Below are 55,851 nucleotides of genomic sequence, written 5' to 3'. Positions count from 1 at the left end.
GCCATCCCCAATATTCACCCGTTCGAGTGAACAGGGTGGTGTCTGTGGCGACCTGAGGATGTTTCCGGCCGGGCCGGGGTAGCTAGCGAGACCACATGACCCTCGCAGATTCCGGGCTTCCCTCGACCAACCCCTACGCCCACAGTTATCCGCGCGGTCCGTTCACCGTGGTCGAGGTGACGGGAGAGATCGACATCGGGACGGCTCAGGCGCTGGCCGAGCATCTGTCGGCGGCGACGGCCCGGGCCGAGCCGGACGTGCTGGTCGATCTGCGCCGGGTGGCCTTCTTCGACTGCTCGGGCCTGCGCGTACTGTGCCGGGCCGAGACACGGGCGCGGGAGCGCGGCGGACGGCTCCGCGTCGTCTCCGACGGGCCCCGCGTCCACCGCCTCCTGCGCGCCGCGCACCTGCTCAGCCGCTTTCCGCCGCTGGCCGGCCTCCCGGAACCACCGCAATCGCCGCACCCGCAAAACCGCCCGGCAGTTCCTCCTCCGTCCCGTCCGGGAAGCGAATCAGAACCCCGCCCCCGGTCGTGACCCGGGCGCTCGCGCCGACGAGTTCGGGATCGCGGCCGAGGACCACCAGGGTGACGAGGAGATGGACCCCGCCGGGGTGAGCGGGCAGCGCGAGATGGGGAGTCGCGGAATGGACCCCGTAGGCGTTGGCGTCCCTGGCCCGCGCGACCAGTCCGTTTCCCGACGTGTCCCAGCCGAGCAGTCCGACGACCGCGCTCGTCAGCCCGTCCGGGCGTCGCGCCCGCGCCCATCGCGGCCCCGTGCCCTCCGCAGGCGCCCCGGCGTCGTCGGCCAGCGCCCACCCCCCTTCCCGTACGACCGCGCCGCGCGGCCCCGCCACCCGGTGCACCCGGACCTCCCACGGACCGTGCACCACGCTGGTCGTCTCGATGCGGTGCTCGGCGCCCGCCAGACGTGCCGTGTGCCAGGAGGCGGCGCGGCGCCCGGCCGCGCCCAGCGGATGGATCCGGCCGCGCCGGGACCGCGTGCCGTCCGCCGCGACCAGCGCGAGCTGGTTGTCGATCCCGGCGCCCCCGGTGGCGATCCCGGCCCACTCGGTGTCGGGCGCGGCCGCGCTGGCGTAGGCGAACCTCGTGTAGTGCGGGCTGTCCTCGTCCGGTGCGGGCGGGGGCGGCAGTCGGTCGCTCCCGTGGTTCACCAGGCGTACGACGCCGTCGGCGGCCGTCGAGTGCAGGAGCCAGCCCGGGACGGGCAGCGCCACGCACGAGTCGGCGCTGTCCACCGGGCCGGGCTCCTCGGGAACCGTCCACACGGGGTGGTCGGCGGGGAGCAGCAGGCCGAGGAACGCCTTGCTCGCCCAGTACGGGGAGGCGGGTCCCGAGTAGCGCTGGGTGACCGGGAGAAAGGGGCGGTACCAGCCGAGCGACAGCAGCCCCTTCTCGTCGGGCGCACCGCGTTCGGCGAAGTGCTTCAGGGCTCCGGAGGCGAGGCGTCGGGTCAGGCCCGGTGCCAGCGGGGTGGCGTCGGCGAGGACGCCCGCCCACAGGGGGGCGGTGGTCGCGAAGCGGTAGGTCAGGGAGCGGCCCTGGTGCACGGGGGCGCCGTCCGCGCCGAAGAAGTACTGGTGGACGCCGAGGAATTCGCGTAGTCGGGCGCGGTGCTCGGCCACCAGCTCCGGGGCGGCCCGCGATCCGGCGACACGCGCCCACAGCACCGGGTACAGGTGCAGGGCCCAGGCGTTGTAGTAGTCGAACTTGCGGCCGTCGCCGTCCGTGTACCAGCCCTCCCCCCGGTACCAGTCCCCCAGCCGCGCCAGCCCGGCGTCGATCTCGTCCCGGCTGTGCGGGGCGCCGACCGAGGCGAGGAACTCCTCCGTGATGACCTGGAAGAGCCGCCAGTTGGAGTCGTTGGCCCTCGCGCCGATGAAGCCGCTCAGCCAGTCGACGACACGGCTACGTACGGAGTCGTCGAGGCGGTCCCAGATCCAGGGGCGTGTCTCGTACAGGGCGATCGCGACGGACGCGGCCTCGACCATGGGCTGGCCCCGGTCGGTGATGGGCGGCCACCGGTCCGGTCCGTGCGGGTCCGTCCCGGCGGTGAGCCCGGCCGCGTAGCGTTCGATCAGCCCGGGTCCCACCCGGCCGCCGGAGCCCGCGATACGGAAGGCGGCGAGCAGGAAGGAACGTGCGTAGCCCTCGAGGCCGTCGGACCAGGGTCCTGAGTGACTGGCCCGGCCGGGGAGTCGGTACTGGGCCGAGGTGGGTGAGGCGTAAGGGAGCAGTCCGTCCAGGAGGCGGTCGGCGGTCGCCTCCCAGTGGGCCCGGGTCCAGCCGGTGACCGGCGAGGTGGTGGGGTCGGGGGGCGGCAGGTGTGTCGGGGCGGTGAGCGACACATGCGGCACGGTCATACGGGGGTGGATCCTCCGTCTTCTAGGCCCCCGGCGGGGGCGGCTGGACGCTGTCGCGCACGACGATGTGGGTGCCGAGCAAGTGGTGGGCGCCCGCCGCGTGTTCGGGGTCGCGCAGGGCGATGCGGACGGCGGCGCGGCCGAGTTCCTCGGCGGGAGTGCGGACGGTGGTGAGCGGGGGGTTGAAGTCCTCGGCGAGCGGGATGTCGTTGTAGCCGACCACCGAGATGTCCTGGGGCACGCGCAGCCCGGCGTCGGCGATGGCCCGCAGGGCTCCGGCGGCGACCATGTCGTCCCCGGCGAAGACGGCGGTGAAGCGCGCGGGGCCGGGGTTCGGGGTGGCGGTGTCGGGGGTGAAGGTGCCGACGGTGGCGGTGTCCGGGGTGGCGGTGTCACCGGGGCCCGGGCCCCCGCCCGCCTTGAGCAGTTCCGTCATCGCGCGGTGGCCCGCGGCCCGGCCCAGGCCGCAGTCGACGACGTGGGCGGCCCCGGGGCCCAGGCCGTGTTCGGCGAGTGCGGCCCGGTATCCGGCGACGCGGGCGTCGAGGGCCGTGTTGCCCGGCAGGCCGCCGAGGAAGACGATCCTGCGGTGGCCGGCCGAGAGCAGATGGCCGGTGATCGCGCGTGCCCCGGCCTCGTTGTCGAACTCGACGACGAGCGCCGGGATGTCGGGATCCGGCGCGGGCCTCCCGCACAGGACGAGCCGCGCGCCGGACGAGGCGAGGGCCTGGGCGTAGTGCGCGACGCGCTCGCGGTAGGCGTCGTCCTCGACGACCCCGCCGACGAGGATCACCAGCCGTGCGCCCTCCTCGCGCATCAGCTGGACGAACTCCAGCTCGCGCCCTGGGTCACCGCCCGTGGTGCCGACCAGGCAGAGCCAGCCGCGGGCGGCGGCCTCCGCCTCGACGCCCTCGGCGACCTGGGCGTAGAAGGGGCTGGTGACCTGGCGCAGGACGACGGCGACCATCTTGCGGCCGCCGCCGACCAGGGCGCGGGCGTGCGCGTTGGCGACGTAGTCGAGGTCGCGGGCGGCGCGCAGCACCCGGGCCCTGGTGGACGCGGGCACCGGGTGGTTGCCGCTGAGCACGCGCGAGACCGTGGCCATGGACACTCCTGCCCGCTCGGCCACCTCGCGGATCGTGACCCGCCCCTTCGACGTCATGTCGTTCCCCATCCCCATGCCCATCCCCCGTGCCTCTCCTTCGACCGGCTCCACCGCCTCAGGTGTTGGCGGCGTAGTCCTTCGCGAACTCCTCGGCCATTCTGTCGCCGCCGCGGTCGCCCCATTTCCTCGCGGCCGCGTCGAGCTCGGACAGCGGCAGGCGGCCCGCGATGACGCCGGTGACCGTGTCGTCCATCAGCGCCCTGAGCGTGGTGCCCTGGGCGGTGTACGTGCGGGACTGCAATCCGAAGGACGCGTTGCGGATCGCCACCGGGACCACCTTCACCTGCCAGGCGTGCAGGGCGCGTACGGCCTCGGGCATGCCCGGCACGAACAGCACCTGGGGCCCCTCGGCGAGGTACTTCAGCGGCAGGTTGGTGTTGTTCTCGACGTCCCCGAGTTTGGTGGCCTCGGGCGAACCGTCCTTGCCGCGGGTGAAGTGGGTGCCCTCGACGCCGTAGTGGACGAGTTCCCACTCCTTGCTGCCGAAGGGCGCGGCGAGGTAGTTCAGGACGCGCAGGAGAAGCTCGATGCGTTCCTTCTTCGCCTTCTTCAGGATCGTGTAGCCGAAGGAGCGGCGCCCGGCGACGATCCCGCCCGGTGTCCCGTCCACGCTGTACGGCAGCGCGGCGGCCGGGGTCAACAGGCCCTTGGAGTCCAGGTACTTGGGGAGGTACCCGCCGAATCCGTCCTGCATGGAGCCGACGGTGCCGTTGAGGAAGAGCGTGCTCAGGTCCGGCTGGGAGAGGGAGGTGGCGTCGGGGTGGTAGGAGCCGTTCTTGCGGAGCTGGGCCTGGTAGGCGACTGCCGCCTTGTAGCGTTCGTCGCCGTAGTTCGCGTGGAAGGTGCCGTCCTTGTCCACGGCCCAGCCCTGCGGCGCGTTGTGCGCGGCGGAGTGCACCGCGTTGCCGAACAGCGAGCCGGTCGCGGCCCCGAGTGCGTACTTCTTTCCGCTGGTGCCCTTCTTGGCGACGGCGGCGAAGTCCTGGGAGGTCCAGCCCTCCTTCATCCCCGCGTCGGTGAAGAAGGCCTGGTTGAGCCAGAGGGTGGAGCCCGGCAGCGGGCGTTCCAGGGGGATGCCGTAGATCCGGCCGCCGACGCGGCCCATGTCGCGCCAGGCGTGGGTGGGGATGTTGGCGAGGTTGGGGTGGTCCGCGATCGCCGCGCCGGAGAGGTACGGGGTGAGGTCCTCGGCCCTGCGCTGTACGAACTGGGCCTCGCGGGGCAGTACGAAGCCGGAGAAGACGTTGATGATGTCGGGCAGTTCGCCCGGGTCACCGGCCATCACCGTGGCCATCTTCTTCTGGTAGTCGGTCTGCGAGATGATCGTGTATTCGATCTTCACGCCGAGCGCCTTCTCGACCGCCGCCCAGAACTGGTTCGCGGAGGCCGGCTTGGGCGGCGTACCGAAGGTCACGGACATGACCTTGACGGTGGAGCCGTCGCCCGGTGTGCCCGGGACGGCCGTGACCAGGTTGGCGGGGTAGGCCGTGTATCCGGCCTGGACCCCGGCGTCGGTGGGAGCGAGGTCGGGCTTCGGGCCGGCGAACGCCTTGTACGCGGGCCAAGGGGCCAGCTTTTTCCCCGCGTTGGAGACGTCGCCGTCACCCGAGCCGGTCGAGCAGGCGGCCAGTGTGCCGGGTGCGGCGAGCGCGGCGCCGCCGACGGCCATCGAGCGCAGCAGGGTGCGCCGGGACAGGGAGGGCATGGGAAACCGACCTTTCCTGGTGGACGGAGTCAGCTCTTGATGGCGCCGGTGAGCACGCCCTTGGTGAAGTACTTCTGGAGGAAGGGATAGACGAGCAGGATCGGTACGGTGGCGATCACCAGGACCGCCATCTGCACGGTCTGCGGCGCGTTGACCGTGCCCTCGCCGACCGTCGTGTCGGTGAGCCCGGAGCCGGCCACCACGTAGGTGCGCAGCACCTGTTGGAGCGGCCAGTGGTCGCTCTCCAGATACAGGGAGGCGTAGAACCAGGAGTTCCAGTACGCCACCGCGTAGAACAGTCCGACGACGGCGAGGGCCGCCTTCGACAGGGGCAGTACGACCGACCACAGCACCCGCCAGTCCCCCGCCCCGTCCAGCCGTGCGGCCTCGTACAACTCCTCCGGGATCGCCTGGAAGAACCCGCGCAGGACGACGAGGTTGAACACGTTCACGAGCACGGGAAGGATCAGCGCGCTGTACGTGTCGAGCATGCCCAGTTCCTTGACCAGCAGGAAGCCGGGGATCATGCCCGGGGGGAAGAGGAAGGTGAACAGGATCAGGAGCAGGACCGGTTTGCCGCCGAAGACGCCGGGGCGCGACAGCGCGTAGGCGAGGGTGACGGTGCAGACGAGGCTGAGCAGGGTGCCGACGAGGGTGACGCCGGCGCTGACGCCGAGGGCATGGGTGACGATGCCGCCGTCGAGGATGTCGCGGTAGGCCTTGAGGGTGGGGTGCTGGGGCCAGAGCACCCAGCCGCCGTTCGCGACGACCTCCCGCTGGGAGGCGAGCGAGGTGGAGAGGATGACGAGGAACGGCACGCACACCAGCAGGACGACGGCGACGAGGGCGACGGCCTTGGCGGCCTGGGTCGCGGGCTTCGGCTTCTCCATCCAGCCGGGCCGGGCATGGGTGCTCACCGGTATACCCCCTGTTCGCCGAGGCGGTGGGCGACCTTGTTGGCCGCGTAGACGAGCAGGGCGCCGACGGCACCCTTGAACAGGCCCGCGGCGGCGGCGAATCCGTAGTCGCCGCCGACGATGCCCTGGTAGTAGACGAAGGTGTCGATGATCTCGGCGGCCTGCGGGCCGACGGCATCCCGCTGGAGCAGCATCTGTTCGAAGCCGACCGAGAGGATGTCGCCGAGCCGCATGATGAGCAGCAGCACGATCACCGCGCGGATGGCGGGCAGGGTGACGTGCCAGAAACGGCGCCAGGGGCCCGCGCCGTCGATGGCCGCGGCCTCGTACTGCTGCTCGTCGACCTGGGAGAGCGCGGCAAGGAAGATGATCGTGCCCCAGCCGGCGTCCTTCCAGATGACCTGGGCGACGACGAGCGGTTTGAAGGCGTCCGGGTTGCCGATGATGTCCACGGTGTGCAGGCCCGCGTCGCCGAGATAGCTGTTCACCATGCCCGTGTCGCCCAGGACCTGCTGGAACAGGGCGACGACGATCACCCACGAGATGAAGTGCGGCAGGTAGGCCACCGACTGCACGAAGCGGCGGATGCTGCTGCGGGTGAGGCTGTGCAGCAGCAGGGCGAGGGCGAGCGGGACGGGGAAGTAGAAGACGATCTGCAGGACCGCGATCCAGAGGGTGTTGAGGACCGCGTCCCAGAACTCGCCGTCCTCGAACATCCGCCGGAAGTTGTCGAGACCCACCCACCGACTGCCCCAGATGCCGTCGAACGGGACGTAGTCCTTGAACGCGATGACGTTGCCGAGCAGGGCGCCGTAGTGGAAGACCAGGAAGTAGGCGAGCCCGGGGAGCATCAGCAGGAACAGCGCCCTGCCGCCACGTTCATGAAAGCGTTTCAAGCCGCGACGGGCCTCGATCGGAGGGCGGCGCGAAGGGTCCACCGCCACTGTACCTGCGTGGTCCCGCAACACAGCGGCCACGGAGCCTCCTCACCTGGGACTGTCGGGTGAGGGGAAATTAAAACGTTTCCAATGCGGGGTCAACACTTCTGACACAACTACGAGTTGAGGACACCGAGCCGGGGACGGCGCCGGTGCGGACATCAGGACAGACATCGGGGCAGACAGATGTCGGGGGCCGGCCGGCGGCCCCACTCCGCCTGACCGACCCCCGATGCGAGATCGCGTCGTACTCCGTGCTTCGGGGCGCGCACTCCCCACCTACTGACCCCGCTCGACGCTCACGAAGGCCGCGCGATCCCGGTCTCTCAGAACGTGAAGAAGCTCGTCCCGTAGGAGTTCTTCACGCACTCGTTGGCGAAGGTCCGTTCGTACGCGACGCGCTTGCCGCGCCAGACGCCCTGGACGGTGACGACCACCGGATCGAACTGCCGCGTACACAGTGCGCCGTCTCTCAGGGTCAGGGCGTCGAAGTCGCCGTTCACCGCCCGGAGTTCGGCACAGGCGTCATAGGCGGCGGGGTGGGTACCTGAGGGGGTCGGGGCGCAGTTCAGCGTGACCGCACGCTCCGGGGTGACGGTGGCGGCGGTCTCTCCGTGGCCCATGGTGAGCACCAGGGCCGAGGGGGCGTAGAGCCCTGAGGGGGCGAGAGCCGGCGTGGCGTGCGCCGGCGTGGCATGGGCCTGGCTCGTGACCGTCCGGGCCTCAGCCGTCCGGGTCGTGTGGGTCGGGTTGGCGAGGGCGGACCCCCCGAGGGGGCCGCAGACGGCAGCGGCCGTGAGGGTGAGAGTCGCTGCCCAGCGCGCGGTGGTCGGCATTGTGTGCATCCTTCCGCTCGATTGAATGCAGTACCGGCTCGGTTGGGTGCCGGTGCGGCGAGCGCGAGTCTGCCGAGTCCGGACCGGAAACACACATCGACCCCATGCGTTTCGGTAACCTTGAGTATTGAATCAGTGGCGTGAAGTTACGAAATTCGAACGTTCAAGCCCCGGAACTGAGGGGTTGTTGATCGCCAAGGGCACCCTCCTGGCCGGATCCCCCCGGCTCCGCAATAGGCCTGAAACATTCCGGTTCAGCCCCCGGCGGACTCCCTTGCTTCTTCCGCGCAACGGAGTAATCGTCATTACATGATTACTTCAGAGCAGCACGAGAAGCTGCGCGGCTGGTTCGCCGGCCGCCTGCCCGACGATCTCTTCGAGAGCCTGGTGGAGGTGACGGTCGACCGGGAGGAGATCACCGTCGTCGGCCGTATCCCCGAGCCCGGGCTCGCCGAAGGTGCCTCGGACGCCGAGAAGGAGGCGGCCGCCCAGGCCCGTATCCAGGAATTCCGCGAGCGCACCCGCGACGACCGGGTCGCGGTGGCACGGGAAGCCGAGCACCGGTTCGGCAAGAAGGTCTCCTGGGGTGCGGAGTGCGGGGGCGAGCGTGCCCTGTTCACCCACATCGCCGCGCCCGTCATGACCCGGTTGCGTCAGCCCGAGCGCCAAGTGCTCGACACCCTCATCGCCGCCGGGGTCGCGCGCAGCCGCAGCGACGCCCTCGCCTGGTGTGTCCGCCTCGTCCAGCGTCACGCCGACGACTGGCTGACGGAACTGCGCGACTCGCTGGAACATGTGCAGCGGGTCCGGGCCCAGGGTCCGGACGCCACGCCGCGGGACGCCACACCCGACGAGGAGTGACCGACCACGTCACACTGGCGGCAACAGCCGACAAGACGAGGTGGTCGCGGATGAAGTTCGGAGTGTCGACGTTCATCACCGACGAGGGCATCGGTCCCAGGGCCCTGGGGCCCGCTCTGGAAGAGCGTGGGTTCGACACGCTGCTCCTGGCCGAGCACTCGCACATCCCCGTGAGCAGGGAGACGCCGTATCCGGGCGGCGGCGAACTGCCCCGCGTCTACTACCGCACGCTCGATCCGTTCGTGGCGCTCGCCGCCGCCGCCTCCGTGACCCGGGACCTGCTCCTGGGCACGGGGATCGCTCTCGTGGTCCAGCGTGATCCGATCATCACCGCGAAGGAGATCGCCTCCCTCGACCTGATCTCCGGCGGCCGTGCCGTGTTCGGTGTCGGCGCCGGCTGGAACCGGGAGGAGATGCGCAACCACGGCACGGATCCGGCCTCCCGCGGCCGCCTGATGGACGAGCGCATTCGCGCCATGATCGAACTGTGGACGAAGGACGAGGCCGAGTTCCACGGCGACTTCGTCGACTTCGCACCGGTCTACGCCTGGCCCAAGCCGGTCCAGCGGCCGCACCCGCCCATCTGGGTCGGGGGCAACAGCGAGCGCACCTTCGCCCGCGTCGCCGAGTACGGGTCGGCGTGGCTGCCCAGCGCCCTGCCGCCCAAGGAACTGGGCCCGCGCATCGAACAGATGCGCAAGACGGCCGGTGACCGGCCGGCCGTCGTGGTCTACGCGAGCGGGAGCGACCGGGAGTCCCTCGACACCTACGCGGAACTCGGCGTCGAGCGCGTGCTGCTGTATCTGCCGACCCAGCCGGAGGACGAGACACTGCGCACACTCGACGAACTGTCCGAGGCCGTGTCCGCCCACCGCTGACGCCTTCCGGCCGCCGGGGATCGCGAGCCCACCGCGTTCCCGACGCCGGGGAATCGGAGCTCACCGTGCCGGACATGGACGAGCAGGAGGCGCGCCGCCGGTTCGTGACGGCACGGGTGGCGCGCCTGGCGACGGTGGACTCCGAGGGGCGCCCGCACCTCGTGCCCCTCGTCTTCGCGGCGCGCGGCGGCGAGATCGTCTCCGCGGTCGACCACAAACCGAAGAGGTCGCGGCGGCTGCGGCGGCTGAGCAACATCGCCGACCGCCCCGCCGTGTGCCTGCTCGTCGATGCCTACGACGAGGACTGGGAGCGGCTGTGGTGGGTACGGGCGGACGGCGACGCCCGGGTCCTGCCGCCCGGCCCGCGGGACGAGTACACGGCGGCGATCGACCTGCTGCGCGAGAAGTACGCGCAGTACCGGCAGCGGCCGCCGGACGGGCCGGTGATCGCCGTCACCGTCCACCGCTGGCACGGCTGGCGCGCCGCCCCGGAGCCCGGCCCGGAGCACTGAGCCACCGCCGGGCACCTCCCGCGACGGACACACACCGGGCTGGACGAATGCTCCACCCCGGGCACGGAAGATGGATGTTTTACCTTCTGGCGCAGGTCTCCGGCCCGGCCTTAGCGTCGGCAGATCTGCCAAGGACGGCATCCGCCGCCGCACACCCCCGCGGCGACACTGGAGCCGACCTCCCCTCGCGCCACCACGCGCTCCACCGCCCGCTTCCGGGCACAGGCACTTCGCTGGAGCACCCTTGTCCGAGAACTCCCCCGCCACGTCGTCGCCGTCTCTCACCGAGGTGGAGACCTACGGCGTCGAGCGCATCCCCGACGCGGACCGCACCGCGTCGCCGCTCGACCTGTTCAGAGTCGCCTTCGGCGGTGCGAACACCTTCTCCACCTGCGTCCTCGGGGCCTTCCCCATCCTCTTCGGCCTCTCCTTCTGGCAGGGGCTCGCGGCCACCCTCCTCGGAGTCGTCGTCGGGGCGCTGATCCTGTGCCCGATGGCGATGTTCGGCCCCGTCAACGGCACCAACAACGCGGTCGCGTCCTCCGCGCACCTCGGGGTGCACGGCCGGGTCGTCGGCTCGTTCCTGTCCCTGCTCACGGCCGTGGCGTTCTTCTCGATCTCGGTGTGGAGCTCCGGCGACGCCCTGGTCGGCGGCGCACACCGGCTGTTCGGCCTGGAGCGCAGCAACCTGTCGTACGTGGTCGCGTACGCGCTCTTCGGCTGCCTGGTGCTCGCGGTCTGCGTGTACGGGTTCCGGTTCATGCTGTTCGTCAACAAGATCGCGGTGACCTCGGCGACCGTGCTGTTCCTGCTCGGCGCGATCGCCTTCGCGGGTGACTTCGATCCCTCGTACGCCGGTGTCTTCACGGCCTCGGCCGACTCGGCGACGCAGGCGCTGTTCTGGCCCTCCTTCATCGGCTCGGCACTGATCGTGCTGTCGAACCCGGTGTCCTTCGGCGCGTTCCTCGGCGACTGGTCGCGCTACATCCCGGCGAACGCGCCGCGCCGCAAGGTCGTCGGTGCCGCGTTCCTGTCCCAGATCGCCACCCTGCTGCCGTTCGTGTTCGGGCTCGCGACCGCGAGCATCATCGCGACCAAGGCGCCGAAGTACGTCGACCCGGCAGCCCCCGACTTCGTCGGCGGTCTGCTGGCCATCTCGCCGAGCTGGTTCTTCCTGCCGGTGTGTCTGCTCGCGCTGATCGGCGGCATGTCGACGGGCACGACGTCGCTGTACGGCACCGGGCTCGACTTCTCGTCGGTGTTCCCGCGGCTGTCCCGGGTCCAGGCGACGATCCTGGTCGGAGTCCTGTCGATCGCGTTCATCTTCATCGGCCGCTTCGGGTTCGACCTGGTGCAGTCCATCTCGACGTTCGCCACGATGATCATCACCTGCACCACGCCCTGGATGGTCGTGATGATCCTCGGGTTCTACACCCGGCGCGGCTGGTACGACCCGGACGCGCTCCAGGTCTTCAACCGCCGTCAGCGCGGCGGCCGTTACTGGTTCACACACGGCTGGAACTGGCGGGGCATGACGGCCTGGTGGGTGGCCGCCGTGGTCGGTGTGCTGTTCACCAACATCCCCGGCCAGTTCGTCGGACCGCTGGGCGACCTCGCGAACGGTATCGACATCAGCCTGCCGCTGTCGCTGGCCGTCGCCGCTGTGCTGTATCTGGCGATGCTGCGACTGTTCCCCGAGCCTCGCGCGGTGTACGGGCCCGAGGGACCGCGGCTGGCCCGTACCGTCGACGTGCCGGTGCCGCCGATCACCGGTCCCGGTGCGGAGAGCGAGGGGACGCCTGCGGTGCTCGCCGTCGACGGCAGTTGATGCGCCGACGGGGAACTGGCTGACGAGCCGATGGAGAACCGGCTCGTGGAGAACCGACGGAGAACTGGCTGGTGGAGAACTGATGGAGAGCTGGCTCGACCTGTCCGTGCCCATGGTCACCGGGATGCCCGTCTACCCCGGTGACCCGGAGGTGGAGGTCTCCAGGGCGTTGCGGGTCGCCGAGCACGGAGTGAACGTCCTTCGGGTGCACATGGGGTCGCAGTCCGGTACCCATGTCGACGCGCCGTACCACGTGGACGAGGCGTGGCCCACGTTGGACGATCTGCCGCTGGAGCGGTTCGCGGGGGCGGCGGTCGTCGCCGACGTCCGTGGTCTGCCGGCGCGGGCGCCGGTCACTCCCGACCTGCTCGCCCCCGCCCTCGGCCTGCTGCGGCCCGGTTCGATCCTGCTGCTGGCCACCGGGTGGTCGCGGTACTGGGGAACCGAGGACTACCTCGCCCATCCCTGGCTCACGCCCGAGGCGGCGGAGGCCGTGGTCGCGGCGGGTGTCCTCACCGTCGGGATCGACGCGCTGAGCGTCGATCCGACCGGTCCCGTGGATCTCCCCTCCCACCGTGTGCTGTGCGGAGCGGGGGGTGTGATCGCCGAGAACCTGACCGGGCTCGGAGGCGTCGCGGACGCGCAGGCCGCGGGGTGTTCGACGGAGGTGTTCCTGTTCCCCTTGCGCCTCGCCGGGGCCGACGGGGGCCCGGTCCGGGCGACGGCCCGCATCACGCCTGGCGCGCGGTAGTCGCTGCCGGGGGGTGTGTTCGTCGGGTGCGGGAGGGTGGGGGCTGGTCGCGCAGTTCCCCGCGCCCCTCGTGCGGGGCTTCGCCCCGGATCCCGGCCCGCCCGGATTCGTTTGGCCGCGGGCCGGTGGGGGCTGGTCGCGCAGTTCCCCGCGCCCCTGAAAGCCTCACCCCGGCCGCCGTGGAGAGCGCACGCCACCCACCCCGTCCGGCACTTGAGGACGAGCCCGTCGGGCGACGCGGGGGGGGAGGTCACGGTCTGATCGTGCGGGCGATGTCCAGGGTGAGGCGTTGCCAGGGGTCGCGGGGATCGCGGGACGTCAGGGCGTGGATGCGCCGCAGGCGGTAGCGCAGGGACTGCGCGTGCAGGTGGAGCACCCGCGCGGCGGCGTTCGCCGAGCCGGCGTCGATGTACGCGGTCAGCGCCTCCATGAGATGCCGCTGCCCCGGATCGGTGAGCGGCCCGAGAACGAGGCGGGCGACCTGGTCCGGCGCGGCGGCCGGATGCCCGCCGAGCAGGGCGAGGACATGGGCGTCGGCGTCCGTGAGGACACGCCCCGGCCGGTGCGCGTGGGCGGGCGCCGTGTCGAGGGCGTCGGCGGCGAGCCGATACGCCACGGCGACCCGGTCCAGGCTCTCCCCGGTGATCGCGCAGCCCCGCCAGGACCGCGCGCCCAGCACCGCCCCCGCCCCGGCGGCAGCCGCGCCCGGCAGCAACAGAACGGCACGGGAACCCCGTACCGTCGCGGACGAAGCCACCTCGTCCCCCGGCACGGCCAACGCCTCGAGCAGCCCCGTCGCCGCGTCGAGCGCCATGTCGGGACGCTCCGCGCCCACCGGCTCGCCCACCAACAGACAATAGGGGTCCGGGAGTTGGACCCCCAGCCGGGCCGACCGGTCGCTCAGCGCGCCCACCGAGGCGTGCCGCCCGGCGATCAGGTCGTCGAGCAGCAGCCGCAGTGCCCGGTCACGGTCCGCCGCGAGATCCTCGTCGGTGGCGGCGTACGCCGTGGTCATCTCCTCGGAGAGGGTGTCGAGCGCGGTCAGCAGCATCCGGGTGAGAGCGAAGGCGTCCGCGGCGGCGAGCCGGGGCGCGCGGGCCGCGATCTCGTCGGTGAGGACGGTCGCCGCCACCCGGTAGGCCCGCAGCACCGCCTGCACGGGCCGCCCGTCCGCCGCGCGGGCCGCCGCGATGCCTCGCAGGCGCCGCAGATCCGACGGTTCGAGCGCGCCGTCGGTGACCCACAGGTGGAGGAGCCGCTCCAGGCCCCAGGCCGCGATGGCCCGTACCTCCGGCAGCCGGCTGTCATCGAGCGCGGCGTACACCGGGACCTGTTCGTGGACCGCCGAGACGATCGCCGCCACGACGCGCGGATCGGCGACCATCTCCTGCCGGACGTGTTCTCTTGCGGCAACGGGCTGACTTGTCACAGGGTGATGATTCCAGCCGCGCGATGTGCGCACCACGGTGGACGGCTCTTGTCACCTTCGCCAGGATCGACGGCGTACAGCGCGGTCTCAGGGACGAGAGGCGGGACGTACGGATGGCTAAGCATTGGGCCGACTTCCAGTACGAGATCTATCTGAACGGAATGACGGGCGCCGTACCGCGGCTGCCCACCGATCTGACCCGGCTGGAGGAGCTCACCGAGCAGCGGCTCGGGCCCGGTCCGGTCGGCTACGTGGCGGGCAGCGCGGGCAACGGGAGCACCGCCCGGGCCAACCGGGCCGCCCTCGACCGGCGCCGGATCGTGCCGCGCATGCTGCGCGACGTGCACGAACGCGATCTGTCCGTCGAGGTGCTGGGGCGCGCCCTGCCCGCGCCGCTGGCGCTCGCGCCCGTGGGCGTGCTGTCGATCATGCATCCGGACGCGGAGTCCGCCGCCGCGCGGGCCGCCGCGGCGCAGGGCGTCCCGTACATCCTGTCGTCGGCCTCCAGCACGCCCATGGAGCAGGTCGCGGAGGCGATGGGCGGGGCGGAGCGCTGGTTCCAGCTGTACTGGGCGAAGGACCGCGAGGTCACCCGGTCCTTCCTGGACCGGGCGAAGGCGGCCGGGTTCACCGCGCTGTTCGTCACTCTCGACACCCCGCTGCTGGCCTGGCGTCCGCGCGACCTCGACCAGGCGTATCTGCCGTTCCTGCACGGTGTGGGCACGGCGAACTACTTCTCCGACCCGGCGTTCCAGGCGGGTCTTGCCAAGCCGGTGCACGAAGACCCGAACGCGGCCGTGATGCACTTCGTCGGCATGTTCGCGGACCCGGGCAAGACCTGGCCCGATCTCGCGTTCCTGCGGGAGAACTGGGACGGGCCGATCGTCCTCAAGGGCATCCTGCACCCGGACGACGCCCGGCGCGCCGCCGACGCCGGGATGGACGGCGTGGTCGTCTCCAACCACGGCGGCCGGCAGGTGGCGGGGTCGGTGGCGGCGGCCGACGCGCTGCCACGGGTGGTGGAGGCGGTCGGCGAACAGCTGACCGTCCTCTTCGACAGCGGCATCCGCACCGGCGACGACGTCTTCAAGGCGCTCGCGCTCGGCGCGCGGGCCGTGCTCGTCGGACGCCCGTACGCCTATGGGCTGGGCCTGGACGGACAGGCGGGCGTCGAACACGTCGTCCGCTGTCTGCTCGCCGAGTTCGATCTCACCCTCGCCCTGTCCGGGCACGCCCGCCCCGCCGCCCTCGGCCCCGACGACCTGATCGAGGAATCCGCATGAGCCCGACCGACACCCCCGACATCCCCGACACGACCGACACGTCGGTCACCGCGGTGGCGAAGAACGTTCTGGCCGTGGTCTCGGCCCACGTCGGCGGTCGCACCGCCGGTGCCGCGCTCGCCGGCGTCTTCCCCGGCGAGGCCAAGGTCACCGTCGTGGAGACGACCGACGAGGACCCGGCCGCGCTGCGCGAGGCCCATGTCATCATCACAGGTCTCAGCCCGGTGACCGCAGAACACCTCGCCGCCGCACCGGACTTGGAACTGGTCCAGTGCGCGAGCCACGGTTTCGACTACGTCGACCTGGACGCCGCCCGCGCCAAGGGTGTGCCGGTGTGCAACATCGGCTCCAGCGGCGCCGAGAAGCAGAACGTGGCCGAGCAGACCTTCGCCCTCATGCTGGCCCTCGCCAAGCAGCTGGTCCCGGCGCACACCGCGCTCGTCGACGCCGACTGGGCGCTGCCGAGGCTGCAGCGGTCCATCACCGAGCTGTCCGGCAAGACCCTCGGCATCGTCGGGCTCGGCCACATCGGCGAGGAGGTCGCCCGGCGCGCGGTCGCGTTCGACATGAGCATCGTGTACGCCGGTCCGCAGTCCGTCGGCGCGGAGGCCGAGGCGCGACTCGGCGGCGCCCGTCATGTCGAACTCGACGAACTGCTGCGCACGTCGGACTACGTCACGCTGCACGCCCCGCTCACCGAGGAGACCCGGCATGTGCTGAACGCCGAGCGGCTCGCGCTCCTCAAGCCGACCGCGTTCGTGGTCAACACCTCGCGGGGCGCCCTGATCGACCAGGACGCCCTCGCGGACGCGCTCGAGGCGGGCGCCCTGGCCGGGGCGGGCATCGACGTCTTCGACCCCGAACCGCCCACCGCGGCCCTGCGGTTGCTCAAGTCCCCGAACGTGGTGTTGTCGCCGCACGTCGCGGGCGTCACGCGCGAGACGCTCGTACGGATCGCACTGGCGGCGGTCCAGAACGCCGCCGACTTCGTGGCGGGCAAGCTGCCACGGGACGTGGTGTCCTAGAGCCTGTCGTCACCTTCTCGTCGTCCGCCCGGCGCGCCCCGTTACAGCCCCAGCCCCTCTGCCAGGGAGGAGAGTGGAGCGGTCAGCGGGAGCGCGGGCCGGGCGCTCGTGCGGTCGCCGACCGTCACGGAACGGGGCTCGGCGGAGGACTCCGAAGGGGTCGCCGACGGGTCGGCCCTGCCGTCCGTCGGCGACGCGCTGGGCGACGCGCTCGGCTCATCGGCCGTGCTCTGCGGGGAGGGCGGCCTGCTGACCGGCCGGGTCGAGGCGCTCGCCGTCCCCGCGATCGACAGCGACCCGGGGTCGGCCGAGGCGGAGTCGGTCCGCCACCGCTGCGCGTCGGAGCCGTCCCGGTCCTTGACCACGATGTCGGCGTTCGGATCGGTGGAACTGGGCGTGACCGCGAGTCCCTCGCGCGAGCGGGACAGCAACTCGCCCCGCACGGTGAGGTCGTAGCGCACGTCGCCACCCCGCGCGGCGCTCTTCGCGACGCAGCGGTCCAGGGCGACGACACCGTCGTCGGCGTGCGAGTCCAGGCACAGCGCGGGGTCGGCGACGCTGCGCAGCAGGCCGTCGCTCTCGTACGACCACTGCTGGGTCCACGCGGACGAGCAGACGGCCAGCTCGGTCTCGGCACCGACCTCGGCCTTTCCGCCCCGGATGTCGAGGCAGAGATCGGCGGCGAGGTTGCGCAGCCGGGTCTGCTCGGTGTTGGTGGGCAGTCCGGCCGAGGTCGGGGGCGAGGAGTCGGCGGTGGGATCCGGGTCGACCGGCCTGGGCGAGACGGTGTGGCTGCTGCCGACACCCGTGGAGGCGGTCGGGTCGGCGCCACCGTCACCGTGGGACCACAGGCTGATGGTGAGTACGGTCACGAGCAGCACCGCCGAGGCCGTGCCCGCCCCTGTGAGCAGGACCTTCGAGTGCTTCTGGGCGATCTGGGCCAGCCGACCGGGGGCGGGGATCTGCGCCAGCAGACGATGGCGGCCGGCACTTCCAGGACGCCCGCCGGTTCCGAGACGCCCGCCGGTACTCACGCCTCCGCCGGCGCCCGCCCGTCCGCCGCCGAACGCGGCCTCCTCCTCGGGACGCTCCGCTTGCCGCACACGCCCCGGGCGTGCGTCGAGGTAGCGTCGCGCGCCCCAGCCGAGCACCGCTTCGGCGAGCAGAATCCCCAAGCCACCCTCGAAATAGCCGAGTTGCTCGGCCGCGTGCCGACAGTGGCGGCACTCCCCCAGATGCTGTCGGACATCCGGCAGCAAGGCGCCCCCGCGACGAATCGGGACGTCGAGCAGCCGGTTGTAGAAGCCGCATTCCTTGCTCGGCGCGAGTTCCCGGTGGGCGCGCACACATCCCTGGCGGAATTGCTCACGGGCCTGCTCCAGAGCGGCCGACGCGGTGTCGACGTCCAGGCCCGACAGACCGGCCGGTACGGAAATGTCCTCGGCCTCGACCTCGGTGTGCCACAGCAGACACTGGGCGAGGGGTGGCAAGGCATGGAAAGAACGCTCGGCGAGTTTCCGATTTTCGGTGGTCATGGACTGCGCCGCCCGCATACCCCGCCCCCCGGCGGGTTTCCTCAAATCCGGCAGAACGCCGGATATCCGGTCCTCGCCGGACCACTCGTTGACGGTGTCCCGCACGGTCACGAGGAGTCGGGGCCGCAGGGCCGCTCCGGACTCACCGCGTATCAGGCAGTCGAGGGCGTAGTGGAAGGAGGTCGCGGCGACCATCGAGGCGACGTTCGAGGAAGAGGCGAGGCAGATGGCCGCGTAGTCGTACGTCGGCTGCCAGTGCCGCGCCATCAGCAGGGCGACGGACTGCGTGGCCTCGCCCTCCGTCCGGCCTCTCAGCCGCGCGGCGAGGCCTTCGTCGGACTCCCCGGGAGCACCGCCGGGAGGATAGGACGGGCGAGGGGGGTGGGGGGTGGGCACAGAGCGGGTTCCTTCCACGGTGCAAGGTGGTGCACAGAAATTCCTTGGTCGCCGAAAAGGGAGCCCCTGCCTGGTGCACACCTTTTGACGGAGCGCCGGGAAAATGGCCGCCGGCCCGGAATACTGAACACCGATTTCATACCCGGCCATTGACCCGCGCGGTAAGTTCACCCTCGCACAACACGCTCACGACCAACAAGGCACTTGGGCAACATCCGCATATTGAAAGATAGTCAGTAACTGCGCCAACTCGCGTCGCTCGCACCGGCTTTCGAAATTTCCCGCGCCGCGTTCACGCGCCTCACCGCGGCACCACGTTCATACGCCATGGGCCCTCACGCGCCCCGTGTGAACCGCGCGCTCACTCCGGAGCCCGTCGCACGCTCCCGGCGCGCGGACCTCCGTAGTCCACTGGAACCCGGCCCTTCTCGGAGGCCCCGCGCAGGACGGCGGCTCTCCCGCGCGAAACCGGCCGCCGGCCCCGATCCTCCCGCCCTCGGCCGGCGGCCTCGGGGGCGACAGCGGGGTCGCGCGGCAGGTATCAGATCTGCCAGGAGCGCAGCCGGTCGGCCGCGCCGTAGACGTCGGCCTTGCCGGAGATCAGATCCCGGGCGAGGTCGACGAGCGCCCCATAGGGCGGGTCGATCCCGACACCGCTGACGAACATGTACGCCACCGCCGCCGAACAGGCGAAACGGGCATTGGCGGCCGGAAGCGGCTTCAGCAGGGCCAGGGTGTGCAGAAGAGCGGCGGCGCGCCAGGCCGGGTCGGAGTCGACTCCGAGGCGGGGCGGGTCGACGCGGTGCCGGGCCACGGCGGCGACCAGGGCCGAGAAGTCGTTGACCGTGGGCTGGTCGGGCAGCACCTCTTCGTGGCGCTGCAGCAGCCACGGCACGTCGATATGGATGACGGGAGCCATCGCTCAGGCCGCCCGTCCCTCACCCCTGCCGGGAGGTTCGTCCTCGGGGAAGGCGGCCGCGAACTCGTCGGCGTGCGCCGTGAAGAAGCGGCGGAACACCTCCGCGCCCTCCTTCAGCGCCCGGTGCCGCACGATGTCGGCCGCGGCCGCCTCGCGCACCAGGGCCTTCATCGACGTACCGCGCTCTTTGGCGATCTGCCGGAGGTCCTCGAGTTCACGGTCACTGAACTCCACATTCAACGCTGGCATGCCTCCACGGTACCGCGAGGGTACTTACTCGTAAATATCACCTGCTCAAGGGGTATGCACGGCGGTACCGCGAGCCAATTCAGCGAAGCCTCGTACGGGCGCTCGGCGGCGGCCCCGCTCCGGAGGGCCGGAGGGAGCGGAACCCCGCCTGGGCGTTTCCGCGCTCTCAGGCCACCCACAGCCCGCGCCTGCGGTAGCCCGCCTCCCAGAACAGCTTGTTGAGGACGCGTACGGGCGGCGGGAGCGCGCCGAGGAACCGGGCGCGGTCGGCGGGCGGCGCTCCGTCGACGATCCACGGTACGAAGAGCGCGGCCCCGCGCACGCCCTGCGTCTTACGGATACGGCCGGTGAACGCGCCCCAGTCCGCGGGCGTCAGCACCTCCCGGATGAGCGGCAGCGCACTCTCCTCCTCGTGGGCGAGGTGGTCGTCGAGGGCCGATGCCAACGTGCGGACCAGGGCGGGGAGTTCGGCCGACCGGTCCTTCAGGGCCGCGTCGACGGCGGTGAGCCGCGGGTCGAGGAGGGCGTGCTCCGCCTCCATCTCGGCGAGGAGGGCGACGTCCCGGGGACGGCCCGCGACCTTGCGCTCCACGCGCGGCCACAGATCGCTGTCCTCGGCGGTGTGGTGGATGTGCAGCTGATGCCTGAAGTTGTCCCAGCCCGCGCGGACCTGGGGGGTGAAGGCGGTGCCGTCGGCCGCCGCGTCGCCGAGGCGTTCCAGGTCGCGGCGGAAGGCGTCGTGGGCTGCGTACATGACGGTGAGGTCGATCGTGCCGGCCGCGGCTTCGGTGGTCATGAGGTCGCTTCCTCCAGTTCGGGTTCGTAGACGGGCAGGGCGTGCGGGTTGGCCGACGGGCCGCGGTGACGGCGTACGGCGAGGCAGGTGAGCGCGCCGGTCAGCAGGACGGCGGCCGAGACCAGGACGGCGGGATCCATGGCGTGCACGAAGCCGTGGCCGAAGACCCGGGCGCCCAGCGCGCGCATGCGCTCCGCGACGTCGTGCGGTACGCCCTCCGGCAGCCGTGCGGCCTGGCGCGCGTTCACATCGGTCCCCGCCCGGGAGAAGCCGCCGACGAAGCCGTCGCGGTAGGCGGCGGGCAGTTGTCCGGTGCGCTGTCGGGCCTGGTCGGTGAGCGAGGAGGCGAGCTGGGCCTGGAGCACGGCGCCGACGACGGCGCCCGCGAGCACCGAACCGACCTGCCGCAGCGCGTTGTTGACTCCGGACGCCGCTCCGGAGAGCTTCGCCGGTACGTTGCGCATGACCTCCGTGGCCATCGGCGCGAAGGTGCAACCCGCGCCCAGACCCGCGAGGAAGAGGGGGAAGGCGACCGCGGTCCAGCTCGACCCGACGTCGGCCGCGGCCACGATCCACACCAGGGCCGCCGTCCACGCGAGCAGCCCGGTCATCAGGATGAACTTGCCGCCGATCTTGTCCGCGAGGACTCCGGCGGGCCCGGCCATCACGAACGAGCCGAGCGCGAGAGGCAGCAGCACGAGCCCGGACTTGAGCGCGCTGAAGCCCAGGACGGACTGCAGATAGATCGTCAGCGGCAGGAACATCCCGACGATGCCGAAGGACACGGTGACGCCCACGAAATTGATGAGGGTGAAGTTGCGGTCCTTGAAGAGTGAGAAGGGGACGAGCGGGTCGTGACCCTGCTGGCCGCGCTCATGGCCGAGGAAGGCGGCGAAGAGGAGTGCCGCCGCACCGAACAGCGACCAGATCCAGGCGTTCCAGTCGTAGCGCTGCCCCTCCGTCAGACCGAAGGCCAGGCAGAACAGGGTTCCCGAGGCGAGCAGCACGCCCAGGGTGTCGAAGCGGTGGCGTACGGTGCGCCGTGAACCGGGGATGACCGCCGCGGCGAGGCCCAGCACCACGACCCCGAGCGGCAGGTTCACGAAGAAGATCCACCGCCAGTCGAGGTGGGTGATCAGCGCGCCGCCGATGATCGGGCCGAGGGCGCCGGAGACGCCCGCGACCACGCCCCAGATGCCCATCGCGGCGCCCCGCCGGTCGGCCGGGAACACCTCCGCGATGATCGACAGGGTCTGCGGCATGAGCAGCGCCGCGCCCAGGCCCTGGACCGCGCGGAACGCGATCAGCTGCGCCGGACTCTGCGCGAGGCCGCAGACGAGGCTGGCGAGGGTGAAGACGGCGACGCCCGCGAGGAACAGGTTGCGTTTGCCGCGCAGGTCGCCGAGGCGGCCCGCGGTGATCATCAGGACGGCCAGGGCGAGGGTGTAGGCGTTGACGACCCACAGGATCTCGTCGAGGGAGGCGTCGAGGTCCTGGCCCATGTCGGGGATCGCGATGTTCACGATCGTCAGGTCGAGCAGGGTCATGAAGAAGCCCAGGGAGAGCGTGATGAGGATCGCCCATGGGTTGCCGTGCCACTTGTCGTGCCACTTCTTGAACACGGTGTCTGTCTCCTTGTGTCGAGGCATCCGACTCGCGTTCAAGAGGGCGCGGGCTCCGACCGGTGTGACGCCCGGCAGACCCCGTGAGACGTACGTCACATTTCGCCCTCCGGACGTCACATTCGGGCCCGCTTCTCCCCTCGCAGTAGTGAGCGCACCAAGGGAGGCAAGGCATGTCCGAAAGCCCCGCGGCCGGGACGGCCGACGGCGCGACGCAGGTGTTCGTCGACCACCGCGAACTGCTCTTCGCGATCGTCTACAACATCCTCGGCAGCGTCGCCGACACCGACGACGTCCTCCAGGAGACCTGGCTGTCCTGGACGGGCCGCGCCCACCGCACCCCGCTGGAGGGCATCACCAACCCGCGCGCCTATCTCGTACGCATCGCCGTGAACCACGCGCTCGCGCGGCGCGCCGCGATCACCCGCCGCCGCGAGACGTATGTGGGCCCCTGGCTGCCGGAGCCGCTGCTCGACGAGCCCGCCCCCGAGGACTCGGCCGACGACCGGGCCCTGCGCTCGGAGTCGGTGTCGCTGGCCATGCTCGTGGTCCTCGAGTCCCTCACCCCGCTGGAGCGTGCGGTCTTCGTCCTCAACGAGGTGTTCGGCTACGCGCACACGGAGATCGCGGAGGTCATCGACCGCAGCCCCGCGGCGGTACGCCAGCTCGCGCACCGCGCGCGGGAGCATGTGCACGCCCGTCGGCCGCGCTACCAGGCCCATCCGCGCGTCCGCCGGCAGGCGACCGAGCGCTTCGTCGAGGCCGCGCTCGGCGGGGACATCGCGGCGCTGATGGAGATCCTGGCACCGGACGTCACGGTGTGGACGGACGGCGGCGGGAAGGCCTCGGGCGGGCTGCGTCCGGTGCACGGCCGGGACAAGGCGGCGCGGCTGTTCGCCGGTTACGCGACCCGGCGCGGCACCGGCTTCGACCTGCGCTACCGGCGCGTCAACGGCGACGACTCCGCCGTGCTCTTCGAGGGCGAGTCGCCGTACGCGGTCATGGTCATGGACCTCACCGCGGACGGCGAGCAGGTGTCGGGCGTCTACATCGTCACCAATCCCGAGAAGCTCGCGCATGTGCGGCGCGACGACGAGAGCCAGGAGACCGGAGTCGCGGAAGGGGAGCGCGCATGACCGCCACGGACCACCGGCCCGCGAAGGCGTCCTCCGGCGAACGCGTCGCCGACTGGTTCGACGGCCGGCTCGGTGTGTACGCCCTCGGCAGGCGTTATCTGCGCAAGGTCTTCCCGGACCACTGGTCCTTCCTGCTCGGCGAGATCTGCCTGTACAGCTTCGTCGTGCTGATCCTCACCGGGGTGTACCTGACCCTGTTCTTCCACCCCTCCATGAACGAGGTGACGTACCACGGCGGTTACGTCCCCCTGAACGGCATCCGGATGTCGGAGGCGTACGCCTCGACGCTCCACATCAGCTTCGACGTGCGCGGCGGGCTGCTGGTCCGGCAGCTGCACCACTGGGCCGCGCTGGTCTTCCTCGCCGCGATGCTGACGCACATGATGCGGCACTTCTTCACGGGCTCGTTCCGCAAGCCCCGTGAGGTGAACTGGGTGTTCGGCTGGACGCTGCTGCTCCTCGGTCTGTTCGAGGGCCTCTTCGGCTACTCGCTGCCGGACGACCTGCTGTCCGGGACGGGGCTCAGGTTCGTGGACGGGGCGATCCTGTCGGTACCGGTGGTCGGCACGTATCTGTCGTTCTTCCTGTTCGGCGGCGAGTTCCCCGGCCACGACATCGTGGCCCGGTTCTACTCGCTGCACATCCTGCTGATTCCGGGGATCATGGCGGCACTTGTCGTCGCCCATCTGATCCTCGTCGTTTACCACAAGCACACCCAGTTCGCGGGCCCCGGGAAGACCGAACGCAACGTCGTGGGCACCCCGTTCCTGCCGGTCTACCTGGCGAAGGCGGGCGGCTTCTTCTTCCTGGTGTTCGGTGTCCTCGCGCTGATCTCGGCGGTGGCGACCATCAACCCGGTCTGGTCGTACGGTCCTTACCGTGCCGACCAGGTGTCGACCGGCGCCCAGCCGGACTGGTACCTGGGCTTCGCCGAGGGTCTGGTGCGCGTCATGCCGGGCTGGGAGATCAGCGTGGCCGGGCACACGCTCGTGCTCGGTGTGCTGATACCCGTCGTCGTCTTCCCGCTGCTTCTGGTCGCCATCGGGGTGTACCCGTTCATCGAGTCGTGGGTCACGGGAGACCGGCGTGAGCACCATCTCCTCGACCGCCCGCGCAACCGGCCGGTCCGTACGTCGATCGGAGCGGCCTGGATCAGCCTCTATCTGATCCTGCTCGCGGGTGGCGGCAACGACATCGTGGCGACGCGCTTCCATCTGTCGATCAACACCGTCACCTGGGCGGTGCGGATCTCCCTGTTCGTCGTCCCGGCCGTCGTCTTCGTGGTCACCCGCCGCGTCTGCCTGGGCCTGCAGCTGCGGGACCGGGAACTGGTGGCGCACGGCCGTGCGACCGGCGTCGTCAGACGCCTGCCGCACGGCGAGTACGTCGAGGTGCACCGCCCGCTCGGCCCGGCCGAACTCCACACGCTCACCGAGCACGAGCACCGGGACCGGTCAGACCACCGGGACCTCCAGACGGCTGATCCGCAGCCCGCCCTCGACGGCGCCCGGGTGCCCGCTCGCCATGAGGAGCCGCAGCCGTGAGCCGCGCACCCCGTCGAAGGTGATCACGGTCGGCGCGTCGGACGCGGTGGCCCAGTCGACGGCCGTTCCCTTCACCGGCACGTACCGACTGCCGTCCCACACCGCGACCTCGACCGACGCGGGCCGTGTGTGCGTCGCGTCGACGGTGAAGGAGACCTCGACGCGGTCGACCGCCCGGGGACGGGCCCAGGCGACCGAGACCCAGTCCTCGGGGCGGGCCCCGCTGAAGGCGGGCAGCAGAGCCGTCGCCGACTTGTAGAAGGCGTTGGACCACCCCGTCGCCGCGTCGCCGTCGAGCATGGCGGCGGGCGGGGTGTCCGGGCGGCCGGAGTAACTGGCGTCCGCGAGCGGCTCGTTCGGGGCGCCGGGACCCGGGTCCGGCCGGAAGACCGCGGGCGGGGTGATCGCCTTCGCTCGTGCCGGGGTGGTGCGTACGGTGAGGGTGGCGCCGCGTACTCCCTCGGAGCGTGCCGTCACCCTGAGCGAGCCCGGCCGCGTGCCGGATCGTACGATCGCGAGTGCCTTGCCGTGGAAGGCCGTTCGGGTGCTCGCCTGATAGCGCTCGGCGCTCTCCTCCCTGCCGTTGTCGAGCCCGGCGAGCGAGCCGCCGCCGATGTCGAAGGCGATCAGGTGCTCCGCGTCGGGCACGACCGCACCACGGGCGTCGACGACCTCGGCCGTCACGAAGAGCAGGGAACGGCCGTCGGCGGCGAGCGATGTGCGGTCCGGCGTGAGGCGTATCGCGTGCGGCGCCCCGGCGGTGCGCAGGACGTCCGTGGCGACCGTACGGCCGTCGCGGCGGGCCACCGCCTTCAGCTCACCGGGCGCGTAGGGCACTTTCCAGGTGAGGTGGAGTTTGCCCGCGCTGCCGTTGGGGCTGGTGTAACTGCCCGGGTAGGGGCCCGAGGTGAAGGTCTTGTCGTCGCCGGTCGCCTCGGTGGTCTCCAGATAGGTACGGCCGTCGGTGGTCGTCTTGGTGTCGAACCTCCGTGTGCCGAGGGACTTCCCGTTGAGGAAGAGCTCCACGGTGTCGACGTTCGCGTACGCCCAGACCTCGACCGTGTCGCCGGCCTCGTGGTTCCACGTCATGGGCACCAGATGCACCATGGGCTCGCTCACCCACTGGCTCCTGAACAGGTGGTACATGTCCTTGGGGAAGCCCGCGGTGTCGACCGCGCCGAAGAAGGAGGCCTTCACCGGGAACACGTCGTACGGCGTGGGCTCCCCGATGTAGTCGATGCCCGACCACAGGAACTCCCCCGCGAACCACTTGCGGTCCCGGTCCTTCTTGTGCCCGTACTCGCCGCTCATCGTCCAGGACGCGAGGTTGTTGTCGTACGAGGAGACCGCGCGCCGTCCCGGGGTGTGGTTCTCGCCGGTGTTGAGGTGCTCCGGCTCCTGATAGGCGGAGCGGGTCGAGGTCTCGGAGGACGACTCCGACTCGAAGAGGAAGAGGTGCGGATAGGCGGCGTGCAGGGCGTCCACCGACTGGGCGGTGTTGTAGTTCAGACCGAGCCCGTCCAGCTTGGCGAGCATCAGGTCGGCAGCGGAGCCCTTCGTGGGCACGCGGCGGTATTTGTCCGAGCCGATGACCAGCGGCCTGGTGTCGTCCGCCGCCTTGATCGCGGCGATGATCCGGTCCGCCATCGCGAGGCCCGGGGTGGAGGTGGAGTCGGGGATCTCGTTGCCGATGGACCACAGGACCACGGCGGGCGAGTTGCGGGCCGCGAGGACCATCTCGGTGGCGTCCCGCTCGCACCACTCGTCGAAGAACCGGCCGTAGTCGTACCTCGTCTTGCCGGTCCGCCAGCAGTCGAACGCCTCCACCATCATCACGATGCCCAGTTCCTCGCAGACCTGGATCATCTGCGGCGAGGGCGGGTTGTGCGAGGTGCGGAAGGCGTTGACGCCCATCGACTTCATGATCGTCATCTGTCGGCGTACGGCGTCGACGCTGATCGCGGCGCCCAGCGCGCCCTGGTCGTGGTGCAGGTCGACGCCCTTGATCTTGGCGTGGACGCCGTTGAGGTGGAAGCCCTCGTCCGGGTCGAAGCGAAAGGTGCGGATGCCGAAGGGAGTGCGGCAGGTGTCGACCCCCGTGTCACCGACCCGCAGTTCGGTCTCCAGCGTGTAGCGGTGGCCCGGAGTCGCGAAGTCCCACAACCGGGGCCTGGCGACGGTGAGTTCATGGGTCTCGTCGGCGCGGTCGGCGACCGCGACCATGGTGGACGTACGGGCCGCCGTCCGTCCGTCGGGGTCGACGATCCGCGAGATCACCTGGACCTCGGCGGCGGTACCGGACTCGTTGACGACGGTCGTCCGCACCCGTACGACCGCCCGCTCCGTCGTGATGTCCGGCGTGGTGACATACGTGCCCCAGCGCTGGACGTGCACCGGTTCGGTGACCACGAGCCGGGCCTCGCGGTAGATGCCACTGCCCGAGTACCAGCGGCTGCTGGGCAGTTGGTTCTGCACCTTCACCGCGATGACGTTCTCGGTGGTGCCGTCCGTGTGCAGCAGGCCGGTGAGGTCGAAGGCGAACCCCGTGTACCCGTAGGGGTGATGGCCGACCTCCTCACCGTTGCAGTACACGTGCGAGTCCATGTAGACGCCGTCGAACTCCACGGAGATCCGCCGGCCGGCGAGGGCGGGCGGCAGCCTGAAGGTGGTGCGGTACCAGCCGAGGCCGCCCGGGAAGAAGCCGGTGCCACTGGTGGTGCCGTGTTCCGTGGTGGGGGTCTGTTCGATGCTCCAGTCGTGCGGAACGGACACTTCGCGCCAGGCCGAGTCGTCGTAGCCGGACTGCGCGGCGCCCTCGTACGCGCCGGTGGGGTCGGTGATCCCACCCGGGTCGACCAGCGCGAAGCGCCAGCCGTCGCGCAGCTCGACCACGCGGCGGCCCGCGGCGCGTCCCGGCGCGTCCGCCCAGGCGTCGGCGGCGCCCAGGAGCGATCCGGCCGCGGGTGCGGCGGTTCCTGCGATCAATACCGATCTTCGAGTGACCGACATGGCGGCTCTCCCTACTCAAGGGCCCATAAGTCATCACAACTGATCGTGAACAAACAGATTCTGACGGGGTGACACACAGCCCCGTCAAGGGTGCGGCACCCACTTCCGCCCCTCGCATCACATCGGCCGGAATCCGTCGTACCGATGTCCCCCCGGGGCCGCCCGTGTGCCGGGTGCGGAACGCGCGTACGCACTAGGCTGGAACCCGAGTGACGCGCCTGTTCACTGTGAGTGTCCGCAATGGAGTGGCGACGATGAGCCCGGTCCACCCGCTCGACGAGGCTGCCACGGCACGGGCGGTCATCGACGGGAACGGCACCCTGCTCCAATGGAGCGAAGGGGCCCGCCGTCTACTGGGCCATGCCCCGGAGGAAGTCGAGGGGCGGCCCGCCGCCGATCTGCTGGCCACGGACACACCCGTACCGGCCGAACCGGCCGGTAACCGCTGGAACGGCAGCCTCGATCTGCGCCACCGCGACGGACACACCGTCTCCGTGTGGCTGCTCGCCCACCGCAGGAAGCCGCGGGACGGCGGCCCGGCCACCTGGCTGGTGGTCACCCCGCTGGAGGCCCGCGGCCCGCGCGCGCCGGACGACCCGCTGACGACGGCGGTGCTGGCGCAGTCCCCGTGCCCGATGGCCGTCTACGACGACCGGCTGCGCCTCTTCGGGGTGAACGACGCGATGGCCGACGTGATCGGCCTCCCCGAGTCCCGCATCCAGGGCCTGAGGTTCTCCGAGATCGGCGGCAAGGAAGAGAGCGAAGCCCTCGAATCACAGCTGCACGAGGTCCTCGTCACGGGAACCGGTCGTGACGTGGAGACGTTCATGCAGACCGGCGGCGAGTACCACGCGCACGCCTGGCTCGCCCGGATCGCCCCGCTCACCGACGCCCAGGGCCAGGTACGGGGAGTGTGCCTGGCCGCGCACGACTTCACCGAGCAGTACAACGCCCGGGAGCGGCTGCAACTCGTCAACGAGGCCAGCGTGCGCATCGGCACCACCCTCGACGTCACCCGAACGGCCCAGGAGCTCGCCGACGTCTGTGTGCCCGCCCTGGGCGACTTCGTCAGCGTCGACCTGCTGGACCCGCCGGAGCACGGGGGCGAACCCCACCCTGAGCCGCCGACCGTGCCGATCAGGCTGCGCCGCGCCGCCCACCAGTCGGTGAACCCGGGCTGCCCGGAGGCGGTCGTCAAACCCGGCCAGGTCGATGTCTACCCCGTCCACTCACCGCAGGCGGACTCCCTCACGGCCTCCCGGACCATCGTCGCCCCCGACGACACCGCCACGCTGGCGGAGTGGCTCTCCTGGGACGAGGTACGCGGCGCCCGCATCGCCGAGTACGGCCTGCACACCAGCATGTCGGTGCCGATCAAGGCGCGGGGCCAGACCCTCGGGGTGGCCGTCCTCACCCGGTTCCGGCGCCCCGATCCCTTCACCCCCGACGACGTACTGCTGGCCGAGGAGGTGACGGCCAGGGCCGGCGTCTGCATCGACAACGCCCGGCGCTTCTCCCGGGAACGGGAGACCGCCCTCGCCCTCCAGCGCAGTCTGCTCCCCCAGTCACTGCCCCGGACGGCCGCCGTGGAGGCGGCCTCCCGCTATCTGCCCGCAGCACGGGCCGGAGTGGGCGGCGACTGGTTCGACGTGATCCCACTGTCCGGGATGCGGGTCGCCATGGTCGTCGGCGACGTCGTCGGCCACGGCATCGCGGCCTCCGCCACCATGGGACGGCTGCGCACCGCCGTCCGTACGCTCGCCGACATCGACCTCGCCCCCGACGAACTGCTCACCCACCTCGACGACCTCGTCCTACGGCTCTCCACGGAGGCCGGCGCCGAGGGCACCACCGGAGAGGTCGGCGCGACCTGCCTGTACGCGGTCTACGACCCGGTCTCACGGCGCTGCTCCCTCGCCCGGGCCGGCCATCCCCCGCCGGTCATGCTCCCGCCCGGGGGACCGCCCCGGCAGATCGAGCTGCCGGCCGGTCCGCCGCTGGGCCTGGGCGGGCTGCCCTTCGAGTCCGTCGAGCTCGCCCTTCCCGAGGGCACGGTGCTCGCACTGTTCACCGACGGCCTGATCGAGAACCGCGAGCGGGACGTCGAGGCCAACCACGAGCTGCTGTGCCATGCCCTGGCGGAGTCCGCGGACTCCCTGGAAGGCGCCTGCCACGACATTCTGCGGATCCTGCTTCCGGTGGGCGGGGCCCAGGACGACGTGGCGCTGCTGCTCGCCCGGACCCACGGGCTCGCGCCCTCCCAGGTGGCGACCTGGGACATTCCCGCCGACCCCGCCCTGGTCGCGCCGATCCGCAAGCAGGTCGTCGACCAGCTCGACGCCTGGGAGCTGAGCGCCGCGACGTTCACGGCCGAGCTCGTGGTGAGCGAACTGGTCACCAACGCGATCCGCTACGGCGAGCCGCCCATACGGCTGCGGCTCATCCACGACGCCGAGACCCTGATCTGCGAGGTCTCCGACAGCAGCCACACCGCGCCGCATCTGCGCCGGGCCAAGACCTACGACGAGGGCGGGCGCGGGCTGCTGCTGGTCGCCCAGCTCACCCAGCGCTGGGGCAGCCGCCACACGGCCGACGGCAAGACGATCTGGGCGGAGCTGACGCTCCTCGGGGAGTTCTGACGACATCGACGCAGGTCCGCGGGGTCGGTGAGCGGGGCGGGGCGCGGCGTCTGATCTGATGGTCGGGCACCACGACTTGTGTCCCGGAGGACCGAACCCTGAACACCCCGCTCGCCGAATCCCTGTCCGTCGTCCTGCTCGTCGCCGTCCTCGTCTGCGCGGTGGTCCGCCCGTTCGGCTGGCCCGAGGCGGTCGTCGCGGCCCCGGCCGCCCTGCTGGTGATCGCCACCGGCGCGATCTCCTGGGACCACGCCGGCGCGGAGGCGGGTCACCTCGGGCCGGTGATCGGCTTCCTGGCGGCGGTACTGGTGCTCGCCAAGTTCTGTGACGACGAGGGGCTCTTCCACGCCTGCGGCGCGTGGATGGCCCGCTGGGCGGCGGGGCGGCCGGGGCGCCTGCTGACCGCGGTCTTCGCGCTCGCCTCGGCGATCACCGCGGTGCTCAGCCTGGACGCCACCATCGTGCTGCTGACCCCGGTCGTGTTCGCCACCGCCGCCCGGATGGGCGCCCGCCCGAAGCCGCACGTGTACGCCTGCACCCATCTGTCGAACACGGCCTCGCTGCTGCTGCCGGTCTCCAACCTCACCAATCTGCTCGCCTTCACCGCGAGCGGTCTCAGCTTCACCCGGTTCGCGGCGCTGATGGTGCTGCCGTGGCTGGTGGCCATCGGGGCCGAGTACGTGGTCTTCCGGCGCTTCTTCGCCGGTGACCTGGCAGCGGCCGTGCCCGAGCCGACGACCGGGGAGCCGCCGGAGCTGCCCCTGTTCGCGCTGGTCACCGTGGGCTGCACCCTGGCGGGGTTCGTCGTCGCCTCCGCGCTGGGCGTGGACCCCGCCTGGTCCGCCGCGGCGGGGGCGCTGGTGCTGGCCGCCCGGGCCCTGCTGCGCGGGCGTGCCACCCCGCTCACCGTGCTGAGGGCGGCCGCTCCGGCCTTCCTCGTGTTCGTGCTCGCGCTGGGCATCGTCGTCCGGGCCGTGGTCGACAACGGACTCTCCGACGCCCTCGGGCATCTCCTTCCGGACGGCAGCGGACTGCCCGCGCTGCTCGGGACCGCGGCGCTGGCCGCCGTACTGGCCAATCTCATCAACAACCTGCCCGCGGTCCTGGTGCTGCTGCCCCTGGCCGCCACGTCCGGCTCCGGCGCGGTGCTGGCCGTGCTTCTGGGGGTCAACATCGGCCCCAACCTCACCTACGCCGGGTCCCTGGCGACCTTGTTGTGGCGGCGTATCGTGCAGGAGCACGACCACGGCGTCGATCTGCGGGAGTTCACCCGGCTGGGTCTGATCGCCGTGCCGGCGGCGCTGGTTCCCGCCGTACTGGCACTGTGGTTCTCGCTCCGCTTCATCGGGGGCTGAGCCGTAGCACACGTGAGGGCCGGAGGCTGATGCTCATGCGGGTCGTCGTCTGGCTCGTCGAGGGGACCTGGCCGGCCTGCGTGGACGCCGTGCGCACGCACGCGCCGCAGGCGACCGAGGTCGTGCTGCTGCATGTCAGCGAACCCGGGGTGCCCGGACTGGCGCACGGCGCCTTCGCCGGGCTGCTCGGCCGGGGGCACGCCGAGCGCGATCCCGGGAACCGGCTGGAAGCCCTCGGCGCCCGGTCGGCGGCGCGGCTGCTCGACGCGGCGGCCGAGCGCCTCGGCCGCCCCTGCATCAGCCAGGAAAGCACCGGGCGCACGGAGCATGAGGTGGTCGCCGCCGCCGAGGGCGCCGATCTGCTCGTGGTGGCCCGGGACGGCGACCGGGCCCGGCTCGGGCCGCACAGCCTGGGCCGGGCCGGGCGGTTCGTCGTCGACCACGCGCCGTGCCCGGTGCTGCTGATCTGGCCCGAGGCCACGCCTGCCGTCACGACGATCCCGCCGCCACCCCCGCATGGTCCGGATCCCCCACATCACCCGCGCCCCCCGGGCTCCTAGCGAGGCCCTTCCGGTAGGCGCCCGGTGGAGTCCCGTAGCGCTGCCGGAAGACCCGGCTGAAGTGGAACGCGCTGGTGAATCCGGAGGCCGCGGCCACCCGTTCCACCGGGAGCTCGGTGGCTTCCAGAAGCCGGGCCGCGTGCAGCAGCCGGGCCTCGCGCAGCGCCCGCATCGGGGAGCGGCCGAGTTGCTCGGTGAACAGGTGGGCGAACCGGGACGGTGAGAGCGCGACCGCCCCGGCCAGCGAGCGGACGGTGTGGGGCGCGCCCGGGTCCGCGGCGATCACCGCCTCCGCCTGACGGACCCGGGCGTCGAGACCGGGGCGGCGGCGCTCCGCGCGGGCGGCGGCGAGCAGCACGATCTCCTCCAGGGAGCACAGGGCCAGCTCCCGGGCGGCGGTGCCGTGCGCCACCGCGACCTCGCCCGGGGCGGGCTCCGCGCCCTCGGGCGGCGGGCCGTCCCCCGTCCAGCGGGCGTCGGTGAGCATCCGGCGGAACGCCGCTTCGATACGTTCCCGGGCGGGCGCGGGTCCGACGGCGTACAGGCCGTCGTCGACGGCGTGGGACCGCAGCCATCCGGTCCAGGACGGGCGGGCCTGGCAGTGCGCCCACCAGAACGCCCAGTGTCCGGCGCCGGCTTCGACGGCGTAGTCCTGCGGCACGCCCGGCCCCAGGACCACCAGGTCTCCGGCGCCGGCCACCGTCCGGGCCGCTCCCTGCCGGAGCCGTCCCCGTCCGCCCGTCGTCCAGGTGAACAGCCAACTGTCACTGCCCCGGGGCCGGTTGACGCGGTACCCCGGTCCCTGGTCGAAGCGACCGACGGTCACCAGGCCCGGCGGCGGGGACGGGGCAGCAGGCTCGGACAACTCCTCAGCATGCACGGACATCCTCCCGGAGGGCTCGTCGACCTAGCGTGAAGAACCTGAGACTCCGGTGGGAAGGAACGGTCGGATGACAGTCACGGACATGGGCGGGCCGCGGTGGTCGGACTTCGAGGAGAACGGGTTCGTGGTGGTGCGCGGCCTGTTCACCGGCGCCGAGATCGACGAGCTGTGCGCGGAGTTCGTGGCCCTGCACGCCGCGGGGCCGGTCCCGGGGCACTTCGAACCCCGGGCCACCTCGGCCGCGGGGACCGGCGGTCCGGCGGATCCGCTGGCCACCCATCCCCGGGTCATGCATCCGCACCGCATCAACGAGCTGTCCCTGCGCCGCCTGCTCGATCCCCGGTTGCGGCGGATCCTGGAGACCCTGCTCGGCGAGGAGGTCCTGGCGGCGCAGAGCATGTTCTACTTCAAGCCGCCCGGGGCCCGGGGGCAGGCGCTGCACCAGGACAACTTCTATCTGCGGGTCGAACCGGGCACCTGCGTGGCCGCCTGGATCGCCTGCGACGCGATCGACCGGGAGAACGGCGGCCTGGAAGTGGTGCCGGGCACGCACCGCATGGACCTGTTCTGCCCGGAGGAGGCGGACGCGGAGCTGTCCTTCGTACGGGAGTACGTCCCGCCGCCGCCCGGTCTGGCCGTCGTGCCCGTCGACATGGCACCGGGCGACGTGCTGTTCTTCAACGGCAGTCTGGTGCACGGCTCCGGGCCGAACCGCAGCGCCGACCGCTTCCGCCGCTCCTTCATCGGCCATTACGTCGGGCGCTCCACCCATCACATCGGCCGCCATTACCCCACGCTGACGATGGGCGGTGAGCCCGTCGCCCTGGCCGAGAGCGAGGGCGCGGGCCCGTGCGGCACGGAGTTCGCCCCGGCGGCACCGCACTGATGTCATTCCCCCGGCTCGGGGAGCGCGTCGCGGAGCTGGGCGCGGGAGGTGATGCCGAGCTTGGGGAAGATCCGGTAGAGGTGGAAGCCGACCGTGCGGGGCGAGAGGAAGATCCGTTCGCCGATCTCCCTGTTGGTCAGGCCCGCGGCGGCGAGGCGGGCGATCTGCAGTTGCTGCGGGGTGAGTTCGGCGAGGCTGTCCGGGGAGCCGGCGGGCGAGCTCGCCGGGGTGACGCCCGCGGCGCGCAGTTCGGCGCGGGTGCGGTCCGTCCAGGGGCGGGTGCCGAGCCGTTCGAAGACCTCCAGCGCGGCGGCGAGCTGGGGGCGCGCCTCCACCGCGCGGCGCCGGCGGCGCAGCCACTCGGCGTAGTCGAGACGGACCTGTGCCCGTTCGAAGGGCCAGTGGTCGCCCGCCGGATCGGCCAGGGCCGCCGTGAAGTGCCGTTCGGCGTCGCCCGGTTCGGCGAGCAGGGCCTCGGCCCGGTGCACGATCGCGGTGAGCCGCGCGGATGTCTCGCCCCCGGCGAGGCGCCGCCTGGTCGTGTCGAGGACGAGCCGTGCGTCCTCGGCCCGGCCCGTGCGGACGGCGGCTGCCACGAGGTCGGCCAGGTAGTAGTCGGAGGCGTGGAAGTGCAGGGGCACGGGCTCCGGCCGCCGGGTGTAGACCGCGCGGAAGCGGTCGTAGGCGGCCGCGTGGTCGCCCTCCGCGAGTGCGGCGGCGCCCAGCGCGTAGTGCGTGCGCACTTGCAGGCTGCGGCAGTTGGGCAGGTCGATGCCGTGTACGGCGCGCTGTACGACGGCGCGGGCCTCCTCGGTGTCGCCGCGCAGGGCGAGCAGCGTGGCGCGCAGCACGGGCGCTCCCACCACCACGTTCTCCAGACCCCCTTCGGCGGCCAGGCCGTACGCCTCGTCGAGTGCCGCGCCGGCCTCGGTCCAGGACCCGCTCTCGTAGAGGGCCAGCGCGAGCGCCTGGGCCACGGTGGCGTTGGCCCCGGAGGTCGGGGACCGGCGCAGATGGTCCATGGCCGCGCCGAGCAGCCGTATCGCCTCGGCCGTCTCGTCCAGGACCCAGGCGGCCCCGCCGGAGACGACCAGGCGGGACAGCGGGATGTCGACGCCTGATCCGGGCTTCGGCAGGGGCGCGGTCCAGGTGGCCGCGAGCAGATCGAGGGCCTGGGCCCGGTTGCGTACCGGATCGCAGCCGGCCAGGGCCCAGAGCCGGCCCGTCTCGTCGTCCTGGGGCGGCACGCGCTCCACGATCCGCAGGATGTTCTCGCGGTGTTCCGGGGCCCCGGAGTTGTACGCGGGTGTGGTGGCCGTCGCCAGGGCGTCGAGGGTCAGTACGGGGTTCTCGTCGACGGCGGCCTCGGCGACCGGCAGCAGGAAGCCGAGCGAGCCCGCGAACTGGGTGGTCACGGCGAGCGCCCAGCCCGCCAGGAGCGAGGCCTCGGCGAGGAGGGCCGGTTCGTCGGTGAGGGTGGCGACCTGGGCGCTGAGTTCGCCGACCCAGCGCGGGTGACCGGCGTACATCGCCATGGTCGCGGCGCGTACCAGGCGCCCGGCGCGGACGGTGGGTTCGGGGCTGAGCCGGGCCGCGCGTTCGAGGGCTGTCGCGGCGGCCGCGTAGCCGCCGCGGCGCTGTGCACGGGCCGCGCTGTCGTCGAGTTCCCGGGCGGCCTCCTCGTCGACGCCGGAGGCGGCGGCCGCGTGGTGCCAGGCGCGGCGGTCGGGATCGCCGACGAGGACGTCGGCGAGCGCCCGGTGGGCTGTGTGGCGTTCGGTGTAGGTCGCGGCCCGGTAGACCGCGGAACGTATCAGCGGATGGCGGAAGCGGACGTGGTCGGCGTCGATGCGGACGAGTCCGGCGCGTTCGGCGGGCAGCCAGTCGTCCGGGGTCGCCCGGTCTGCGACGGCCGAGAGGATGACGGGCAGCTCGGCGCTCTCGGCGGCGGCCGCGAAGAGCAGCAACTCACGGGTGGCCGGGGGAAGTTCGGGAAGGTCCGCGGCGAAGATGGCTTCCAGCCGGTCGGTGAGGGGCAGCGCGTCCTCGTGGGCGGCGGCCGGGTCGCGCGCCACGGCCCGGGCGAGTTCGACGAGGGCGAGGGGGACACCCGCCGCCTGTTCGAGGACGCGGGAGCGGGCCCGTCCCGCGGGGGGCCTGGGCTGATGGTCGAGGAGCCGTCCGGCGGCGGCCGGGTCGAGCGGCTCGATCGTCAACCGGTCGATCTGACGGTCGAGTTGGGCGGGTACGGCGGTGTCGCGAGCCGCCAGGAGCAGGGCGACCGGCTCGCCTTCGAGGCGTCGGGCCATGAAGGCCAGGACGTCGAGGGTGCCCAGGTCCAGCCAGTGGATGTCGTCGATCACCAGGAGGAGCGGGCCGTGCTCCGCGGCGTCGGAGAGCAGGGTGAGCGCGCCGAGAGAGGTCAGCAGGGGGTCGGAGACCGTCGGCGTGCCGTCGTCGAGTCCGAACACGCCGAGCAGCGCGGCCCGCTGGCGTGCGGGCAACCCCTCGGCCAGGTCGAGCAGGGGGCGCAGCAGCTGGTGCAGTCCGGCGAAGGCGAGGCCCGACTCGCCCTCGCTCCCCCGGCAGCGCAGCACTCGTACCCCGGACCGGCGGGCCATACGGGCGGCGGCGTCGAGGAGGGCGCTCTTGCCCGCGCCGGGTCCTCCCGTCATCAGCAGGGCCCCGGGCCGCCCTGTCGTGAGAGCGTCCACCAGCCGTGACAGCAGGGCCAGTTCGTGGTCCCGGCCGACGATCCACTCGTCACCGAGCGGCGTCATGAGTCGGCCCCGGGGAACGCGTCGGAGGTGAAGGCGAGCAGGGCATGGGCGACCGCGCCGGGACTCTCCAGGAGCATCTCGTGCGTACCGTCGATCCCGACGACCCGCACGGTGGCCCGCCGCGCGGCCAGTTCGGCGAGATCCCGGGCGAGCCCCTTCCCGTACGCCGTCATCAGTTCGTCGAACCAGGGCAGGCCGGGCACGGGCGGTACGGGTCGCGCGGCCCGTCCGAGCAGCAGTGGCCGCCGGGTCCGCGCGAAGGTGTCGAAGAGGTCGAAGAGGTCGAGTGCGTCGACGGCGGCCAGCATCTCCAGCACGAGCGCGCGTTCGGGGCGCACCTCCAGTCGTCCGTCGGGCGCGGGCCGCACGGTACGCAGCAGACCGGCCTCCAACAGCTCGTAGGGGATGCCCAGTCGGTCGGAGAGTGCGCGCTGCTCGGCGAGCAGGTCCTTGAGACCGTCCGCCGGAAGCGGTCCGCCGGACACCGTCGCGGTCGCCGACTCCCGCACCTGGGTGAGGCGCTCCTCGACGTACGCCGGGTCGAGGCCGACGTACTGGTCGGGGCGGCCCCAGCCGTATCCGTCCAGGTTCACCGCGCCGGGCGTGACGTCCGGATGCTCCAGCGCGTAGCGCACGGCGATCATCCCGCCGAGCGAGTGCCCGACGGGCAGCGCACCGGGCAGGTCGTACCGCTCGAGCACCGCCTCGATGTCGTCCAGTACCCGGGGAAGACTCCAGGTCCCCGACGGTGAGTGACCGTGTCCGCGCAGGTCCACGGCGAGCACCCGGTGCCGGGGGACGAGCAGGGGGGCAACGGCGGCCCAGTCGGCGAGCGTACGCCTGGCTCCGTGCATGAGAAGCAGGGGTGGGCCGTCACCACCGTGGTCGTGTACGGCCAGTTCGATGCGGTCTCCGGTCATGTCCTGACAATACGGCGTGGGTCAGGGCTCCAGGAGCAGATTGAGCGTCGGCAGGGGGCCGCCCGGGAACTGTTGCAGCCGTCCGCCGGTCGCCAGTGGGCCCAGATTGATGACCGCCCACCCCACCCGCTCCGCCAGCCGCGTGACGCGCGCGTTCGCCCCGGGGTGGTTTCCCGAGAGGAAGATCACCCGCCGTCCGACGAACGTGCGCGGATCGGAGCCGAGCACCGCTGGTGTCAGGGTGTTGAACGCCTTCACCAGGCGTGCTCCGGGGACGAGTTCGGCGACGACCTCGCTGGAGGTGCGGCCGTCGAGGTCGGCGACCTTGAAGTCGGGCGGTCCGAGCGGGTTGGTGGTGTCGATGACGATCCGCTCCTGCCAGTCGAGGACGTCAGCGGCGGCCACCGCCTCGCTCAGCCGTCGCCACGGCACGGCGAGGACGACGATCTCCTCCTTGGCCGACTCCGCGACGGTGGCGGGCGTCAGGGCCGGGCCGATCGAGGCGGCGAGGTCCCGCAGTGACTGCGGGCCCCGGCTGTTGCTGATGACGACCTGCTCGCCCGCCGCCACGAACCGATAGGCGAGGGCCTGGCCGATGGCTCCGGCACCGATGATTCCGATGGGCATGAGGTGTCCTCCTCCTTGAGTTCCGCAGCTACGACACGAGGGTGACTGCCAGCATCACGCCGCAGGTCACAGCGGCGCTTCTGTCATGTGACTGGGCCGGGTCCGCGACCCGGGCGGGTGCCGCGGGGGCCGCCTTGACTCGGGCGCCGTCCAGGCGATTTGATCCTGAGGTGCCGAGGCGCCGCGCCGGGCACGCAGAGGTACGCCCAGCCGGTAGCGGACACCGTTCGAGTCCGGCCAAAGTCGCCAGGACCGCGGGAGCGTCCGAGGCGGGGTCGTACCCGCGATCGATGGAGCCGACATTCCCGCCCAACGTGTTTCCCGCGTCACCGGCCTGGGGGCAGCCGCCGCCCTGGTGGCGCTCGCGACGCTGGTGAGCTGTACGACCGGGTCGGACGAGGGGACGCCACCCCAGCAGGGTAAGGCCTCCGGGTCGAGCCCGGAGGCCGTACAACTCCCCCCGCTCCACGCGGGCTTCGACTACCAGATCGGCGGCGCTTATCCGCCACCGTCCGGCGTCCGCATCGTCAGCCGCGACCGTTCGGACTCGCCCGCGCCCGGCCTGTACAACATCTGTTACGTCAACGCCTTCCAGGCCCAGCCGGACGAGTCGAAGGCGTGGCCGGCCGATCTGCTGCTGCGGGACGCGCACGGCAAGGCCGTCATGGACCGCGACTGGAACGAGGCGCTCCTCGACCTCCGCACGCCGGCCAAGCGCAAGCGGGTGGCCGCCCGGGTCAACCGCTGGATCGACGAATGCGCCGACAAGGGGTTCGACGCCGTCGAGCCGGACAACTACGACAGCTACACCCGTTCCGGCCGTCTGCTGACGGCGAACGACGCCACCGCGTTCATCACGCTCCTCTCGGCCCACGCGCACGCCCGGGGGCTGGCCATCGGACAGAAGAACACCTCGGAGCTGGCCGGGCTCAGGTCGAGGACCAAGCTCGACTTCGCGGTGACCGAGGAGTGCGGCCAGTACGACGAGTGCGGCACGTACGCGAAGGCGTTCGACGACCGGGTGGTGGACATCGAGTACACCGACAGCGGTCTGCGCAAGGCCCTCGCCGGCTACGGGGACCGGCTGAGCATCGTGCGCCGTGATGTGGAGGTGTCGACGCCGGGCAGTGCGGAGTACGTCCGCCGGACGCGCTGACGGACGCTGCCCCGGCCCGGGAGCGGTCGCCGTGCATACTCGCACCGAAGCCGGGTGGATTCCGGATGAGCGGGTGCGCACGGAGCGGACGTATCACAGGGCATGTCGACATCCATGGCCAGCAGGCAGGGCGACCGCCCGCCCACGAGCACCGCCAGACCGCCGGGCCGGTTCGATCGGCTCCGGCGGCACCGGCGGTGGCTGCTCGCGCTGGCGGTGGTCGCCCTGCTGGCCCAGATGGCGGTCGCGATGGTCACGGCGGCCGCGCAGCAGACGCCGACGATCGACGAGCCGGTGTACGTGGGCACGGCGGAGACCTATGTGCGGGAACACAGCCTGCGCTTCAACCCCGAACATCCGCCGCTGGGCAAGCTCATCATCGCGACCGGACTGGTGTTCGCCCATCCACACCTGGACGCCCACTTCACGGGTGATCAGACGGCGCTCGGGCGGCGGCTGCTGTACGAGTCGGGCAACGATCCCTGGCGGGTGATGCTGTGGGCGCGGCTGCCGGTGATCGTGCTGACGCTGCTGTTCGGTCTGGTCGTCCTCGCGTTCGCCCGTGAACTCGTCGGCGCCGTGGGCGGGTTGGTTGCGCTCGCGCTGTACGCGTTCTCGCCCGACGTCATCACCAACGGCTCGCTCGCCACACTCGACGTACCGGCGTCCGGTTTCCTGCTGACGTCGATGTGGCTGGCGTGGCGCGCCCGGCGTCGGCGGCCCCTGCTCCACCTCGCTCTCGCGGGCGCGGCGCTCGGCGCGGCGCTCGCCACCAAGATGAGCACCCTGCCCGCGGTGCCGGTGCTGCTGCTCCTGGTGTTCCTCTCCTTCTGGCAGGCACGCCGCACGCCGGGCCTGGGCCTGCGCGCGCAACCGCGGCTCGTCGGCCTGGCTGTGACGGTGGCCGCCGGTACGGCGCTGGTGGCGCTCGCCGTCGTCTGGGCGACCTATCTGCTCGTCGACCCGCAGCTGCGCTGGACGGCTCCGGCGAACCTCCCGGCCGTGCACGGTCTGCGCGGGCTCGTCATCGACTGGCTGCCGGTGCCTCGGCCGTACCGCGACGGGATGCGGATCCAGTTCGGCTTCGAGAACGACGTGTGGACCGGCTTCCTGTTCGGACGGATCTACCACGGCTCCCTCTGGTACTACCTGCCGGCCGCGCTGCTGGTGAAGACACCGCTCGGCATGATCGCGCTCTGGCTCATGGGCCTCGGCGTGATGGCCGCAGTGCCCCGGCTGCGCCCCGCCGCCCCGTACGTCCTGCTCCCCCCGGCCGTCCTGCTGGCCGTGGCCATGACCGGGTCCCGGGACCTCGGCGTCAGATACGCCCTCTTCGTCCCCGTGTTCCTGGCGGTGGCCGCGGCCGGGGTCGTCGCCCTGCGCCGGCGCTGGGCCCACCTCGTCACGGCGGCGCTGGTCGGCTTCGTCGCGATCAGTTCGCTGCGCGCGTTCCCGTACTACCTGCCGTACTCCAACGAGGCGTTCGGCGGACCCTCGCAAACCCGTCTGCGGCTGCACGACTCGAACATCGACTGGGGGCAGGACCTGGGCCGCCTGGCCGACCGGCTGTCCGAGCGGTATCCGCACGAGCGGGTCTGGCTGGTCTACAAGGGCAGCGGTGTGCCCGCGTACTACGGGATCGAGGCGGCCGATCCGCGCAAGGTGCCGCCGAGCGAGGTGCACGGACTGCTCGCCGTGTCGGACACCGCCGTCGCGAAGGCCGACGGCCGTCTGGCGGCGCTGCTCCACGGCGCCACGCCCATCGACGACGTCGGCCACTCGATCACGATCTACCGTCGCGCGTGACCGCCGGGCGTCACGTGCGAGACGCGAGCAGGTCCAGGGCCGCTCCCCAGGGGAACTCCGCGCGCAGACCGTCCTGCCCCGGCTCCCCGCAATAGCGGTCGCCGAACCGGACACCCATCCCGCGCAGCCGCTCGACACTCCCCCGGTACGCGGGGTGTGCCGCCAGCGCGTCACTCACACAGGGCAGTACGGCGATCGGGACGTGCAGGCCGTACGCCTCGTTCAGCGTGCCGAGCGCGAGGGTGTCGGATATGCCGGCCGCCCACTTGTTGACGGTGTTGAAGGTGGCCGGGGCGACGGCCACCGCGTCGGGGGCCGGGAAGGGGCGCGGGTCGCCCGGGGCCCGCCAGGCGGACCTGATCGGGCGACCGGTCTGCGCCTCGACGGCCGGCGCGTCGATGAAGCCGAGCCCCTGCGGGGTGGCGACGACGCCGACCTCCCAACTCCGTTCCTGTGCCGTGGTGATCAGTTTGCTGACGTCCCGCGCGACACCGGCCGCGCACACGACGACGTACAGGAAGGGCTTTTCGGCGTGTTCGGTCACGTGGGAACCCTAGTGAACACAAGGGATCGCCGGTGGGCACGCGGGGTGCCTAGTGGACCGGGAAGGTGTCCCCGCGTTCGGCTTCCGGGCGCGGGCCGAAGATGCGGCGCTCATGCTCCTCGATGGGTACGTCGTTGATGCTGGCCTCGCGCCGGGTCATCAGCCCGTGCTCGTCGAACTCCCACAGCTCGTTGCCGTACGACCGCCACCACTGCCCGTCGGCGCCGTGCGACTCGTACTGGAAGCGGACGGCGATGCGGTTGCCGTCGAAGGCCCACAGGTCCTTGCGCAGGGCGTACTCGTGTTCGCGAGCCCACTTGGCGGTGAGGAGTTCGACGATCTCGGCGCGGCCGGTGACGAAGGTGTCGCGGTTGCGCCAGACCGAGTCCTCGGAGTAGGCGAGGGCGACCTTGTGGGGATCACGGGTGTTCCAGGCGTCCTCGGCGGCCTGGACCTTCTGGACCGCGGTCTCACGGGTGAAGGGCGGGAGGGGCGGGCGGTCGTTCATGGGGTGTCCTTTCAGGTACACGCGCATCTGGTCCACGCGCATCACATGAGCTGAGAACGCACGTTCTCTCTCACGACTGCTAACGTAGAGAACGTTGGTTCTCGCGTCAAGGAGCAGCCCCGTATGGACAGCACAACCGCCCGTGAACAGGCCCTCACCGCCGCACGGGTACAGGCGTTGGACGCCGCGGAGGAGCTCTTCTACGCCCGTGGCATCCAGACCGTCGGCATGGACGACATCCGCGGCGCCTCGGGGGTCTCCCTCAAGCGGCTCTACCAGCTGTTCCCGGCGAAGGAGCTCCTGGTCGAGGCGTATCTCCAGCGGCGCGACGTGCGCTGGCGGCAGCGGCTGGCCGAGCACGTCGACGGGTACGAGGAGCCCGGGCGGCGGATCCTGGCGGTGTTCGAATGGCTGGGGCAATGGTTCGCCGAGCCCGGCTTCCGCGGGTGCGCCTGGATCAACTCCTACGGCGAACTCGGCGCGACCTCACCACGCGTGGTCGCCCAGGTCCACGGCCACAAGGGAGCGTTCAAGGACTACCTGAACGGCCTCGTGACCGCCGCGGGACTTCCCGTCGCCCTCACCGACCAGCTGTTCCTGCTGGCCGAGGGCGCCATGGTCACCGCGGGCATCACACGGAGCACGGAGCCGGCCGAGCAGGCGGGCGGCGCGGCACGCGTACTCGTCGAGGCCCAACGGCGATAGGGCCGACGCCCGACGGGGACGGCCGGCGCGCGCCGGCCGTCCCCGTCGCGTGGTCTCGGCGTTCGCCGAGTGGTCCTCGGCGCCCGTCGAATCGTTCCCAGGTCCCGTCGTGTGGTGCTCAGCTCTCGGAGACGGTGATGGCGCCCACCGGGCAGGCCCGCGCGGCCTCCCGGACCAGCGGGTCCCCGCCGCCGTCCTCACGACCGGGCAACAGCGCGCTGAAGCCGTCGTCGTCCTGGGTGAAGACGTTCGGCGCGGTCAGCGCGCACTGTCCCGCGCCGATGCAGACGTCCTTGTCGATGGCGATCTCGATATTCATGGCCGCCAGCCTCTTACCAGGTCACGGGGAGTTCCAGCATCCCCTGGATCGTGTCTCCCGCTTTGAAGGGAATCTCGTCCGCCGGCACGGCCAGACGCAGCCCGGGCAACCGGTCGAAGAGCGACAGCAGGGCGATCTCCATCTCGGCGCGGGCGAGGTTCTGGCCCAGACACTGGTGGATGCCGAAGCCGAACGCGACGTGATGACGGGCCGAACGGTGCCAGTCCAGGGCGTCCGGCTCGGGGAAGGTGCCCGCGTCACGGTTGATGACGGAGGTCGAGAAGACCACGCCCTCGTCGGCCCGGATCGTCGCCCCCGCCACCTCGATGTCCTCGGTGGCCACCCGCAGCAGCCCGTCGGCGATGGACAGGAAGCGCAGCAGTTCCTCCACGGCGGCGGGCATGAGCGTCGGCTCGGCGCGCAGTTCCGCGAGCTGCTCGGGGTGGTGCAGCAGGGTGAACGTACCGAGCGAGATCATGTTCGCGGTCGTCTCGTGCCCGGCGACCAGCAGGATCGTCGCCAGGCTGATCAGCTCCTCGCGGTCCACCTTCCCCTCGCGCAGCTGTTCGTGGATGAGCTCGTCGAGGAGTCCGTCCTCCGGGTCCTTCCACTTGCGGTCGATCAGTGCCCCGAAGTAGGCCTCCAGCTGGTCGCGCGCGTCCTGGGTGTCCGCGGCGGCCGGGCCGCGCAGCAGTCTGCGGGACTGCTCCTCGAAGAAGTCGTGGTCGGCGTACGGGACGCCGAGCAGCGCGCAGATCACCATCGAGGGCACCGGCAGCGCGAAGGCGCTGACCAGTTCGACGGGCGGGCCCTGCCGCTCCACGGCGTCCAGCAGCCGGTCGACGGTTTCCTGGATGCGCGGGCGCAGGGCCGCGGTCCGTTTCAGGGTGAAGCTCGGCACGAGCATGCGGCGCTGGGTGTGGTGGGCGGGATCGTCGAGCCCGAGCAGCGCGACCCGCCGGTTGCGGGACTGGGCGAACCGCTCCGTGGGCATCGGGAACGCGGGGCGGGTGCGGTCGGAGGAGAGCCGGGGATCGGTGAGCAGTTCACGGGCGGTGCCGTGCCCGGTGACGACCCACACGTTGCGCCCGTCGAACAGGGAGACGCGCGACAGGGGGTGCGCCTCGCGCAGGGCGTCGTAGGCGGTGGGCGGGTGGTAGGGACACGTACGGTCCTGGGGGAAGGCAACGGGTTCTGTCATGAGTGACCTCGCAAGCGATGGTTCCCTCTTGCCGATCTTCATTAGATGCCCCAGGCACCTATAGGAGCCACGCAAAGTTCGGCCAGATGCCCCGGACGGACCATCTGGCCGAGCACCGTCGCCGGTCGGAGCGGCCACCGGGCTCCCACGGGCCTCGGTCGCCGCCGGGGTGCCGTACGTACGGCGCGTGTGTGGCTCGATCCAGCCGCTACCTCCACGGTACACACCCGTCTTCGGTGGCTCGGTGACGTCCTCGCGTAATTGACTTGCACGGGTGGCTCGACAGCCCCAGGATCTGCCCATGCCCACGTTCGAAGCCTTCCTGCCGCCGACCTCCGCCGCCGCTCGTCCGGTGCGGGTCCAGCAGCAGCCCGGCCGTCCGCGGAGGCCCTCGCTTCCCCGGTCGTGACCGCCGCGCTCGTCGCGGGGCTTCTCGCGGGCTATGGCATCGCCATCCCCGTCGGAGCGGTCGCGACCTATCTGGTCTCCCTCACCGCGCGTACGTCCCTGAGAACCGGCGGCTGCGCCGCGCTGGGCGTCGCGACCGCCGACGGGCTGTACGCCCTGGTCGCCGCCCTCGGGGGCGCCGCGCTCGCCACCGCGCTGCAACCGGTGCTCGTGCCGTTGCGCTGGGCCTCCGGTCTGGTGCTGCTCGCCATGGCCGGACGGGGCGCCGTCGGCGCGGTGCGCCAGTACCGCGAACAGCGGCTCGCGGCCCGGTCCGTACGGGACCCGGTGCGCCCGGCGCGCGCGTACCTGACCCTGCTCGGGATCACCCTCCTCAATCCCACCACCGTGATCTACTTCGCCGCCCTGGTCCTCGGCAGCCGGACGGCCGAGGCGGTGCGCCCCCTGGAGCAGGGGGTGTTCGTGCTCGCCGCGTTCGTCGCGTCCGCGAGCTGGCAGCTCCTCCTCGCCGGCGGTGGCGCGCTGCTCGGCCGGGCGCTGACGGGACGACGGGGGCGGCTGGTCACGGCGCTCGCGTCGAGTGCCGTGATCGTGGTGCTGGCGGTACGGATGCTCGTCGCGCCCTGAGGAGTGCGGCTCGCGCTCCCGCGGGCCGGGTGCGGATGTTTCGCGGCCGTGCTGGTGTTGAATCATGCCGAGACAGGATCAGTACGAGCGACGATGGGACGGAAGTCATGCCTCTTGAGGGTGAGTACGAACCCAGCCCGGCGCAGTGGGTACGTGACCAGGTGGAGCTGTACGAGGGCTCAGGTGGCACCAAGGGGACCACGCTGATGGACACGGGACTGCCGGTCATCATTCTCACGACCCTCGGTGCCAAGAGCGGCAAGATCCGCAAGACCCCGCTGATGCGGGTCGAGCACGACGGACGTTACGCGGTGGTCGCCTCGCAGGGCGGCGCCCCCAAGCACCCGGTCTGGTATTTCAACGTGCAGTCCGATCCGCACGTGGAGCTCCAGGACGGCGCCGAACGCCAGGACATGACGGCGCGTGAGGTCACGGGTGAGGAGAAGGCCCAGTGGTGGGAGCGCGCGGTCGCCGCGTACCCGCCGTACGCCGACTACCAGAAGAAGACGGACCGCGAGATCCCCGTCTTCGTGCTGGAGCCGACGGACTGACCGACCCGGACAGAGATTCCGTGGAAATCGGTGCGCATGATCCGTCGCGCGCCGGGCACCCGTGTCTCAGGCCCCGCCGCGCTCCCCCGTCGCGGCGGGGCTTTCCGTTGCCACGTTCCCGCGCGCCGCGGCCTGTGCCGCACCCGCGTCGGTGACGTCCAGGAAGATCTGGTCGGCCTCCGGGACGGTGTGGGCGACGGAGCGTTTGATGCGGACGAGTCGAGGCCGAGCTGCATGGTGAGCAGCGCCTCCACGCTGTCGATCCCGGGCTGCGCCTCCAGCAGGGCCCGGATCCGACGGCTCACCTCCTCGTCGGCGGCCCGCCCGATGAGTTGGTCGCGCGCGTCCCGGCCGAGCCGGTAGGCGGCGCACACGAGGAGCGCCCCGATGGCGAGGGAGGCACAGGCCTCCCACACGACCTGGCCGGTGACCATGTGCAGCACCATGCCGGTGATCGCGAGCAGGACACCGATCACTGCGGTGCCGTCCTCGGCGACCACCGTACGCAGGGCGGGGTCGCGCATCCCGCCCGCGCCGCCGCCCTGCCCGCGCACCTGGTGCAGCGCCCTGAGCAGGGAAGCTCCCTCGGCAAGCAGGGCGGCTCCCAGGACCGCCAGACCGGCCACATAGCCGTGGAAGGACTCCTCGGCGCCGTTCCGCAGCGCTTCGACGCCCTGGAAGAAGGAGAAGCAGCCGCCCATCACGAAGATGCCGACGGCCGCGAGCAGCGACCAGAAGAACCGTTCCTTGCCGTAGCCGAAAGGGTGCCGGTGGTCGGCGGGGCGGCGCAGCGCGGCGAGGAGAGGAGCGCGGGTGAGCCCGCGAGGAGGCCGCCCACCGCCTTGGCCACGGCGATCAACAGGTTGGCGCCCAGGGCGACCAGCACGGTGAGGCGTGTCCTGTGGTCCGACTTGTTCGGTTCCCGGTTCACCTCGGCCGGTTTCCCCGGGGTGCCCGCCTCACACTTCGGCGTACACCCACGCCCTCTACCCCGCGCCCGGATTCGGTGGCACCGTCGGCCTCGGCCAAGAAGGAGGACCAGGTGCCCAAGAAGGTGTCCAAGAAGCCGAGGAAACTCAAACTCCCGCTCGCCTACAAGCCCCTCGGCTTCGCGCTGGGCTGGGCGAGCGGCGCGCTGGCCGGGATCGCCTTCCGGGCGACCTGGAAGGCGATCCGGCACGAGGAGGACGCGCCCGACGCCCTGGACAAGGACCGCGGCTGGGGCGAGGTGCTGCTCGCCGCCGCCCTTCAGGGTGCCTTGTTCGCGGTGGCGCGCAGCGCAGCGGACCGTACGGGTGCGAAGGCCGTCGAACGCTCGACGGGGGTCTGGCCGTCCTCGGACAAGGGCGGGCGGGACTGAGGACCGGCGACCCGCGCGGGAGCGGCCTGGCGCGGGCCGGGCGGTCACCTGCGCCGATCTGTCAGGACACTCCTTCACCCTGCGCCGCCTGCCGTCGACCACACCAAAACAGGGTGGAAGTCCAGGTGCACCTGGAGGGAGTTCTCGGGACGCGGCCAGCTGGGCGGCGTCAGCGTCACGTCGCGGCGGGCGGCGGGCGCCCGCCGTGCTGCCGGTTACCCCGTAGGACGAATTCAGTCCGCCACGAGCCACTCCCCGTCGCGCATGAGGTCGCGCCCGGTGAGTTCGTCGGCCTCGCGCCAGGCCTGCACGCGCCGCGGGGTGATACGGAAGTAGAGGTACGCCGTGGTGAGTCCGCGCGGGTCGAAGCCGGTCTTCTCGGCGAAGGCGTCGCCGGCTCCGTCCGGCAGCGCGGCGGGTTCCAGCGTCTCGGCGGTTCCCTCGACGAGCACCACGTCGCGGGTCGGGCCGATGCCCAGGCGCACCTTGCCGGTCGCGCGCAGGTTGCGGCCGGTCGGACTGGCGGCGGGGGTGGCGAGCAGCAGGGTCGTGCCGTCCCAGAGGAAGGACAGCGGGATCAGGTACGGCGTTGCCCCGGCGCCGTCGGCCGTGGACACCCAGCAGTCGACGTCGTTCTCCAGCCGGTGGAGGGTGTCGTGCCCCCGTTGCTTCGGGGAGCGGACGGGCGGGTTCATGGGCGGGCGGACTCCTGATCTTCTGCTCGGGCGGGGGAAGGACCGGCGTGACCGGCGCGCTCGGTGACCTCTTCGAGGCGCGCCGCCGCCGCGGTCAGCAGCATGTCCAGCGCCACCGGATAGGCGCTGCGGCGCATGTCCAGCAGCAGATGGCGGGCGGTCGCCGCGATGTGCGGGTGGGTGTCGGCGGGCAGCCGGGCGTACGTCGCCCGCCACACGCCCGCCTCCGCGTCGCGGGCGGGGCGCGGAAGCGCCAGGCTCGCCGCGTCGAGGGCGGCGAAGGCCAGGGACTGGTCGACGAAGGCGTGATAGATCCGCACCGCGTCCGGGTCCGGGAAACCGGCTCGGCGCAGCACGCCGAGGATGGTCTCGACGGCCTCGATCTCGTGGACCCGGCCGGTGACGCGGTAGGAGCTGAGCACCGCGGCCTGCGGATGCGACAGCGCCCCGGCGTGCATCCGCAGACCGAGATCCCGCAGGTCGGCGCGCCAGTCCCCGGCGGGGCGCCAGGTGCGCAGGGTGCGGCCGATGAGTTCGTCGGCGATGGCGAGGAGCAGGTCGTCGGTGTCGCGGAAGTACCGGTACAGGGCGGTCGGATCGGCGCCCAGGGCGAGGCCGAGGCGGCGGACGGTGAGGGCGTCGGCGCCGTGCTCCTTGAGCAGCCGCAACGCGGTCTCGACGATCAGGTCCTCGGAGAGCACGACTCCGGTCTTGGTAGGGCGCCTGCGCCGCCGGGCGGCGGGCGGAACGACGCGGTCGTTCATGGACGTCATGGACTCTCCCTCCGGTGCGGGCACCTTATGTCAACAGCGTTGACCTGTTAAGGCCTCGGGCAGTTTCATTTCCGGTCATCGGGCCGGAATCAGGCCCCCTGGGTGCGATCGGAGCAGGCCATGACGCAGCAGCCCTACGGTGAGGACCCCCCGTCCCTGCGCAAATCGCTCGGCGTCGTGGACGGCGTCGCCATCGCCGCCTCCAGCACGGCGGCGACCACCAGCATCGGCATCGGGCTGGGCGTGACGGCCGGCGTGGTCGGGCTGCATCTGCCCGCCATCATGCTGCTGGCCTTCCTGCCGATCCTCGGGATCGCGGGCGCCTACAGCCGGCTGAACCGGGTCGAGCCGAACGCGGGCAACGGCTACGTGTGGGTGGGCCGTTCCCTCACCCCCTGGCTCGGCTTCCTCGTCGGCTGGGTGAACATCGTGGCCACGGTGGCGTTCCTCGCGTACACCACGGCCGTGACCGGCTCGGCGATGCTCCAACTGGCCGGTGAGGCCGGGCTGCACACGGTGGCGGGGCTGGCGCTGGACCCGGGTTCCACCGCCCAGACGACCGCGGTGGGCATCGTGGTCCTCGTCGCCGTCACCCTCACCGCGGTCACCGGGGTCAGGACCGCGGCCCGGCTGCAGAGCGGGCTGCTCGTCTTCGAGTACGTCGTGCTGCTGGGCTTCTGCGGCTACGGCATCGTCACCGGTCCGCACCCGTTCCGGCTGAGCTGGTTCGACCCGTTCGCGATTCCCTCGGCGTCGGCGCTGGCGCAGGGGCTGCTGCTGTCGGTGTTCTGCTACTGGGGCTTCGAGGCGGCGTTCACCGTGAACGAGGAGGTGCGCGACCCGCGCGACGCCTCACGGGCCGGGCTCATCACGCTGGTCACCATGCTGGGGCTGTTCCTCCTCGGCTCGATCGCCTTCCAACGCGTGCTGTCCGAGCAGGAGTTGGCCGGACACGGGGCGCAGGGGCTGGCGTTCTTCGGTGACCGGCTCGCCTCCCAGCCGCTGGCCGCGTTGCCGTTGGTGGCCCTGATGTTCTCGGCCGTCGCCTCGCTGCAGGCCGGGGTGATCCCGACGGCTCGCGGGATGTTCGCGATGAGCCGGGACCGTACGCTCGGACCGGTGTGGTCCAAGGTCAGCGCGCGGTACGGGACTCCGGCGATCGGAACGCTGCTGATCGGCGCGCTGGCGACGGTGGTCGCCGCCCTCGCCCTGGTGATTCCCCGTCTCGCCGACATGATCACGGCGACGGTGAACGCGGTCGGGATCGTCGTCGCGCTGTCCTACGCGCTCACCGCCCTCGCGGCCGCCGCCCGCTTCCGGGGCCTGCTGCGGGAGGACTGGCGGCAGGGGATACGGGCCGTGGTCCTGCCCTCCTTGAGCGCGGCGGCCCTGCTCGCGCTCGGCGGCTATCTCGCCTGGTCCTTCTACACCTCCACCGACCACTTCGAAGTCAGCGCGGACAACGGCTGGTTCCTGCTGCTCACCCCCGCCCTGATGATCGCCTCCGGTTTCCTGGCCGCCGCGTGGGCGAAGTGGGTACGTAAGTCCCCCTACTTCCGTACGGGACACGGCACCGACGCCGACGCGCCCCAACTGCTGGCCACATCCAACTAAGGAAAGATGCACATGCACGCCGATCTCCTCTTCACCGGCGGCCCGGTCCTCACCCCCGGGAACCACGAGGGTCCCGGGGGTCCCGGGCGCCCAGAAGGCCGCGGCGCGACAGCCGTCGCCGTCACCGGCGACCGGATCACCGCCGTCGGAAACTCCGAGGTCCACGACCTGGTCGGCCCGAAGACGGAGGTGGTCGACCTGGCGGGACGGCTGCTCCTGCCGGGCTTCCAGGACGCCCACGTCCACCCGGTCCCGGCGGGGCTGGAGCTCAGTCAGTGCGACCTCACGGGGGCGAAGACCGCCGAGGAGACCCTCGCCGCCGTACGGGCCTACGCCGACGCGCACCCGGAACGGGAGTGGATCACGGGTGGCGGCTGGTCCATGGAAGCCTTCGCGGGCGGTACGCCGACCAAGGAGCTGCTGGACGCGGTCGTACCGGACCGGCCGGTGTATCTGCCGAACCGGGATCACCACGGCGCCTGGGTCAACAGCCGCGCCCTCGAGCTCGCGGGTATCACCCGGGACACGCCCGACCCGGCCGACGGGCGCTTCGAGCGGGACGCCTCGGGCGAGCCTAACGGGATGCTTCAGGAAGGGGCCATGCACCATGTCGGCCGGCACACGCCCCGGGCCACCGCCGCGGACCGGCTCGCCGCGCTGCTGCGTGCCCAGCGGGAGCTGCACGCGCTCGGCATCACCGCCTGGCAGGACGCGCTGGTCGGCGCGTTCGTGGGGATGGAGGACCCGTCGGACGCCTATCTGACGGCCGCCCGCGACGGTTCGCTGACCGCACGTGTCGTCGGCGCGCTGTGGTGGGACCGGGAGCGTGGGGCCGAGCAGATACCCGAACTCGTCGAACGGCGGGCCGCGTTGAGCCAGGGCCGGTTCCGCGCAGGCAGCGTCAAGCTGATGCTGGACGGGGTCGCCGAGAACGGGACGGCCGCGCTGCTCGACCCCTATCTGGACCGGTGCGGCTGCGCCACCGCGAATCGGGGGAAGAGCTTCATCGATCCGGCTCGGCTTCCGTCCTATGTCACCGAGTTGGACGCGCTCGGCTTCCAGTGTCACTTCCACGCACTGGGCGACCGGGCCGTACGCGACGCCCTGGACGCCGTGGAGGCGGCGCGCAGGGCCAACGGGCGAAGCGACACGCGTCCGCACCTCGCTCATCTCCAGGTGGTGCATCCCGACGACGTACCCCGCTTCGCGCGGCTCGGTGCCACGGCCAACATCCAGCCCCTGTGGGCGGCGCACGAACCGCAGATGGACGAGCTGACCCTGCCCTTCCTCGGGCCGCAACGGGCCTCCTGGCAGTACCCGTTCGGGGCGCTGCTGCGGTCCGGGGCGAGGCTCGCCGCGGGCAGCGACTGGCCGGTCAGCAGCGCCGACCCGCTTCAGGGCATCCACGTCGCGGTCAACCGGGTGGCCCCGGACGGGACCGGGCCGGTGTTCCTGCCGGCCGAGCGCATCGACCTGACGGCCGCCCTGATGGCGTACACGGCGGGCTCGGCGTACGCCAACCACCTCGACGACACCGGGAGCGTACGGGCCGGGGCGCTGGCCGATCTCGTGGTGCTGGACCGCGACCCGTACGCGGGTCCGCCGGAGGAGATCGCGTCCGCGAGGGTCGCCCTGACCTATGTGGGGGGTGAGCGCGTCCACACGGCGTCGGGAGCCTGACGCCCCTTGCGGCCGTACGAGTGCGGTCCGGCCTGCGGGCCGTACGCCGTACGCGCGGGGCTCACCAGGGATCGAACCCGCCGTCGAGGAAGCGGGCCCGGCAGGCCGCGCGGGCCACCTTGCCGCTGCTGGTGCGGGGCACGGAGCCGGGCGGGACGAGCAGCAGCGCGGCGAGCCGCAGTCCGTGGCGGGCGAAGACCGCGGCACGTACGTCGCGTTCCCTCGCGCGGGTCTCTTCCTCGGTGGGGTCGATCTCGCCGCGGTGCTCGGCGACCACGACGAGTTCCTCGCCCGTGTCGTCGGCGCGGGTCACGCCGAAGGCGGCCAGCCGGTCCCTGCGGACGAGGTCCATTGCGCTCTGGACGGTCTCCTCGATGTCCTGGGGGTAGTGGTTGCGTCCGTCCACGATGATCACGTCCTTGAGGCGGCCGGTGACCAGTAGCCGTCCGTCGAGCAGAGCGCCGTAGTCGCCCGTGCGCAGCCAGCCCCCGGGCTCGCGCAGGGTCCGATCGGAGCGCTTCCAGTAGCCGCGCCCGATGTTGGGTCCGCGCAGCTCGATCTCGCCGACCCACCCCTGCGGCAGCGCGGCGCCCTCGGCGTCGACGATCCGCACCTCCTGGCCGACGGGCGCGCCGCAGGACACGAGCACGGCCGCCGCGCCCGCCAGGTCCTGTGCGCTCTCGAGCCGCCCCTCGGCGAGCGCGCCCGCGTCGCACGCCACCGTCGTGGGCTCCGCCGTGGGCGCGTCCGCCGTCACGAACACGGTGGCCTCGGCCAGTCCGTACGCGGGACAGTGCGCCGCCGGGTCGAGGCCCGCGGGTGCGAAGGCGGCACGGAAGCGGTCGATGGTGCCCGGCCGCACCGGCTCGCCGCCGTTGATCAGGGCGCGTACGCGGTCGAGGCGCAGCTCGTCGGCCACGGTGGGTTCGGTGCGGGCCACGCAGTAGTCGTACGCGAAGTTGGGGGCGGCGCTGATCGTGCCGTCGTACGCGCTCAGCAGGCGCAGCCAGCGTGCCGGGTTCTCCAGGAAGGCCGCCGGGTCCATCAGGACGGAGGGGAAGCCGCCGAGGACGGGCGCGGCCACGCTGAGGACCAGGCCCATGTCGTGGAAGAGGGGCAGCCAGCCGACGGTCGTGGTGGCGCCGGGATCGTCGAGGTCGCCCGCGAAGGCGTCGATGGCCTGGCGGGCGTTGGCGACGACGTTGGCGTGGCTGATCATCACGCCCGCGGGGTCCCGGGTGGAGCCCGAGGTGTACTGGAGATAGGCGATGTCGTCGGGGACCGGCGCGGACTCGACCTCGTCGAAGGCGAAGCGCTGGAGGGGCAGCCGGTCGACGGGGACGACCGGTACGGCGGGCAGCGCGTGGTCCAGGACGAAGGCGTCGACCGCGGTGACGGTGGCCGAGTCGGTGAGCAGGCAGCCGGGTTCGCAGTCGGTGAGGACGGCCGCCAGTCCGCCCGCGTGACCGGGAAGCCGGGGGCTGAAGAGCGGTACGGCGATCACGCGTGCGTAGAGGCAGCCGAGGAAGGCCGCCACGTAGTCGAGCCCTTGGGGCATGAGCAGTGCGGCCCGGTCGCCGGGCGCGGCGAGTGTCACGAGCCGGTCGGCGACGGCGCGGGCGCGGGCGTCCAGGGCCCGCCAGCCGAGGGTGCGGTGCTGTCCCGGGGACGCCGTGTCGGGGAAGTCGACGTGGCTGAAGGCGCGTTGCTGCGGGCGACGGCGGGCCCAGTGCCGCAGGTGGTCCGTCAGTGGCGCGTCGGCGGGCGGCCGGGCGGGGGTCATGGGGTGGCTCCAACTCGTGGGGGCGGTGGGGCTGTTGCCCGGCAGGGTGGGCAGGCAAGGGGGACGGGCCCAGCGTCCGCCGAGGGGTGCCGGTCGGGTTAGACGACGTGTTGACAGTTCGTCACCCGGCTTCTGTCAGTCGGCTGACAAAGACCGGGCCTCGATTCGGCGTCCGGGGCCAAGTCACGGGGGCTCCGGGCCGTCGACCGTCCGTGCCGTCGGGTCCCCGTTGTCGCCGAGTGACAATCCACACACCCACGTCTGTCCGCCGTTGACGGGGCGCGGCTCGTTACTTGCCGGTATCGTCTCCGAGCCCCCGACCGCGCCCGCAGAAGGGAGCCGCAGCGATGACCGGATTCCACACCTCAAAGAGCGAGGACGCGGACCGCGGAGCCGTCGAGGCGACAGACACAGTGGCGGACGCGACGGACGCGGGGGCCGCCCGAGAGACGGGCGACGAGCCCAACGGCCCCTTCAAGGCGATCCCTTCGGGCCTGCACCACCATCTCCGGCCGTTCTTCACCGACATCAGGGAAGAGGTCGTACGGGCGATCAAGACCGAGATCCCCGAGTACGCGCGCCCGACGGACGACACGTACATGCAGGTCGTGCAGCGGGGTGTCGAGCACGCCCTGCAGGGGTTCCTGGAGCGGATGGCGCAGCCGGACACCGACGGGGAGCCGGTGAAGGAGACCTACCGGCGCATCGGGCGGGGCGAGGCGGACGAGGGGCGCAGTCTCGACTCGTTCCAGTCCGCACTGCGGCTCGGCGCGCGGGTGACGTGGCGTCGGATCAACGCGCTGGTCGACGCCGAACTGCTGCCGCGCAATGTGCTGGCCGCCTTCGGCGAGGCGCTGTTCCTGCATCTGGACGAGATGGCGGCCGCGACGACCGCGGGCTACACGGAGGCACGGCTGCACCGGGCGGGCGAGTTGCAGCAGCGGCGGGCCCGGCTCCTCGATCTGCTCACCGCCGATCCGCCCGCGTCGGCCGAGGCGATCAGCGAACTCGCGCACACCGCGGGGTGGCCGGTGCCGAGGGCGCTGGCGGTGGTCGCGATCGACCGTGGGCCGCGGCCCACGGCGGCGGCCCGGCCCATCGTGCCGCCGGAGTTCCTCGCCCGGTTCGACGTCCAGCCGGCCGTCCTCGTCGTGCCCGATCCGGAGGGGCCGGGGCGGGCGCGGGCGGTCTGCGGGGCGCTGCACGGGTTGCGTACGGCGATGGGGCCCACCGTGGCGCTGCACGAGGGCGCCCGGTCACTGCGCTGGGCGGCCGAGGCGCTGGAGCTGGTGCGGCGGGGCATCCTGCCCGACACGGAGATGGTGCGCTGCCAGGAGCACCTGGCCACGCTCCTGCTCTTCCGGGACGAGGCGCTGGTGGACGCGATGGCCGAACGCCGGCTGAGCCCGCTGGACCGGATGCGCTCGCCGCAGCGGGAGCGCCTCGCCGAGACGCTGCTGACCTGGCTGCAGAGCGGCCACAACGCGAGTGAGGTGGCGGCGCGGCTCGCCGTGCACCCGCAGACGGTCCGCTATCGGATGCGGCAGCTGGACGAGTTGTTCGGCGAGCGGCTCCACGATCCGACGGCTCAGTTCGAGATGCAGCTCGCGCTGCGGGCGCTGACGCTGCGGCGGGCCGCCGGGGCCCGGTGACGCTCACGCCCTGCGGAGTATGCGGTTGGCGCCCGCGGCGGCCGTCGTCGCGAGCAGCCAGCCGAGGCAGACCAGGACCGCGGCCGCCCACTGGAGGCCGCCG

Annotated in this window: 47 protein-coding genes and 3 pseudogenes (1 of these 50 running past the window's edge); 23 read left to right on the top strand and 27 right to left on the bottom strand. The window is 71.9% G+C overall.

The annotated features are described in order from the left end of the window. Positions 1-95: 95 nt before the first annotated feature. Positions 96-392 (top strand): annotated as a pseudogene (locus ACZ69M_RS11530) (STAS domain-containing protein); the annotation flags it as partial. Positions 393-411: 19 nt separating this feature from the next. Here the strand turns inward: ACZ69M_RS11530 and ACZ69M_RS11525 are convergent. The 6 genes from ACZ69M_RS11525 to ACZ69M_RS11500 form a co-directional block, all read right to left on the bottom strand. Then, positions 412-2,382, bottom strand: a complete 1,971-nt coding sequence (locus ACZ69M_RS11525) for a DUF2264 domain-containing protein (RefSeq protein ID WP_470048865.1) — start codon at positions 2,380-2,382, stop codon at positions 412-414. Between the two features lie 22 nt (positions 2,383-2,404). Then, on the bottom strand, positions 2,405-3,544 hold the full coding sequence (locus tag ACZ69M_RS11520; protein WP_470049340.1) for a LacI family DNA-binding transcriptional regulator: 1,140 nt from the start codon (positions 3,542-3,544) through the stop codon (positions 2,405-2,407). A gap of 58 nt (positions 3,545-3,602) precedes the next feature. Continuing rightward, positions 3,603-5,252, bottom strand: a complete 1,650-nt coding sequence (locus ACZ69M_RS11515) for a type 2 periplasmic-binding domain-containing protein (RefSeq protein ID WP_470048864.1) — start codon at positions 5,250-5,252, stop codon at positions 3,603-3,605. A 29-nt stretch (positions 5,253-5,281) separates the two neighbouring features. Beyond that, the gene (locus tag ACZ69M_RS11510) at positions 5,282-6,169 is read right to left on the bottom strand and encodes a carbohydrate ABC transporter permease (protein WP_470048863.1); all 888 of its coding nucleotides are present in this window, start codon (positions 6,167-6,169) and stop codon (positions 5,282-5,284) included. Continuing rightward, the gene (locus ACZ69M_RS11505; protein WP_470049338.1) at positions 6,166-7,020 is read right to left on the bottom strand and encodes an ABC transporter permease; all 855 of its coding nucleotides are present in this window, start codon (positions 7,018-7,020) and stop codon (positions 6,166-6,168) included. Before ACZ69M_RS11505 ends, ACZ69M_RS11510 begins: the two co-directional genes overlap by 4 nt. 413 nt (positions 7,021-7,433) lie before the next feature. Beyond that, positions 7,434-7,943 carry a subtilase-type protease inhibitor gene (locus ACZ69M_RS11500; protein ID WP_470048861.1) on the bottom strand — a complete coding sequence of 170 codons (510 nt, stop codon included), beginning with the start codon at positions 7,941-7,943 and terminating at the stop codon, positions 7,434-7,436. A gap of 309 nt (positions 7,944-8,252) precedes the next feature. On the opposite strand from ACZ69M_RS11500, the gene ACZ69M_RS11495 reads away from it, so the two are divergent. The 5 genes from ACZ69M_RS11495 to ACZ69M_RS11475 all read left to right on the top strand — a co-directional run bounded on the left by ACZ69M_RS11495 (position 8,253) and on the right by ACZ69M_RS11475 (position 12,773). Continuing rightward, the gene (locus tag ACZ69M_RS11495; RefSeq protein ID WP_470048860.1) at positions 8,253-8,804 is read left to right on the top strand and encodes a hypothetical protein; all 552 of its coding nucleotides are present in this window, start codon (positions 8,253-8,255) and stop codon (positions 8,802-8,804) included. A 50-nt stretch (positions 8,805-8,854) separates the two neighbouring features. Then, on the top strand, positions 8,855-9,682 hold the full coding sequence (locus ACZ69M_RS11490; protein WP_470048859.1) for an LLM class F420-dependent oxidoreductase: 828 nt from the start codon (positions 8,855-8,857) through the stop codon (positions 9,680-9,682). Positions 9,683-9,747: 65 nt separating this feature from the next. Further along, on the top strand, positions 9,748-10,194 hold the full coding sequence (locus tag ACZ69M_RS11485; protein WP_470048857.1) for a TIGR03668 family PPOX class F420-dependent oxidoreductase: 447 nt from the start codon (positions 9,748-9,750) through the stop codon (positions 10,192-10,194). 244 nt (positions 10,195-10,438) lie between these two features. Then, positions 10,439-12,022, top strand: coding sequence for a purine-cytosine permease family protein (locus ACZ69M_RS11480; RefSeq protein WP_470048855.1), 1,584 nt, complete (start codon positions 10,439-10,441; stop codon positions 12,020-12,022). A gap of 82 nt (positions 12,023-12,104) precedes the next feature. Beyond that, on the top strand, positions 12,105-12,773 hold the full coding sequence (locus tag ACZ69M_RS11475) for a cyclase family protein (RefSeq protein ID WP_470048853.1): 669 nt from the start codon (positions 12,105-12,107) through the stop codon (positions 12,771-12,773). Positions 12,774-13,023: 250 nt separating this feature from the next. Here ACZ69M_RS11475 and ACZ69M_RS11470 read toward each other — a convergent pair whose 3' ends face one another. Next, the gene (locus ACZ69M_RS11470) at positions 13,024-14,202 is read right to left on the bottom strand and encodes a PucR family transcriptional regulator (protein WP_470048851.1); all 1,179 of its coding nucleotides are present in this window, start codon (positions 14,200-14,202) and stop codon (positions 13,024-13,026) included. A 113-nt stretch (positions 14,203-14,315) separates the two neighbouring features. Here ACZ69M_RS11470 and ACZ69M_RS11465 point away from each other — a divergent pair, with 113 nt between their 5' ends. After that, positions 14,316-15,485 carry a lactate 2-monooxygenase gene (locus tag ACZ69M_RS11465; protein WP_470048849.1) on the top strand — a complete coding sequence of 390 codons (1,170 nt, stop codon included), beginning with the start codon at positions 14,316-14,318 and terminating at the stop codon, positions 15,483-15,485. Next, on the top strand, positions 15,482-16,510 hold the full coding sequence (locus tag ACZ69M_RS11460; RefSeq protein WP_470048847.1) for a 2-hydroxyacid dehydrogenase: 1,029 nt from the start codon (positions 15,482-15,484) through the stop codon (positions 16,508-16,510). Before ACZ69M_RS11465 ends, ACZ69M_RS11460 begins: the two co-directional genes overlap by 4 nt. Before the next feature lie 41 nt (positions 16,511-16,551). Here the strand turns inward: ACZ69M_RS11460 and ACZ69M_RS11455 are convergent, their stop codons facing one another. From ACZ69M_RS11455 to ACZ69M_RS11435, 5 genes are all read right to left on the bottom strand, one after another. Beyond that, complete coding sequence (locus ACZ69M_RS11455; RefSeq protein WP_470048845.1) at positions 16,552-18,441, bottom strand: RICIN domain-containing protein; 1,890 nt, start codon at positions 18,439-18,441, stop codon at positions 16,552-16,554. Between the two features lie 541 nt (positions 18,442-18,982). After that, positions 18,983-19,360 (bottom strand): toxin Doc, encoded by a 378-nt coding sequence (locus ACZ69M_RS11450; RefSeq protein ID WP_355431836.1) that lies wholly within the window; start codon positions 19,358-19,360, stop codon positions 18,983-18,985. A gap of 3 nt (positions 19,361-19,363) precedes the next feature. Next, the gene (locus ACZ69M_RS11445; RefSeq protein WP_054234230.1) at positions 19,364-19,609 is read right to left on the bottom strand and encodes a hypothetical protein; all 246 of its coding nucleotides are present in this window, start codon (positions 19,607-19,609) and stop codon (positions 19,364-19,366) included. 166 nt (positions 19,610-19,775) lie between these two features. Then, positions 19,776-20,405 (bottom strand): hemerythrin domain-containing protein, encoded by a 630-nt coding sequence (locus ACZ69M_RS11440; RefSeq protein ID WP_470048843.1) that lies wholly within the window; start codon positions 20,403-20,405, stop codon positions 19,776-19,778. After that, on the bottom strand, positions 20,402-22,027 hold the full coding sequence (locus tag ACZ69M_RS11435; RefSeq protein ID WP_470048841.1) for an MFS transporter: 1,626 nt from the start codon (positions 22,025-22,027) through the stop codon (positions 20,402-20,404). The genes ACZ69M_RS11440 and ACZ69M_RS11435 overlap by 4 nt, the downstream gene beginning before the upstream one ends. 173 nt (positions 22,028-22,200) lie before the next feature. Here ACZ69M_RS11435 and sigJ point away from each other — a divergent pair, with 173 nt between their 5' ends. Continuing rightward, complete coding sequence (gene sigJ / locus ACZ69M_RS11430; protein ID WP_470048839.1) at positions 22,201-23,163, top strand: RNA polymerase sigma factor SigJ; 963 nt, start codon at positions 22,201-22,203, stop codon at positions 23,161-23,163. After that, positions 23,160-24,707, top strand: coding sequence for a cytochrome bc1 complex cytochrome b subunit (gene qcrB, locus ACZ69M_RS11425; RefSeq protein WP_470048837.1), 1,548 nt, complete (start codon positions 23,160-23,162; stop codon positions 24,705-24,707). Before sigJ ends, qcrB begins: the two co-directional genes overlap by 4 nt. On the opposite strand, the gene ACZ69M_RS11420 is transcribed toward qcrB, so the two are convergent. Then, positions 24,618-27,716, bottom strand: coding sequence for a glycoside hydrolase family 2 TIM barrel-domain containing protein (locus tag ACZ69M_RS11420; RefSeq protein WP_470048835.1), 3,099 nt, complete (start codon positions 27,714-27,716; stop codon positions 24,618-24,620). The two genes, qcrB and ACZ69M_RS11420, sit on opposite strands and share 90 nt — an antisense overlap. Before the next feature lie 254 nt (positions 27,717-27,970). Between ACZ69M_RS11420 and ACZ69M_RS11415 the strand changes: the two genes are divergently transcribed. The 3 genes from ACZ69M_RS11415 to ACZ69M_RS11405 all read left to right on the top strand — a co-directional run bounded on the left by ACZ69M_RS11415 (position 27,971) and on the right by ACZ69M_RS11405 (position 32,270). After that, a complete protein-coding gene (locus tag ACZ69M_RS11415; protein ID WP_470048833.1) occupies positions 27,971-30,355 on the top strand; it encodes a SpoIIE family protein phosphatase in 2,385 nt (794 codons plus the stop codon). A 98-nt stretch (positions 30,356-30,453) separates the two neighbouring features. After that, the gene (locus ACZ69M_RS11410) at positions 30,454-31,710 is read left to right on the top strand and encodes an arsenic transporter (RefSeq protein WP_470049336.1); all 1,257 of its coding nucleotides are present in this window, start codon (positions 30,454-30,456) and stop codon (positions 31,708-31,710) included. Positions 31,711-31,745: 35 nt separating this feature from the next. Further along, entirely contained in the window at positions 31,746-32,270 is a 525-nt protein-coding gene (locus ACZ69M_RS11405) for a universal stress protein (protein WP_470048831.1), read from the top strand. On the opposite strand, the gene ACZ69M_RS11400 is transcribed toward ACZ69M_RS11405, so the two are convergent. Further along, positions 32,200-33,156 (bottom strand): helix-turn-helix domain-containing protein, encoded by a 957-nt coding sequence (locus tag ACZ69M_RS11400; protein WP_470048829.1) that lies wholly within the window; start codon positions 33,154-33,156, stop codon positions 32,200-32,202. The two genes, ACZ69M_RS11405 and ACZ69M_RS11400, sit on opposite strands and share 71 nt — an antisense overlap. Before the next feature lie 64 nt (positions 33,157-33,220). Here ACZ69M_RS11400 and ACZ69M_RS11395 point away from each other — a divergent pair, with 64 nt between their 5' ends. Further along, positions 33,221-34,039, top strand: a complete 819-nt coding sequence (locus tag ACZ69M_RS11395) for a phytanoyl-CoA dioxygenase family protein (protein WP_470048827.1) — start codon at positions 33,221-33,223, stop codon at positions 34,037-34,039. Positions 34,040-34,041: 2 nt separating this feature from the next. Here the strand turns inward: ACZ69M_RS11395 and ACZ69M_RS11390 are convergent, their stop codons facing one another. The 3 genes from ACZ69M_RS11390 to ACZ69M_RS11380 are packed head-to-tail and all read right to left on the bottom strand — an operon-like array spanning position 34,042 to position 38,366. Beyond that, the gene (locus ACZ69M_RS11390; RefSeq protein ID WP_470048825.1) at positions 34,042-36,819 is read right to left on the bottom strand and encodes a helix-turn-helix transcriptional regulator; all 2,778 of its coding nucleotides are present in this window, start codon (positions 36,817-36,819) and stop codon (positions 34,042-34,044) included. After that, positions 36,816-37,739 carry an alpha/beta fold hydrolase gene (locus ACZ69M_RS11385; RefSeq protein ID WP_470048823.1) on the bottom strand — a complete coding sequence of 308 codons (924 nt, stop codon included), beginning with the start codon at positions 37,737-37,739 and terminating at the stop codon, positions 36,816-36,818. Before ACZ69M_RS11385 ends, ACZ69M_RS11390 begins: the two co-directional genes overlap by 4 nt. Before the next feature lie 21 nt (positions 37,740-37,760). Continuing rightward, complete coding sequence (locus ACZ69M_RS11380; protein WP_470048821.1) at positions 37,761-38,366, bottom strand: NADPH-dependent F420 reductase; 606 nt, start codon at positions 38,364-38,366, stop codon at positions 37,761-37,763. A gap of 355 nt (positions 38,367-38,721) precedes the next feature. Between ACZ69M_RS11380 and ACZ69M_RS11375 the strand changes: the two genes are divergently transcribed. Further along, positions 38,722-39,522: an endo alpha-1,4 polygalactosaminidase gene (locus tag ACZ69M_RS11375; protein WP_470048819.1), complete on the top strand. Its 801-nt coding sequence runs from the start codon at positions 38,722-38,724 to the stop codon at positions 39,520-39,522. Between the two features lie 114 nt (positions 39,523-39,636). Further along, positions 39,637-41,328 carry a phospholipid carrier-dependent glycosyltransferase gene (locus ACZ69M_RS11370; RefSeq protein WP_470048817.1) on the top strand — a complete coding sequence of 564 codons (1,692 nt, stop codon included), beginning with the start codon at positions 39,637-39,639 and terminating at the stop codon, positions 41,326-41,328. 10 nt (positions 41,329-41,338) lie between these two features. Here ACZ69M_RS11370 and ACZ69M_RS11365 read toward each other — a convergent pair whose 3' ends face one another. Both ACZ69M_RS11365 and ACZ69M_RS11360 read right to left on the bottom strand, forming a co-directional pair. Further along, positions 41,339-41,872 (bottom strand): flavoprotein, encoded by a 534-nt coding sequence (locus ACZ69M_RS11365; protein WP_470048815.1) that lies wholly within the window; start codon positions 41,870-41,872, stop codon positions 41,339-41,341. Between the two features lie 49 nt (positions 41,873-41,921). Further along, on the bottom strand, positions 41,922-42,380 hold the full coding sequence (locus tag ACZ69M_RS11360) for a nuclear transport factor 2 family protein (protein WP_470048813.1): 459 nt from the start codon (positions 42,378-42,380) through the stop codon (positions 41,922-41,924). Positions 42,381-42,503: 123 nt separating this feature from the next. Here ACZ69M_RS11360 and ACZ69M_RS11355 point away from each other — a divergent pair, with 123 nt between their 5' ends. Beyond that, positions 42,504-43,085, top strand: a complete 582-nt coding sequence (locus tag ACZ69M_RS11355) for a TetR/AcrR family transcriptional regulator (RefSeq protein WP_470048811.1) — start codon at positions 42,504-42,506, stop codon at positions 43,083-43,085. A 118-nt stretch (positions 43,086-43,203) separates the two neighbouring features. On the opposite strand, the gene ACZ69M_RS11350 is transcribed toward ACZ69M_RS11355, so the two are convergent. Continuing rightward, positions 43,204-43,398: a ferredoxin gene (locus tag ACZ69M_RS11350; protein ID WP_054234301.1), complete on the bottom strand. Its 195-nt coding sequence runs from the start codon at positions 43,396-43,398 to the stop codon at positions 43,204-43,206. 19 nt (positions 43,399-43,417) lie between these two features. After that, positions 43,418-44,605 carry a cytochrome P450 gene (locus ACZ69M_RS11345; protein ID WP_470048809.1) on the bottom strand — a complete coding sequence of 396 codons (1,188 nt, stop codon included), beginning with the start codon at positions 44,603-44,605 and terminating at the stop codon, positions 43,418-43,420. 405 nt (positions 44,606-45,010) lie between these two features. Here ACZ69M_RS11345 and ACZ69M_RS11340 point away from each other — a divergent pair, with 405 nt between their 5' ends. After that, a complete protein-coding gene (locus ACZ69M_RS11340) occupies positions 45,011-45,640 on the top strand; it encodes a LysE family transporter (RefSeq protein ID WP_470048807.1) in 630 nt (209 codons plus the stop codon). 107 nt (positions 45,641-45,747) lie between these two features. Then, positions 45,748-46,191 (top strand): nitroreductase family deazaflavin-dependent oxidoreductase, encoded by a 444-nt coding sequence (locus tag ACZ69M_RS11335; protein ID WP_470048805.1) that lies wholly within the window; start codon positions 45,748-45,750, stop codon positions 46,189-46,191. A 66-nt stretch (positions 46,192-46,257) separates the two neighbouring features. On the opposite strand, the pseudogene ACZ69M_RS11330 reads toward ACZ69M_RS11335, so the two are convergent. Continuing rightward, positions 46,258-47,077 (bottom strand): annotated as a pseudogene (locus tag ACZ69M_RS11330) (cation diffusion facilitator family transporter). Between the two features lie 156 nt (positions 47,078-47,233). On the opposite strand from ACZ69M_RS11330, the gene ACZ69M_RS11325 reads away from it, so the two are divergent. Then, positions 47,234-47,551, top strand: a complete 318-nt coding sequence (locus ACZ69M_RS11325) for a DUF4235 domain-containing protein (RefSeq protein WP_470048803.1) — start codon at positions 47,234-47,236, stop codon at positions 47,549-47,551. Between the two features lie 116 nt (positions 47,552-47,667). Here ACZ69M_RS11325 and ACZ69M_RS11320 read toward each other — a convergent pair. From ACZ69M_RS11320 to ACZ69M_RS11310, 3 genes and pseudogenes are all read right to left on the bottom strand, one after another. Continuing rightward, positions 47,668-47,745: pseudogene (locus ACZ69M_RS11320) on the bottom strand (VOC family protein); the annotation flags it as partial. A gap of 39 nt (positions 47,746-47,784) precedes the next feature. Further along, positions 47,785-48,246 carry a pyridoxamine 5'-phosphate oxidase family protein gene (locus tag ACZ69M_RS11315; RefSeq protein WP_470048801.1) on the bottom strand — a complete coding sequence of 154 codons (462 nt, stop codon included), beginning with the start codon at positions 48,244-48,246 and terminating at the stop codon, positions 47,785-47,787. Next, positions 48,243-49,010, bottom strand: a complete 768-nt coding sequence (locus tag ACZ69M_RS11310; RefSeq protein ID WP_470049334.1) for a TetR/AcrR family transcriptional regulator — start codon at positions 49,008-49,010, stop codon at positions 48,243-48,245. Before ACZ69M_RS11310 ends, ACZ69M_RS11315 begins: the two co-directional genes overlap by 4 nt. Before the next feature lie 129 nt (positions 49,011-49,139). Between ACZ69M_RS11310 and ACZ69M_RS11305 the strand changes: the two genes are divergently transcribed. Beyond that, positions 49,140-50,633: an APC family permease gene (locus ACZ69M_RS11305; protein ID WP_470048799.1), complete on the top strand. Its 1,494-nt coding sequence runs from the start codon at positions 49,140-49,142 to the stop codon at positions 50,631-50,633. A gap of 12 nt (positions 50,634-50,645) precedes the next feature. Then, entirely contained in the window at positions 50,646-52,313 is a 1,668-nt protein-coding gene (locus ACZ69M_RS11300) for an amidohydrolase (protein WP_470048797.1), read from the top strand. A gap of 61 nt (positions 52,314-52,374) precedes the next feature. Here the strand turns inward: ACZ69M_RS11300 and ACZ69M_RS11295 are convergent, their stop codons facing one another. Then, positions 52,375-54,096 (bottom strand): fatty acyl-AMP ligase, encoded by a 1,722-nt coding sequence (locus ACZ69M_RS11295; RefSeq protein ID WP_470048795.1) that lies wholly within the window; start codon positions 54,094-54,096, stop codon positions 52,375-52,377. 347 nt (positions 54,097-54,443) lie between these two features. Between ACZ69M_RS11295 and ACZ69M_RS11290 the strand changes: the two genes are divergently transcribed. Then, entirely contained in the window at positions 54,444-55,748 is a 1,305-nt protein-coding gene (locus tag ACZ69M_RS11290) for a PucR family transcriptional regulator (RefSeq protein WP_470048794.1), read from the top strand. A gap of 3 nt (positions 55,749-55,751) precedes the next feature. Here ACZ69M_RS11290 and ACZ69M_RS11285 read toward each other — a convergent pair whose 3' ends face one another. Next, on the bottom strand, positions 55,752-55,851 hold the 3' portion of the coding sequence (locus ACZ69M_RS11285) for an oxidoreductase (RefSeq protein ID WP_470048792.1). 1,493 nt of this gene lie beyond the right edge of the window; the window shows 100 of its 1,593 coding nt (coding positions 1,494-1,593); the start codon falls outside the window, past its right edge; it ends in the stop codon at positions 55,752-55,754.

The sequence above is a fragment of the Streptomyces sp. NPDC107454 genome (assembly GCF_055582885.1).
This window is presented reverse-complemented; position numbering and strand designations above follow the sequence as displayed.

What these genes read in the sequence shown, in the direction of transcription:
- ACZ69M_RS11290 (WP_470048794.1), top strand. Translation starts at nt 54,444, where the DNA reads ATGACCGGATTCCACACCTCAAAGAGCGAGGACGCGGACCGCGGAGCC.
- ACZ69M_RS11525 (WP_470048865.1), bottom strand. Translation starts at nt 2,382, where the DNA reads ATGACCGTGCCGCATGTGTCGCTCACCGCCCCGACACACCTGCCGCCC.
- ACZ69M_RS11400 (WP_470048829.1), bottom strand. Translation starts at nt 33,156, where the DNA reads ATGTCCGTGCATGCTGAGGAGTTGTCCGAGCCTGCTGCCCCGTCCCCG.
- ACZ69M_RS11345 (WP_470048809.1), bottom strand. Translation starts at nt 44,605, where the DNA reads ATGACAGAACCCGTTGCCTTCCCCCAGGACCGTACGTGTCCCTACCAC.
- ACZ69M_RS11300 (WP_470048797.1), top strand. Translation starts at nt 50,646, where the DNA reads ATGCACGCCGATCTCCTCTTCACCGGCGGCCCGGTCCTCACCCCCGGG.
- ACZ69M_RS11380 (WP_470048821.1), bottom strand. Translation starts at nt 38,366, where the DNA reads ATGCCCATCGGAATCATCGGTGCCGGAGCCATCGGCCAGGCCCTCGCC.
- ACZ69M_RS11440 (WP_470048843.1), bottom strand. Translation starts at nt 20,405, where the DNA reads ATGACCACCGAAGCCGCGGCCGGCACGATCGACCTCACCGTCATGTAC.
- ACZ69M_RS11445 (WP_054234230.1), bottom strand. Translation starts at nt 19,609, where the DNA reads ATGCCAGCGTTGAATGTGGAGTTCAGTGACCGTGAACTCGAGGACCTC.
- ACZ69M_RS11305 (WP_470048799.1), top strand. Translation starts at nt 49,140, where the DNA reads ATGACGCAGCAGCCCTACGGTGAGGACCCCCCGTCCCTGCGCAAATCG.
- ACZ69M_RS11360 (WP_470048813.1), bottom strand. Translation starts at nt 42,380, where the DNA reads ATGAACGACCGCCCGCCCCTCCCGCCCTTCACCCGTGAGACCGCGGTC.
- ACZ69M_RS11310 (WP_470049334.1), bottom strand. Translation starts at nt 49,010, where the DNA reads ATGAACGACCGCGTCGTTCCGCCCGCCGCCCGGCGGCGCAGGCGCCCT.
- ACZ69M_RS11395 (WP_470048827.1), top strand. Translation starts at nt 33,221, where the DNA reads ATGACAGTCACGGACATGGGCGGGCCGCGGTGGTCGGACTTCGAGGAG.
- ACZ69M_RS11475 (WP_470048853.1), top strand. Translation starts at nt 12,105, where the DNA reads ATGGAGAGCTGGCTCGACCTGTCCGTGCCCATGGTCACCGGGATGCCC.
- ACZ69M_RS11515 (WP_470048864.1), bottom strand. Translation starts at nt 5,252, where the DNA reads ATGCCCTCCCTGTCCCGGCGCACCCTGCTGCGCTCGATGGCCGTCGGC.
- ACZ69M_RS11520 (WP_470049340.1), bottom strand. Translation starts at nt 3,544, where the DNA reads ATGACGTCGAAGGGGCGGGTCACGATCCGCGAGGTGGCCGAGCGGGCA.
- qcrB (WP_470048837.1), top strand. Translation starts at nt 23,160, where the DNA reads ATGACCGCCACGGACCACCGGCCCGCGAAGGCGTCCTCCGGCGAACGC.
- ACZ69M_RS11420 (WP_470048835.1), bottom strand. Translation starts at nt 27,716, where the DNA reads ATGTCGGTCACTCGAAGATCGGTATTGATCGCAGGAACCGCCGCACCC.
- ACZ69M_RS11460 (WP_470048847.1), top strand. Translation starts at nt 15,482, where the DNA reads ATGAGCCCGACCGACACCCCCGACATCCCCGACACGACCGACACGTCG.
- ACZ69M_RS11355 (WP_470048811.1), top strand. Translation starts at nt 42,504, where the DNA reads ATGGACAGCACAACCGCCCGTGAACAGGCCCTCACCGCCGCACGGGTA.
- ACZ69M_RS11505 (WP_470049338.1), bottom strand. Translation starts at nt 7,020, where the DNA reads ATGCTCCCCGGGCTCGCCTACTTCCTGGTCTTCCACTACGGCGCCCTG.
- sigJ (WP_470048839.1), top strand. Translation starts at nt 22,201, where the DNA reads ATGTCCGAAAGCCCCGCGGCCGGGACGGCCGACGGCGCGACGCAGGTG.
- ACZ69M_RS11335 (WP_470048805.1), top strand. Translation starts at nt 45,748, where the DNA reads ATGCCTCTTGAGGGTGAGTACGAACCCAGCCCGGCGCAGTGGGTACGT.
- ACZ69M_RS11415 (WP_470048833.1), top strand. Translation starts at nt 27,971, where the DNA reads ATGAGCCCGGTCCACCCGCTCGACGAGGCTGCCACGGCACGGGCGGTC.
- ACZ69M_RS11405 (WP_470048831.1), top strand. Translation starts at nt 31,746, where the DNA reads ATGCGGGTCGTCGTCTGGCTCGTCGAGGGGACCTGGCCGGCCTGCGTG.
- ACZ69M_RS11295 (WP_470048795.1), bottom strand. Translation starts at nt 54,096, where the DNA reads ATGACCCCCGCCCGGCCGCCCGCCGACGCGCCACTGACGGACCACCTG.
- ACZ69M_RS11465 (WP_470048849.1), top strand. Translation starts at nt 14,316, where the DNA reads ATGGCTAAGCATTGGGCCGACTTCCAGTACGAGATCTATCTGAACGGA.
- ACZ69M_RS11495 (WP_470048860.1), top strand. Translation starts at nt 8,253, where the DNA reads ATGATTACTTCAGAGCAGCACGAGAAGCTGCGCGGCTGGTTCGCCGGC.
- ACZ69M_RS11370 (WP_470048817.1), top strand. Translation starts at nt 39,637, where the DNA reads ATGGCCAGCAGGCAGGGCGACCGCCCGCCCACGAGCACCGCCAGACCG.
- ACZ69M_RS11490 (WP_470048859.1), top strand. Translation starts at nt 8,855, where the DNA reads ATGAAGTTCGGAGTGTCGACGTTCATCACCGACGAGGGCATCGGTCCC.
- ACZ69M_RS11390 (WP_470048825.1), bottom strand. Translation starts at nt 36,819, where the DNA reads ATGACGCCGCTCGGTGACGAGTGGATCGTCGGCCGGGACCACGAACTG.
- ACZ69M_RS11385 (WP_470048823.1), bottom strand. Translation starts at nt 37,739, where the DNA reads ATGACCGGAGACCGCATCGAACTGGCCGTACACGACCACGGTGGTGAC.
- ACZ69M_RS11450 (WP_355431836.1), bottom strand. Translation starts at nt 19,360, where the DNA reads ATGGCTCCCGTCATCCATATCGACGTGCCGTGGCTGCTGCAGCGCCAC.
- ACZ69M_RS11315 (WP_470048801.1), bottom strand. Translation starts at nt 48,246, where the DNA reads ATGAACCCGCCCGTCCGCTCCCCGAAGCAACGGGGGCACGACACCCTC.
- ACZ69M_RS11500 (WP_470048861.1), bottom strand. Translation starts at nt 7,943, where the DNA reads ATGCCGACCACCGCGCGCTGGGCAGCGACTCTCACCCTCACGGCCGCT.